Consider the following 55,825-nt stretch of genomic DNA (forward strand, 5'->3'; position numbering starts at 1 on the left):
GGCGCATGACGGTCTGGATCGGCTCGGCCAGCACTTCCCAGCAGGCGTCCAGGTCGGCGGCGATACGTGCGGTGTTGACTTCCAGCTTGCCGATGCCTTTGAGGCTGGCTTCGTAGGCGATGACGCTGTGGGCGAAGCCCACGCCCAGGTTGCGCAGCACGGTGGAGTCGGTCAGGTCACGCTGCCAGCGCGAGATCGGCAGCTTGCTGGCCAGGTGCTGGAGCAGCGCGTTGGCGATACCCAGGTTGCCTTCGGAGTTCTCGAAGTCGATCGGGTTGACCTTGTGCGGCATGGTCGACGAGCCGATTTCGCCAGCGACGGTCTTCTGCTTGAAGTAGCCCAGCGAGATGTAGCCCCAGACGTCGCGGTCGAAGTCGATGAGGACGGTGTTGAAGCGGGCGACGGCGTCGAACAGCTCGGCGATGTAGTCGTGCGGTTCGATCTGGGTGGTGTAGGGGTTGAACACCAGGCCCAGCTCGTCTTCGATGAAGGCGCGGGCGTTGGCTTCCCAGTCGATCTGCGAGTAGGCCGACAGGTGGGCGTTGTAGTTGCCCACGGCGCCGTTGATCTTGCCCAGCAGCGGTACGGCGGCAACCTGGGCGATCTGACGCTCCAGGCGGTACACGACGTTGGCCAGTTCTTTGCCCAGGGTGGTCGGCGAAGCCGGCTGGCCGTGGGTGCGCGACAGCATCGGCACGTCGGCGTGGGCGTGGGCCAGGGCGCGGATGGATTCGGCGATCTGGCGCATCAGCGGCAGCAGCACGTCGTCACGACCCGCGCGCAGCATCAGGGCGTGGGACAGGTTGTTGATGTCCTCGCTGGTGCAGGCGAAGTGGATGAACTCGCTGACCTTGGCCAGCTCAGGCAGCTGGGCGGCCTGCTCCTTGAGGAGGTATTCGATCGCCTTGACGTCGTGGTTGGTGGTGCGCTCGATTTCCTTGACGCGTTCGGCGTGCTCGAGCTTGAAGTCGGTGGCCAGGCTGTCCAGCAGGGCGTTGGCTTCGGCGGAGAACGCCGGCACTTCGCCGATCTGCGGGTGAGCGGCCAGGCGCTGCAGCCAGCGCACTTCGACCAGGGCGCGGAAACGGATCAGGCCGAATTCGCTGAAGATGGGGCGCAAGGCCTGGGTTTTGCCGGCGTAACGGCCGTCAACAGGGGAAACCGCAGTGAGCGAAGAAAGCTGCATGGGGTGTTCTCGGACAGTCAGGCTTTTGGAAGGGCGCATATCATACATGAAAAATGCCTGTAGGAGCGGCCTTGCGTCGCGAAAGGGCTGCGAAGCAGCCCCGGCAATTTGTGTGCATGCTCAGACCCTGGGGCCGCGTTGCGGCCCTTTCGCGACGCAAGGCCGCTCCTACAAAGTTTGTGCGCATTTCTCAGGAGGCGTTGCGCATCATGTCGTACAGCTCGTTGAGCAACTTGCGCCGGCTGAACACCAGCTGCCAGCGGTGCCCGCCCAGTTGGCGCCACAGGCGCGCAGCGCGGATGCCGGAGAGCAGCAGGGCGCGGATCTTCGAGGCGTTGCTGGCCTGCTGCAGGAAGCGCATGTCGCCATGCACCTGGATGCGCTGGCGCAGGGTGCTCAGGGTGTCCTGGTACAAGGCTCCACTGGAGGCGATGACGTTTTCGTGAACCAGGCCAAAATGCTCGGCCTGCGACTGGATCTGCGGCAGGCGATTGCCGATGGTGTCGAGCAGGTCGCCGCGCTTGTTCAGTTGGCGCTCCAGGCCCAGCATCGACAGGGCATAGCGCAGCGGTTCGCGCTGCAGGCTGTTGGGGTCGCGCTCCAGGGCGCCGACCAGCGCGCGGTAGCCGTCGCGCAGGTTCAGGTCGTCGCCGCCGAACACTTCCAGGGTGTCTTTCGGGTCGCGGACCAGCAGGCTGCCCAGCATGCAGCCGATGTTGGCCTCGCTGGCCTGGCCGGTGCGGGCGATGCGGTCGACCAGCACGGCGGCCTGGAATACTCCGCCCAGGGCAATCAATTGCTCCTGCAGGTTGCTCATGCGCGCGGGCTCCACGGCTCGGCGGTTTCGATCACACCGCCGCCCAGGCACACCTCGCCGTCATAGAACACCACCGACTGGCCCGGGGTCACGGCGCGCTGCGGCTCGTCGAACACGGCGCGGTAGCCCGTTTCAGTCAACTCCAGGGTGCATTGCTGGTCGCTCTGGCGGTAGCGCACCTTGGCGGTCAGCTTGCGCGGGCTGCTCAGGTCGATCGGGTTGACCCAGAAGATTTCCGAGGCGAGCAGGGCGCGGGAGAACAGCCAAGGGTGTTCGTTGCCCTGGCCGACCACCAGCACGTTGCGGGTCAGGTCCTTGTGCAGCACGTACCACGGCTCGTCGCCGGCGTCCTTCAGGCCGCCGATGCCAAGGCCCTGGCGCTGGCCGATGGTGTGGTACATCAGGCCGTGGTGGCGGCCGATCACTTCGCCTTCGGTGGTTTCGATGTTGCCCGGCTGGGCCGGCAGGTACTGCTTGAGGAAGTCGCTGAAGCGGCGTTCGCCAATGAAGCAGATACCGGTGGAATCCTTCTTCTTGGCGGTGGCCAGGCCGTGTTTTTCGGCGATGGCGCGCACTTCGGGCTTTTCAAGCTCGCCGACCGGGAACAGGGTGCGGGCGATTTCCTTGCCGCCGACGGCATGCAGGAAATAGCTCTGGTCCTTGTTCGGGTCCAGGCCCTTGAGCAGTTCGGTGAGCTCGCCGGTGTCGCGGCGGCGCACGTAGTGGCCGGTGGCGATCAGGTCGGCACCCAGCGACAGGGCGTACTCGAGGAATGCCTTGAACTTGATTTCGCGGTTGCAGAGGATGTCCGGGTTCGGCGTGCGGCCGGCCTTGTATTCCTCGAGGAAGTGCTCGAACACGTTGTCCCAGTACTCGGCGGCGAAGTTGGCGGTGTGCAGCTTGATGCCGATGCGGTCGCACACGGCCTGGGCGTCGGCCAGGTCTTCACGCGCGGTGCAGTACTCGGTGCCGTCGTCCTCTTCCCAGTTCTTCATGAACAGCCCTTCCACCTGGTAGCCCTGCTCCATGAGCAGAAGGGCGGAGACGGAAGAGTCCACGCCGCCGGACATGCCGACGATGACGCGGGTCTTGGCGGGGTCTTTGAGTGCTGGGCTGGTCATGGTTACCGATGTGTATCAAGGGGGAAAAACGCCGATTCTATCAAACCCGGGGCGGCGCGTCAGTCGCGCAGCAGATCGAGGCTGTGCAAGGGGCCTTTGAGGTAGTCGTCCAGGCAGCGTGGCACCAGCTCGCTGCGCCAGCGGGTGGGGTCGGCCAGCAGTTCTTCGTGGGTCAGCCAGACGGCGCGGACGATGTCGCTGTCCAGGGCCAGGTCGGCGTGGTGGCGCACGGGGCGGGCGGCGAAGCAGATGCGCTGGTAGGTCACGCCGTTGCTGGGGGCGGTGTAGAGGTAGATGCCGACCACGCCGGTGAGCTCGACTTCCCAGGCAGTTTCTTCGAGGGTTTCGCGCAGGGCGGCCTGGGGCAGGGTTTCGAAGGGTTCGAGGTGGCCGGCGGGCTGGTTGAAGACGTGCTGGCCGGCCTTGAATTCTTCGACGAGCAGGAACTTGCCTTGGTGTTCGACGATGGTGGCGACGGTGATGTGGGGTTGCCAGGTCATTTGTGTGTCCTTGGATCGCGGGGGCCGCTTTGCGGCCCAATCGCTGGCAAGCCAGCTCCCACAGGTACAGCACATGTCTCGAACCTGTGGGAGCTGGCTTGCCAGCGATGGGCTGCACAGCAGCCCCCAATTCCCAGAAAGCACAAACCCCGGTGCGTGGCCGGGGTTTGTGCTGTTACTTCAAGCGAACCTTACAGGGCGGCAATGGCGCTGTTCAGGGTCTGGCTTGGGCGCATCACCTTGGCGGTCAGCTCGGCATCCGGGGCGTAGTAGCCACCGATGTCGGCCGGCTTGCCCTGAACGGCGTTGAGCTCGGCGACGATGGTCGCTTCGTTCTCGATCAGGGTTTTGGCCAGCGGTGCGAAGCGCGCTTGCAGGGCGGCGTCGTCGCTCTGGGCAGCCAGGGCTTCGGCCCAGTACAGGGTCAGGTAGAAGTGGCTGCCGCGGTTGTCGATACCACCGACTTTGCGCGAAGGCGACTTGTTGGTGTCGAGGAACTTGCCGGTGGCCTGGTCCAGGGTGTTGGCCAGGACCTTGGCGCGCGGGTTGTCGTAGGTGTTGCCCAGGTGCTCCAGGGAAGCGGCCAGGGCCAGGAATTCACCCAGCGAGTCCCAACGCAGGAAGTTCTCTTCAACCAGCTGCTGCACGTGCTTCGGTGCCGAACCGCCGGCGCCGGTTTCGAACAGACCACCGCCGTTCATCAGCGGCACGATCGACAGCATCTTGGCGCTGGTGCCCAGCTCCATGATCGGGAACAGGTCGGTCAGGTAGTCGCGCAGCACGTTGCCGGTCACCGAAATGGTGTCCTTGCCTTCGCGGATGCGGGCCAGGGAGAACTTGATGGCGTCGACCGGCGCCAGGATACGGATGTCCAGGCCAGTGGTGTCGTGATCCTTCAGGTACTGCTGCACCTTCTCGATCATCACGCCGTCGTGGGCGCGGGCCGGGTCCAGCCAGAACACCGCTGGGGTGTCGCTCAGGCGGGCGCGGTTGACGGCCAGCTTGACCCAGTCCTGGATCGGCGCGTCTTTGGTCTGGCACATGCGGAAGATGTCACCGGCTTCGACGTTCTGCTCCAGAACGACCTTGCCCTTGCTGTCGACCACGCGCACGACGCCATCGGCCTTGACCTGGAAGGTCTTGTCGTGGGAGCCGTACTCTTCGGCTTTCTGCGCCATCAGGCCAACGTTCGGCACGCTGCCCATGGTGGTCGGGTCGAAGGCACCGTTGACTTTGCAGTCTTCGATGGTGGCCTGGTAGATACCGGCGTAGCAGCGGTCCGGGATGATCGCCTTGGCGTCTTGCAGTTCACCGGCGGTGTTCCACATCTTGCCCGAGTCACGAATCATTGCAGGCATCGAGGCGTCGACGATGACGTCGCTCGGTACGTGCAGGTTGGTGATGCCCTTGTCGGAGTTGACCATGGCCAGGGCTGGACGCTCGGCGTACAGGGCCTGGATGTCGGCTTCGATCTCGGCCTGCTTGTCGGCTGGCAGGTCCTTGATGCGGGCGTACAGGTCGCCGATGCCGTTGTTGGCATTGAAGCCGGCTTCGGTCAGCGCAGCAGCGTGCTTGGCCAGTACTTCGCCGTAGAACGCTTCGACGATGACGCCGAACATGATCGGGTCGGAGACCTTCATCATGGTGGCTTTCAGGTGGACCGAGAACAGCACGCCGGAGGCCTTGGCATCAGCGATCTGCTCGGCGATGAAGGCTTTCAGGGCCTTGCGGCTCATGGTGGCGCAGTCGATGACTTCGGCGGCTTTGACGGCGGTCTTTTCTTTCAGCACGGTGGTGCTGCCGTCTTTGCCGACCAGCTCGATGCGCAGGCTGTCGTCAGCCTCGATCAGTGCGGCCTTCTCGCTGCCGTAGAAGTCGCCATTGTTCATGTGGGCAACGTGCGACTTGGAGTCGGCGGCCCAAGCGCCCATCTTGTGCGGGTGCTTGCGAGCGTAGTTCTTGACCGACAGCGGCGCGCGGCGGTCGGAGTTGCCTTCGCGCAGGACCGGGTTCACGGCGCTGCCCTTGATGCGGTCGTAGCGCGCGCGGGATTCTTTTTCTTCGGCGGTGGCCGGCTCGTCGGCGTAGTCAGGGATGTTGAAGCCCTTGGCCTGAAGCTCTTTGATCGCCGCTTTGAGCTGCGGGACCGAGGCCGAGATGTTCGGCAGCTTGATGATGTTGGCTTCAGGAGTGGTAGCCAGCTGGCCCAGTTCCGCCAGGTGATCGCCTACCTGCTTCTCGGCGCCCAGTTGCTCCGGGAATGCCGCGAGGATACGGCCAGCCAGGGAAATGTCGCGGGTTTCGACGGCGATGTCAGCCGAAGCGGTGAAAGCTTCGACGATCGGCAGCAGCGAGTAGGTGGCGAGGGCGGGGGCTTCGTCGGTGAAGGTATAGATGATCTTGGAACGGGTGGGCATGCGGGTTAACTCTCTATGTGCTGAGCGTACTCGAGTCTCGTGGTGCGCAGGGTAAGCGCTTCGCTCCGGCGACGCCATGAGCGGAAAGTCGAGAGGCTGCGAGCGGTGATGGTGGATGCATCAGTCGAGCGTCAAGTGCTGAGCTGCGGTAACAACCCAGGCTTTTGGCCATTGCTGGCCGAGGGCGAGCCGCATTTACCTGGGATTCGCCCCGATGACCCTTGGGTCGCGGCGCAGTATATCAAACCAATCAGGCTATTCAGCAAGACGAAGTGACATCAGCGCCATTTATAAGACCAAAGACGTAGGGGCAATGCGGTGTGTTGCCGCAGGTTTGGCGGTACTGGATCTATCGCCGGCAAGCCGGCTCCCACAGGGGTGGTGGTGGCTGGGGCTTCTCGTGGGAGCCGGCTTGCCGGCGATAGGGCCTTGCAGGTCGGCGGATGTGGTTTAGGCTCAGTGGGATCGCATGATGTCCAATCACACCCGAAAGCGGAGTAGTGCAAGCATGGGATACCAGAAAATCAAGGTTCCGACCGACGGCGCCAAGATCACCGTCAATGCAGACCATTCGCTCAATGTGCCCGACAACCCCATCATTCCTTATATCGAAGGCGATGGGATTGGCGTCGATGTGTCGCCGGTGATGATCAAGGTGGTCGATGCGGCCGTGCAGAAAGCCTATGGCGGCAAGCGCAAGATCGCCTGGATGGAGGTGTACGCCGGGGAGAAAGCCACCCAGGTGTATGACCAGGACACCTGGCTGCCCCAGGAAACCCTGGATGCGGTGAGAGAATACGTGGTGTCGATCAAGGGGCCGCTGACCACCCCGGTCGGTGGCGGCATCCGTTCGCTGAACGTGGCCCTGCGTCAGCAGCTCGACCTGTATGTGTGCCTGCGCCCGGTGTTGTGGTTCCAGGGTGTGCCGAGCCCGGTTAAAAAGCCCGGGGATGTGGACATGGTGATCTTCCGGGAAAACTCGGAGGACATTTATGCCGGCATCGAATGGAAGGCCGGCTCGCCCGAGGCGAACAAGGTGATCAAATTCCTCAAGGAGGAAATGGGCGTCACCAAGATCCGCTTCGACCAGGACTGTGGCATCGGCGTCAAGCCGGTCTCCCGCGAGGGCACCAAGCGTCTGGTGCGCAAGGCCCTGCAGTATGTGGTGGATAATGACCGCGAATCGCTGACCCTGGTGCACAAGGGCAACATCATGAAGTTCACCGAGGGGGCCTTCAAGGATTGGGGCTACGAGGTGGCCAGGGACGAGTTCGGCGCCGAGCTGCTCGATGGCGGCCCGTGGATGAAGTTCAAGAACCCCAGGACCGGGCGCGAGGTCATCGTCAAGGATGCCATCGCCGATGCCATGCTCCAGCAGATCCTGCTGCGCCCGGCCGAATATGACGTGATCGCCACGCTCAACCTCAACGGGGACTACCTGTCCGATGCCCTGGCGGCGGAAGTGGGCGGCATCGGCATCGCGCCGGGGGCCAACCTGTCCGATACCGTGGCCATGTTCGAGGCGACTCACGGCACCGCGCCCAAGTACGCCGGGCAGGACAAGGTCAACCCTGGCTCGGTGATCCTGTCTGCGGAGATGATGCTGCGCCACATGGGTTGGACCGAGGCGGCCGACCTGATCATCAAGGGCACCAATGGCGCAATTGCAGCCAAGACCGTGACCTATGACTTCGAGCGGCTGATGGAGGGGGCCAAGCTGGTGGGTAGTTCAGGCTTCGGGGACGAGATGATCAAACATATGTGAGGCAATGAAAACCGGCCGCTTCTGTTAAAGAAGCGGCCGGTTCGTTCGTATACCGGCAGAGCGGGTGATTCAGGCTTTGACGGTTTCGAGAGGGGGTGACACCTTGCTCGCGGCTTCGGCTCCAGCGGGCACGATCGCAATCGCGTGCAGTCCTTTTGGCCCCTGGATGATATCGAAGCTCACTGTCTGGCCAGCTTTGAGTGTCTTGTAACCGTCCATCTGGATCGCTGAGTAATGCGCGAACAGATCTTCGGTTTTACCCTCCTCGTTGATGAATCCGTAGCCCTTGGCATTGTTGAACCACTTGACTTTACCGCTTGCCATCCCTATGTCCCTCTGCAAAGGACTCCATCACTGGAGTATCATCCACTTCATCCGCATACGAACCATGCGAAAAATCTGGTTGACTGCGCGGATCTTTATCGACCACGGTGGGTTCTTATTGGTTGTAACACCGTTTTGCCGATAGTCAAGGTCGCCCAGCTCGTGCGCTGGCAGTGGCCTGTGCGGTCAACCCACAACGTTAACCTGTCGATCATGATGAAATTCTTTCCATGCATGCACCTAGCAAGATTCGACTAACATTCAATCAGGATCGCCCGCAATCGAACGAGGACGACGGCTCAGGTCTTGCGGTACAGGAAGCCAAGCCGATCCTGCAGGCTCCACCTATGTACAAGGTGGTTTTGTTCAACGATGACTACACGCCGATGGATTTCGTCGTCGAAGTGCTCGAAACGTTCTTTAGTCTGAACCGCGAGCTGGCGACCAAGATCATGCTGACCGTCCATACCGAGGGGCGGGCAGTGTGCGGATTGTTTACCCGTGACATCGCCGAAACAAAGGCCATGCAGGTCAACCAATACGCCAGGGAAAGCCAGCATCCGCTACTCTGTGAAATCGAGAAGGACGGTTAATCGCCGACCACTTGGGTATGAGGTGAAGCTATGTTAAACCGCGAGCTCGAAGTCACCCTCAATCTTGCCTTCAAGGAGGCTCGTTCGAAGCGTCATGAGTTCATGACCGTCGAACATTTGCTGCTGGCACTCCTTGACAATGAGGCTGCCGCGACCGTTCTGCGCGCCTGTGGCGCCAATCTCGACAAACTCAAGCACGACCTGCAAGAGTTCATCGATTCCACTACACCCCTTATTCCCGTCAATGACGAAGACCGTGAAACCCAGCCGACCCTGGGCTTCCAGCGTGTGCTGCAGCGTGCCGTGTTCCACGTGCAAAGCTCCGGCAAGCGCGAAGTGACCGGTGCCAATGTGCTGGTGGCGATCTTCAGCGAACAGGAAAGCCAGGCCGTGTTCCTGCTCAAGCAGCAGAGCGTGGCCCGTATCGACGTGGTCAACTACATCGCCCATGGCATCTCCAAGGTGCCAGGTCATGGTTCGCACAGCGAAAGCGACCAGGAAATGCAGGACGAGGACGGTGGTGAAACCTCGTCTTCGAGCAACCCTCTGGACGCCTATGCCAGCAACCTCAACGAGCTGGCGCGTGCGGGTCGTATCGATCCGCTGGTAGGCCGCGAGCAGGAAGTCGAGCGCGTTGCGCAGATCCTTGCCCGTCGGCGCAAGAACAACCCGCTGCTGGTCGGTGAGGCCGGCGTCGGTAAAACCGCCATCGCCGAAGGCCTGGCCAAGCGTATCGTCGACGGCCAGGTGCCCGATCTGCTGGCGCAAAGCGTGGTGTACTCGCTTGACCTCGGCGCGTTGCTGGCCGGCACCAAGTACCGCGGCGATTTCGAGAAGCGCTTCAAGGCATTGCTCGGCGAGTTGCGCAAACGCCCGCAAGCAATTCTGTTCATCGATGAAATCCACACCATCATCGGTGCGGGTGCGGCGTCCGGCGGGGTGATGGATGCGTCCAACCTGCTCAAGCCGCTGCTGTCGTCTGGCGATATTCGCTGCATCGGCTCGACCACCTTCCAGGAGTTTCGCGGCATCTTCGAGAAAGACCGGGCCCTGGCTCGGCGCTTTCAGAAGGTCGATGTCAGTGAGCCGTCGGTCGAAGACACCGTCGGTATCCTGCGTGGCCTGAAGGGTCGGTTCGAAAGTCATCACAACATCGAGTACAGCGACGAGGCACTGCGTGCGGCTGCCGAGCTGGCCTCGCGCTACATCAACGATCGCCACATGCCGGACAAGGCCATCGACGTGATCGACGAGGCGGGTGCCTACCAGCGCCTGCAGCCTGAGGCAAACCGGGTCAAGCGTATCGAGGTGCCGCAGGTCGAGGACATCGTTGCCAAGATCGCGCGGATTCCGCCGAAACACGTCACCAGTTCCGACAAGGAGCTGCTGCGCAACCTGGAGCGTGACCTGAAACTGACCGTGTTCGGTCAGGATGCCGCGATCGACTCGCTGGCCACGGCCATCAAGCTGTCCCGTGCCGGCCTCAAGGCGCCGGACAAGCCAGTCGGTTCGTTCCTGTTCGCCGGTCCCACCGGCGTCGGCAAGACCGAAGCGGCGCGGCAGTTGGCCAAGGCCCTGGGGGTCGAGCTGGTGCGCTTCGACATGTCCGAGTACATGGAGCGGCACACCGTGTCGCGCCTGATCGGTGCGCCTCCAGGCTATGTCGGATTCGACCAGGGCGGCCTGTTGACCGAAGCCATCACCAAGCAGCCGCATTGCGTGTTGCTGCTCGACGAAATCGAGAAGGCCCACCCGGAAGTCTTCAACCTGCTGCTGCAGGTGATGGACCACGGTACCCTGACCGACAACAACGGGCGCAAGGCCGACTTCCGTAACGTGATCCTGATCATGACCACCAACGCCGGGGCAGAAACCGCGGCACGGGCGTCGATCGGCTTCACACATCAGGACCATGCGTCCGATGCCATGGAAGTGATTCGCAAGAGCTTCACGCCGGAGTTCCGCAACCGCCTGGATACCATCATCCAGTTCGGCCGTCTGAGCCACGAGACGATCAAGAGCATCGTCGACAAGTTCCTCATCGAGCTGCAGGCCCAGTTGGAAGACAAGCGGGTGCTGCTGGAAGTCAGCGATGCCGCACGCGGCTGGCTGGCGGCCTCGGGCTACGATGTGCAGATGGGTGCGCGGCCGATGGCGCGGCTTATCCAGGACAAGATCAAGCGGCCATTGGCCGAAGAGATTCTGTTTGGCGAGCTGGCCGAGCATGGCGGTGTGGTGCACATCGACTTGCGCGATGGTGAACTGGTGTTCGATTTCGAGACCACGGCAGAGGTAGCGTGATGCAAGGGGCCGCTTTGCGGCCCTTTCGCGACACAAGGCCGCTCCTACAGGAATATGCGAACTCCTGTAGGAGCGGCCTTGTGTCGCGAAAGGGCTGCAGAGCAGCCCCTGACAATCTTGAAGGCACAAAAAAGCCCGGCACATGGCCGGGCTTTTTCATGGCTGGAGCTTAGCGCGCACGGTAAGTGATGCGGCCCTTGCTCAGGTCATAAGGCGTCAGCTCGACGCGGACCTTGTCGCCAGTGAGAATGCGGATGTAGTTCTTGCGCATCTTTCCGGAGATGTGCGCGGTTACGACGTGCCCGTTTTCCAACTCCACGCGGAACATGGTGTTGGGCAGGGTGTCGACGACAGTACCTTCCATTTCGAAGCTGTCTTCTTTCGACATGCAGTAGAGCCCTCAGGTATCCAGTGTTAGCCCGACGCATAACCGCAGCGGGCAAAAAAGTGGCGTGGATTATGCCGGAAAATTGTGTGTCAAGCCAATGCTTTCAATTGAGGGTGACCCAGCGCTGGTTGATCAGCAGCTCAATGGGGCGGTACTGGGTCTTGTAGTTCATCTTCTTGCAGTTCTTGATCCAGTAGCCGAGGTAGACCGCCTCCAGGTCCTGGCGCAGGGCTTCGGTTATCTGCCAGAGAATGGCAAAGCGGCCCAGGCTGCGACGCTCCTCATCGGGTTCGTAGAAGGTGTAGACCGCCGACAGGCCGTTGGGCAGCAGGTCGCACACGGCCACGGCCAGCAGGCGCCCGGCCAGGCGGAACTCGTAGAACCAGCAGAACGGCAGGTCGCGCACCAGAAAGGTGGAAAACTGGTCGCGGCTCGGTGGATACATGTCGCCATCGGCGTGGCGGGTCTCGATGTAACGCCGGTACAGGTCGAAGTACTCTTCCTTGAAGGCCGGTCGCGCGGCAGTCACGGTGAGGTCGGCATTGCGCTTGAGAATGCGTCGCTGCTGACGGTTGGGAATGAAGCGAGCAGCAGGGATGCGTGCCGGTACGCAGGCGTTGCAGTTCTGGCAGTGCGGGCGATACAGGTGGTCGCCACTGCGCCGAAAGCCCATCTCCGACAGGTCGGCATACACATGCACGTCCATCGGCTGACTGGGGTCGAGGAACAGGGTGGTTGCCTGCTCGTCCGGCAGATAGCTGCAGGAGTGGGGCTGAGTGGCATAGAACTTCAACCGCGCCAACTCTGTCATGATCGACCCCTTCGGTGAGACGTTGTTTTAAGTGTAAGCCAGCTGGCAAAACTCGCCTAGACCAGCCAGGTGGCGCTATTGGGCTGGTCGAGGTGCTGTGCGAGGTACTCGGCGAAGCACGCGCGGCTGATGGCGCGGGCGCCAAGGCTGTGCAGGTGGTTGGTCGGCATCTGGCAGTCGATCAGCACGAAGCCGGCTTGGCGCAGGTGCTCGACCAGGGTCACGAAGCCGACCTTGGAGGCGTTGTCGGCGCGGCTGAACATCGATTCGCCGAAAAACAGCCGGCCCATGGCCAGGCCATAGAGTCCGCCGACCAGCTCGCCGTCCTGGCGTACTTCCACCGAATGGGCGATGCCGCGCCGGTGCAGTTCGCAGTAGGCATCGCGCATGGTGTCGGTGATCCAGGTGCCGTCAGCGTAGTCGCGGGGCGCGGCGCAGGCGGCGATCACGGCGGCGAAGTCGGTGTCGAAGCTGACCTGGTAGCGGCCCTGGCGCATCAGCTTGGCCAGCGAGCGCGAGACGTGCAGCTCGTCAGGGATCAGCACCGTGCGCGGGTCAGGCGACCACCAGAGGATTGGTTGACCGTCCTGGTACCAGGGGAAGCAGCCATGGCGATAGGCCTGCACCAGGCGGTCGGGGCTCAGGTCGCCGCCGGCGGCGAGCAAACCGTTGGGGTCGTGCAGGGCCTTTTCCAGGGGAGGGAAGGTCAGCGAGTCGCGGGTCAGCCAGGTGAGCATGGTCTATCGTGCGGTGGGGGAGGGGAGAGGGCAGCATGGCGCGCAAGGCTTCGAGGGTCAATGCTTGCCCGTCAATGCGCAGGTGCTGGCCGCGGAGCAGGCAATTTCCTGCGCTTTCATGAAGCCACAGGCACCATTGGGCGCATTTGCTGTCACACCTGTGCAAAAACACAGCATAAGCCTTTGTCACAAAAGAAAATGCATGCTCAAATTGCAGCTATACGAAAGTCGCCCCCAGCCTAGCTCCATACGGCGTGCCGCCATGGCGGCCGGCGGGCAGTAATGTTAAAAGTAGGGGTTCATTGGCCAGACACCGGCCGATCACTACTGGACGCGCAGCACGCGCAGGAATAGACGCGTTTTGAAGAAATCCACCGCAACTCCAGCTCCTTTGCCCGTGCCCCTGTGGCGGCAGCAGCTGCATTACCGCCTCAAGGAAGGTGCGTTGATCGCTGTCGGCGCCCTGTGCCTGTACCTGTGGATGGCACTGCTGACCTACGACACCTCCGATCCGGGCTTCAGCCACACCAGCAACGCAGAGCAGGTGCAGAACGCCGCCGGGCGTGCCGGTGCGTATTTCGCCGACATCCTGTTCATGGTGCTTGGCTATTTCGCCTATATCTTCCCGCTGTTGCTGGCGATCAAGACCTGGCAGATATTCCGCGAGCGGCACCAGCCGTGGCAGTGGAGTGGCTGGCTGTTCTCCTGGCGGCTGATCGGCCTGGTGTTCCTGGTGCTGTCCGGTGCGGCGCTGGCGCACATCCATTTCCATCCGCCGGCAAGCCTGCCGTTCTCCGCCGGTGGCGCCCTGGGCGAAAGCCTCGGCGAGCTCGCGCGCAACCTGCTCAACGTGCAGGGCAGCACGCTGATGTTCATTGCCCTGTTCCTGTTCGGCCTGACCGTGTTCACCGACCTGTCCTGGTTCAAGGTGATGGACATGACCGGCAAGATCACCCTCGACCTGTTCGAGCTGGTGCAGGGCGCGGCCAACCGCTGGTGGGAGGCACGCAACGAGCGCAAACGCCTGGAGGCGCAGTTGCGCGAGGTCGACGAGCCCAAATTCACCGCGGCGCCGACGCCTGCCGAGAAGCGCGAGCCGATCAAGCCACAGCCACGCGAGCGCATCGTCGAACGCGAAGAAGCCCCAGCCCGGCCGGCCGCGCCGCGTGAAGCTGTGGTGCCGCGCGAGACGGTGGTGACCCGCGAGCAACCTGCGGCACCGGTGATCATGCCGCCTGCGGTGAAGGCCCCCGAGCCTAGCAAGCGGGTGATGAAAGAGAAGCAGACACCGCTGTTCGTCGACAGCGCGGTGGAAGGTACCCTGCCGTCGATCTCCATCCTCGACCCGGCCGAGCAGAAGAAGATCGAGTATTCGCCAGAATCCCTGGCCGGTGTCGGCCAGTTGCTGGAGATCAAACTCAAGGAATTCGGCGTGGAAGTCTCGGTGGACTCCATCCACCCGGGCCCTGTGATTACCCGTTATGAAATCCAGCCGGCGGCCGGGGTCAAGGTCAGCCGTATCGCCAACCTGGCCAAGGACCTTGCGCGGTCCATTGCGGTGACCAGCGTGCGGGTGGTCGAGGTGATCCCCGGCAAGACCACCGTGGGTATCGAGATCCCCAACGAGAACCGCCAGATGGTGCGCTTCTCCGAAGTGCTGGCGACGCCGCAGTACGATGAGCAGAAGTCGCCGGTCACCTTGGCGCTGGGCCACGACATCGGCGGCAAGCCGGTGATCACCGACCTGGCCAAGATGCCGCACCTGCTGGTGGCCGGTACTACCGGTTCCGGTAAGTCGGTGGGCGTGAACGCGATGATCCTGTCGATCCTGTTCAAGTCGGGCCCGGAAGACGCGCGGTTGATCATGATCGATCCGAAGATGCTTGAACTGTCGATCTACGAAGGCATTCCGCACTTGCTGTGTCCGGTGGTCACCGACATGAAGGACGCCGCCAACGCCCTGCGCTGGAGCGTGGCCGAGATGGAGCGGCGCTACAAGCTGATGGCGGCGATGGGTGTGCGCAACCTGGCCGGCTTCAATCGCAAGATCAAGGATGCCCAGGAGGCGGGCGAGGTCATCCACGACCCGCTGTACCGCCGCGAGAGCATGGAAGACGAGCCTCCGGTGCTGAAGACCCTGCCGACCATCGTGGTGGTGGTCGACGAATTCGCCGATATGATGATGATCGTCGGCAAGAAGGTCGAAGAGCTGATCGCCCGTATCGCACAGAAGGCGCGGGCTGCCGGTATCCACTTGATCCTCGCCACCCAGCGCCCGTCGGTGGACGTGATCACCGGCCTGATCAAGGCCAACATCCCGACCCGCATGGCGTTCCAGGTGTCGAGCAAGATCGACTCGCGGACCATCATCGACCAGGGTGGCGCCGAGCAGTTGCTGGGTCACGGTGACATGCTCTACATGCCGCCGGGCACCAGCCTGCCGATCCGTGTTCACGGTGCGTTCGTCTCCGACGACGAAGTGCACCGGGTCGTGGAAGCCTGGAAGATGCGCGGCGCGCCGGACTACAACGACGACATCCTCAATGGCGTGGAAGAGGCCGGCAGCGGCTTCGAAGGCGGCGGTGGTGGTGGCGATGGCGAAGATTCGGAGAGCGACGCGCTGTATGATGAGGCCGTGCAATTCGTGCTTGAAAGCCGCCGTGCTTCGATCTCGGCCGTGCAGCGCAAGCTGAAGATCGGCTACAACCGCGCCGCCCGCATGATCGAGGCAATGGAAATGGCCGGCGTGGTCACCCCGATGAACAGCAACGGCTCGCGGGAAGTGATCGCCCCAGGCGGCCCACGCGACTGATGAACACCTTGCCGGGCGCCAACGGTGGCGCCCGGCTCCTTCAATGCTCAATGAGGATAAACATGCGCGCGATTCGCATGCTGTTGGTTTCTGCCCTGACCCTGGCTTCTGTGTCGACCACGGTGTCGGCCTATGCCGGTGAGCAGGACGTACAGCGCCTGACCCAGTTGCTGGAGAAGTCGCAGACCATCGAAGCCAATTTCTCCCAGCTGACCCTGGATGCCGGCGGCACCAGCCTGCAGGAAACCTCCGGCAAGATGACGGTCAAGCGCCCGGGCCTGTTCTATTGGCACACCGATGCACCGCAGGAGCAGGTAGTGGTGTCCGATGGCAAGAACGTCACCCTGTGGGACCCGGACCTGGAACAGGCCACCATCAAGAAGCTCGACGTGCGCCTGAACCAGACCCCGGCGCTGCTGCTGTCCGGTGATGTGTCGAAAATCAGCCAGAGCTTCGACATCACCTCCAAGGAGCAGGGCGATGTGATGGACTTCACCCTCAAGCCGAAGACCAAGGACACCTTGTTCGACTCGCTGCGCGTGTCGTTCCGCAAGGGCCTGATCAACGACATGCAGCTGATCGACAGCGTCGGCCAGCGCACCAACATCCTGTTCAACGGGGTCAAGGCCAACCAGGCGGTGCCGGACAGCAAGTTCAGGTTCGACATCCCCAAAGGCGCTGACGTGATCAAGGAGTAACCGGAGCTCGTCATGGACCTGTTTCGAAGCGAACCCGTCGCCCAGCCCCTGGCTGCTCGCCTGCGCCCATCCAACCTGGGCGAGTACGTCGGCCAGGAGCATTTGCTGGCGCGCGGCAAACCGCTGCGCGAGGCGCTGGAGCAGGGTGCGCTGCACTCGATGATCTTCTGGGGGCCGCCAGGCGTGGGCAAGACCACCCTGGCTCGGCTGCTGGCGCAGTTCTGCGATGCCCACTTCGAAACGGTGTCGGCGGTGCTGGCCGGGGTCAAGGAGATCCGCCAGGCTGTCGAGGTGGCCAAGCAGCAGGCCGCCCAGTACGGCCGGCGTACCATCCTGTTCGTCGATGAGGTGCACCGCTTCAACAAGTCTCAACAGGATGCCTTCCTGCCCTACGTGGAGGACGGCACGCTGATTTTCATCGGTGCCACCACCGAAAACCCGTCGTTCGAACTGAACAACGCCTTGCTCTCGCGGGCGCGAGTGTATGTGCTCAAGAGCCTCGACGAAGTCGCGCTGCGCAAGCTGGTCGACCGTGCGCTCAGCGAGGAGCGGGGCTTGGGCAAGCGCAACCTGCGGGTCGGCGACGAGGCCTTCAAGATGCTCATGGCTGCCGCCGATGGCGATGGCCGGCGCATGCTCAATTTTCTCGAAAACGCCTCGGACCTGGCCGAAGACGGTGGCGAGATTGCCGTAGAGTTGTTGCAAAGCCTGCTCGGTGACAGCCGCCGGCGCTTCGACAAAGGCGGCGAGGCCTTCTACGACCAGATTTCCGCGCTGCACAAATCGGTGCGTGGTTCGAATCCCGATGCCGCGCTGTACTGGTTCGCGCGCATGCTCGACGGCGGCTGCGACCCGCTGTACATCGCCCGCCGCGTGGTGCGCATGGCCAGCGAAGACATCGGCAACGCCGACCCACGCGCGCTGAGCCTGTGCCTGGCCGCCTGGGACGTGCAGGAGCGCCTGGGCAGCCCCGAGGGTGAACTGGCGGTGGCCCAGGCCATCACCTACATCGCCTGCGCACCGAAGAGCAACGCCGTGTACATGGGCTTCAAGACCGCATTGCGCGAGGCGGCCGAGCACGGCTCGCTGGAGGTGCCACTGCACCTGCGCAATGCGCCGACCAAGCTGATGAAGCAACTGGGCTATGGCGATGAATACCGCTATGCCCACGACGAGCCCGATGCCTACGCCGCCGGCGAAGACTACTTCCCCGACCAGCTCGAACCACGGCCTTACTACCAGCCTGTTCCCCGTGGCCTGGAGCTGAAGATCGGCGAAAAACTGCGCCATCTGCACGAGCTCGACCGCAACAGCCCCCGACAGCGGAGAAAGCCGTGATCGCACTCATCGCTGCCGTCAGCGCAGGGGGTATCGCCGGCACCTTGCTGCGTTTCGCCACCTCTAACTGGGTTGCGGCCAACTGGCCCCGGCATTTCTATCTCGGTACGCTGGCTGTCAACCTGGTTGGCTGCCTGCTGATCGGCCTGCTCTACGGCCTGTTCCTGCACAAGCCGATGGCCCCCGTGGAGCTGCGCGCTGGCCTGATCGTCGGCTTCCTGGGCGGGCTGACGACGTTTTCCTCCTTTTCGCTCGATACCGTGCGCCTCATGGAAAGTGGGCAGGTGCCCCTGGCCGTGGGCTATACCGGTATTAGCGTGATGGGCGGGCTCCTGGCCACTTGGGCCGGCCTGTCCCTGACCCGACTCTGAACCAACCTCTATACATAACGAGAGAACGACATGCTCGATTCCAAACTGTTACGCGGCCAACTCCAGGAAGTGGCTGACCGCCTCGCCTCCCGTGGCTTCAGCCTGGATGTCGCGCGCATCGAATCGCTGGAAGAACGCCGCAAGGCGGTACAGACCCGTACCGAGCAGTTGCAGGCTGAGCGTAACGCCCGCTCCAAATCGATTGGCCAGGCCAAGGCCAAGGGTGAAGACATCGCGCCGCTGATGGCCGACGTCGAGCGCATGGCCAATGAACTGGCGGCCGGCAAGGTCGAGCTGGACGGTATCCAGGCTGAACTGGACGGCATCCTGCTGACCATTCCGAACCTGCCGGACGCCAGCGTTCCGGTCGGTGCCAGCGAAGACGACAACGTCGAAGTGCGCCGCTGGGGTACGCCGAAAGCTTTCGATTTCGAGATCAAGGACCACGTCGCTCTGGGCGAAATCAGCGGTGGCCTGGACTTCGAAGCCGCGGCCAAGCTGTCCGGTGCCCGCTTTGCAGTGCTGCGTGGCCCGGTCGCCCGCCTGCACCGCGCACTGGCGCAGTTCATGATCAACCTGCACACCGGCGAGCACGGCTACGAAGAGCATTACACCCCGTACCTGGTGCAGGCCCCGGCGCTGCAAGGCACTGGCCAGCTGCCGAAGTTCGAGGAAGACCTGTTCAAGATCAGCCGCGAAGGCGAAGCCGACTTCTACCTGATCCCGACTGCCGAAGTGTCGCTGACCAACCTGGTGGCGGGCGAGATCCTCGACGCCAAGCAGCTGCCGCTCAAGCTGGTTGCCCATACCCCGTGCTTCCGCAGTGAGGCCGGCGCGTCGGGCCGCGACACCCGCGGCATGATCCGCCAGCACCAGTTCGACAAGGTCGAGATGGTCCAGGTGGTCGAGCCGTCCAAGTCGATGGAAGCGCTGGAAGGCCTGACCGCCAACGCCGAGCGCGTCCTGCAGCTGCTGGAGTTGCCGTATCGCGTGCTGGCCCTGTGCACCGGCGACATGGGCTTCGGCGCCGTGAAGACCTACGACCTGGAAGTGTGGGTGCCGAGCCAGGACAAGTACCGTGAGATCAGCTCCTGTTCCAACTGCGGTGACTTCCAGGCCCGCCGCATGCAGGCCCGCTGGCGCAACCCGGAAACCGGCAAGCCTGAGCTGGTGCACACCCTCAATGGCTCCGGCCTGGCGGTGGGCCGTACCCTGGTAGCGGTGCTGGAGAACTACCAGCAGGCCGACGGCTCGATCCGCGTGCCGGACGTACTGAAGCCGTACATGGGTGGTGTCGAGGTCATCCGCTAAATGGATTACCTGCCGCTGTTCCACAAGCTGCAGGGCGGCCGCGTGCTGGTCGTCGGCGGCGGCGAAATCGCCTTGCGCAAGGCGCGCCTGCTGGCCGATGCCGGTGCCGCGCTGCGGGTGGTAGCGCCCGACGTCGATGGCCAGCTGGCCGCGCTGGCCCGTGAAGGCGGCGGCGAGGTCCTGGTGCGTGGCTATCGGGCGGACGACCTGGTCGGTTGCCGGCTGGTGATCGCGGCCACCGATGACTCGGGGCTCAATGCCCAGGTCTCGGCCGATGCGCAGGCGCTCAGCCTGCCGGTCAACGTGGTGGATGCGCCGGCCCTGTGCACGGTGATCTTCCCGGCGATCGTCGACCGTTCACCCTTGGTGGTGGCGGTTTCCAGTGGCGGTGACGCCCCGGTGCTGGCGCGCTTGATACGCGCCAAGCTGGAAGCCTGGATTCCGTCTACCTATGGTGAGCTGGCCGGCTTGGCCGCGCGTTTTCGCGACAAGGTCAAGGCGTTATACCCGGACGTCAACCAGCGCCGCGGCTTCTGGGAAACCGTGTTCCAGGGCCCGATTGCCGAGCGCCAATTGGCCGGGCAGGGGACCGAGGCCGAAAAGCTGTTGCAGGCCATGGTCGACGGCGCCCCGGTACAGCAGGGCGGCGAGGTGTACTTGGTAGGCGCTGGACCGGGTGACCCGGACTTGCTGACTTTCCGCGCCTTGCGCCTGATGCAACAGGCCGACGTGGTGCTTTACGACCGCCTGGTGGCGCCTGCGATCATCGAGATGTGCCGGCGCGATGCCGAACGCATTTATGTGGGCAAGCGCCGCGCCGACCATGCCGTGCCGCAGGACCAGATCAACCGCCTGCTGGTCGACCTGGCGCAGCAGGGCAAGCGTGTGCTGCGCCTGAAGGGCGGCGACCCGTTCATCTTCGGCCGGGGTGGCGAGGAGATCGAGGAGCTGGCCGAGCATGGCATCCCGTTCCAAGTGGTGCCGGGCATTACCGCGGCCAGTGGCTGTTCCGCCTATGGCGGTATTCCGCTGACTCACCGTGACTATGCCCAGTCGGTGCGGTTCGTGACCGGGCACCTCAAGGACGGGACCAGTAATCTGCCTTGGGATGATCTGGTTGCACCGGCGCAGACCTTGGTGTTCTACATGGGGCTGGTGGGGTTGCCGACCATCTGTGCCGAGCTGATTCGTCATGGCCGTGCGGCCAGTACGCCGGCGGCGTTGGTGCAGCAGGGGACTACGCGCAACCAGCGGGTGTTTACCGGCACCTTGGCGGACTTGCCGGCGCTGGTGGCCCGGCATGAGGTGCATGCGCCGACCCTGGTGATTGTCGGGGAAGTGGTGCAGTTGCGCGAGAAGCTGGCCTGGTTCGAAGGCTCGCAGCAGGACTGAAATCGTTGGGGCCGCTTTGCGGCCCATCGCCGGCAAGCCGGCTCCCACAGGATTCACGCAAGCCTCGAGACCTGTGTGATCCCTGTGGGAGCCGGCTTGCCGGCGATGGGCTGCAAAGCAGCCCCGGCTACCTCAAGCCTGCCAAATCCCTTTACCCGCCAACCGCTGCCGATCATGCGGCAAATTGAAATTCTGCAACGGCCCCTTAGGCACAATCCCATTCGGGTTGATGGTCTTGTGACTCATGTAATAGTGCTTCTGGATATGTTCCATATTCACCGTCTGCGCCACCCCCGGCCACTGATACAGCTCGCGCAGCCAATTGGACAGGTTCGGGTAGTCGCTCAAGCGACGCAGGTTGCACTTGAAGTGCCCGTGGTACACCGCATCGAAACGCACCAGCGTGGTAAACAGCCGCACGTCGGCTTCGGTCAGGTATTCACCGGCCAGGTAGCGATTACGGCTTAGCAGACCTTCCAGATAATCCAGCTCATTGAACACGTCATCGAACGCGGCCTCATAGGCCTCTTGCGTGGTGGCGAAGCCTGCGCGGTACACGCCGTTGTTCACCGCCGGATAGATGCGAGCGTTCAGCGCCTCGATGGCCGGGCGCAGTGGCTCGGGGTACAGGTCCAGGTGGTTGTCGGTCAGCTCGTTGAAGGCGCTGTTGAAGATACGGATGATCTCCGACGACTCGTTGTTCACGATGCGCTTCTCTTGCTTGTCCCACAGCACGGGCACGGTGACACGGCCGGTGTAGTGCGGGTCGTCCTGGGTGTAGCGCTGGTGCAGGTAGGTGAGGCCGTCGAGGTGGTCGCCGCTGGAGCCTTGCTGCGGGTCGAAGGTCCAGCCGCTTTCCTGCATCAGCCAGCTCACCACCGACACATCGATCAGCGGTTCCAGGCCCTTGAGCGCGCGGAAGATCAGGGTGCGATGAGCCCACGGGCACGCCAGCGACACATACAGGTGGTAGCGGCCGGCCTCGGGGGCGGGCAGTTGATTGCGGCGCTGGGCATTCTCGCGCTTGAACGCGCCGTCCTTGCCGTTTTCGTACCACTGGTCATGCCAGCGGCCGTCGATCAAAAGGCCCATGTTGAGCTCCTCGGAACAAAGTCGTTTGTCGTTGGAGCTCAGTCTAGGGCAAATCGTTCGAACAACTAGTGCAAAGACTGCAGGGTAACCATCTACTTATTCGATTGGTTCCGTGCGCTCCAGTAACCGCGTGCCGTGGCAAATGCCTGCTCGCGATCCTGGCCCAGCCCGCGCAGGGCCAAGGCCATGGTCGCGACCACGGCCATTTCACCGTAGCTGTCATCGGCTTCGCCGCGCCAGACGGCCAGCAACTGCTCTGGCTGCAGGCTCGGCGGTTTCACATGGCGGCGCTCGCTCAGCGCTGGCCATTCTTCATCCCAAGTTTCCCCCGCCGTGGTGCCGTACAAGTGGCTGATGACATCGGGGTTGACCTCGATCTCGCCTCCGTCACCCTTGATCACCACGGCATGGTCGCCGAGCAGGCGGCTGGCTTCGCGGTGCACGGCCTGGTACCCGGGGTGGAAGATGCTCTGCAGGCCGCAACGGGCGCCCAGCGGGTTGAGCACGCGCGCCAGGGAATGGATGGGCGAGCGCAGGCCGAGGGTGTTGCGCAGGTCGATCATGCGCTGCAGCTGCGGCAACCAGTCCTGCAGGGGCGCGAAGGCAAGGCGCTGCTGGTCCAGGGCCTGGCTGACCGCAGGCCAGTCACGGCACAGCGGTATCTGCAGCAGGGCCAGCACCTGTTCGGTGTACAGGCGTCCGGCGGTGTGCGCGCCGCCACCGTGCAAGAGGATACGCACGCCGTTGTTGGCCAGGCATTTGGCTGCCAGCAGGTACCACGGCAAGTGGCGCTTCTTGCCGGCATAGCTCGGCCAGTCCAGGTCGACAGCGATGGAGGGCGCTTGCAGGTGGGCGCGCACGGCTTCGGTGAAGCCGGCCAGCTCTTCGGCGCTTTCTTCCTTGTGCCGCAGCAGCATGAGGAAGGCACCGAGCTGGGTGTCTTCGACCTTGCCTTCCAGCAGCAGGGTCATGGCGGCGCGGGCTTCCTCGCGGGTCAGGCCGCGCGCACCGCGCTTGCCCTTGCCAAGGATGCGCACGAATTCGGCGAAGGGGTGTTCGGCCGGGGTTTCCAGGGTCAGCGGGCGAGCGTCGGTCATATGCAATTGGTCGGCTTGGGCAGGCCCGCGAGCTTGGCTGCGAGCTTGGCGGGGGTGCCATTGAACAGGCGGTTGAGGTGTGGGCTGTTGCCCTTTTCCGGCCCCAGCTTGAGTGCGGTGTACTTGATCAGCGGGCGCGTGGCTGGGGACAGCTGGTATTCCTCGTAGAATTGGCGCAGCAGTTCGAGGACTTCCCAGTGATCGGCGGTCAGGGCGATGCTCTCGCGCTCGGCCAGTGCCTCGGCGGCGGCGGGGGACCAGTCTTGCAGGTCGAGCAGAAAGCCATCCTTGTCCAGGGCGATCGCCTGATCGCCAACGGTCAGTGTGTTCATAGCCAGCTGTTGACCTTGTCGTAGTGCAGTGACAAGGCGACGAAGGCCCGGTAGTCCACCGCCTTGGCCAGCTCACTGCTGATGGCGCGCGCTTGCAGGTCTTCGTCGAGGGCGAACAGGCGTTGATCCAGGCCGGCCGCCTGTAACAGGCGCTGCGTGTCGCAGCCGTCGTGCAGGGCGTAAACCGCATCGCCGCACAGCAGCAAGGCATCATCGCTGCCGAGCAGGCGCAGGCAACTGCCCAGGCGGTCGTCGCCGAAGGGGGAATGGGAGAGTACGTGCAAGGTTGGCATCAGAGCGTCACCACTTGGTCGTAACGGGCAATCAGCGCGGTCAGTGCTGCGTCGTCCAGCACCTCCACCGGCAGGTCCAGGGTGTCGGCGGCCAGGCCGCGGCGGGTGAGGCTGTGCTGGCAGGCATACAGTTCTTCGACGCCGAACATCGGCAGTGCCTGCAGGTTGGCGCCGAGGTTCTTCTGCTGCACGGCGCTCGGTTGCTGGCCGGGCGCCAGCTGGAACACGCCGTCATCGAGAAACAGCATGCCCAGCGGCAGGTCGAACGCACCGCCCGCCAGAGCGATGTCTAGGGCCTCGCGTGCGCCAGGGCCATTCCACGGTGCCTGGCGGCTGATGATCAACAGGGATTTGGCCATTTCAATCGCCTCCAAAACAGACCAGGCGGTCGGCAAGCTGCGCCGCTTCATGCAACTGACCCAGGCCCGACAGCTCCCAGGGCTGGGGCAAGTTCACTGCTGGACGCTGGTAACGCGTGGCTTCGGCCTGATCGAGCACGCCGCGGCGCAAGGCGGCGGCGATACACACCACCGCGTCGAGCTGCTGGGCTTCGATAAAGGCGCGCCACTGGGCCGCGACATCCACTTCGTCCTGGGGCGCGACGATGTTGGCCGAGGCGCTGTGAACGCCGTCCTGATAGAAGAACAGCCGGGCAATCTCATGCCCGTCGGCCAGTACCGCCTCGGCGAAGCGCAGGGCGCGGCGCGAGGAGGGCGCATGGGCCGGGGAAAAAACCGCGATGGCGAATTTCATGGACAACTCGAATAAAGGAATGCGGCCATGATAAAGCAAAAAGCCCGCGCCGGTGGGCGCGGGCTTTGTCGGCTGAAGCACGCCGGGTCAGGCGTGTTCCTTGTTCTCTGGCAGGAACCAGTTCAGCAGCAGGGCGCAGATGCCGCCGGTGGCCACGCCCGATTCCAGCACATGGCGAATCGCCTCGGGCATGTGCGCGAGGAATTCAGGAACCTGAGCCACGCCCAGGCCCAGCGCCAGCGATACCGAGATAATCAGCAAGGCGCGGCGATCCAGGCGGGTGCTGGCCAGGATGTTGATGCCGGAGGCGGCTACCGCACCGAACATGACCATCGCTGCACCACCCAGCACCGGCTCGGGCACAGCCTGGATCACCCCGGCAACGCTAGGGAACAGGCCCAGCAGGACCAGCATCACGGCAATCCACATACCGATATGGCGGCTGGCGATGCCAGTCAGCTGAATCACGCCGTTGTTCTGGGCGAAGATCGAACTGGGGAAGGTGTTGAAGAAGCCGGCCAGCAGCGAGTTGGCGCCGTTGACCAGTACACCGCCCTTGATCCGCTGCATCCATACCGGGCCTTCGACCGGTTGGCGAGAGACCTTGCTGGTGGCCGTGACATCACCAATGGCTTCCAGCGACGTCACCAGGTAGATCACCAGCATCGGAATGAACAGCGCCCAGGAAAAGCCCAGGCCGAAGTGCAGCGGCGTCGGGACCTGGAACAGTGCGGCCTGGTGCATGCCAGTGAAGTCCAGGCGGCCAAGGTAACCTGCCAGTGCATAACCCACGGCCAGGGCGATAACGATGGCGCAGCTGCGCATCCACACCACCGGGATGCGGTTGAGGATCACGATGATTGCCAGCACCACACCCGAGAGCAGCAGGTTTTCGCCGTTGGCGAAGGTGCCGTCGGCCATTGCGCCAAAGCCACCGCCCATGCTGATCAGGCCGACCTTGATCAAGGTCAGGCCGATCATCAGCACGACGATGCCGGTTACCAGCGGGGTGATGAGGCGTTTGACGAACGGCAGGATGCGCGACACCCCCATCTCGACGAACGAGCCGGCGATTACCACGCCGAAGATCGCCGCCATCACGCTTTCCACCGGTGTGCCCTGCTTGACCATCAACGCGCCGCCGGCAATCAGCGGGCCGACGAAGTTGAAGCTGGTGCCCTGGACGATCAGCAATCCCGCACCGAACGGGCCGAAGCGTTTGCACTGGACGAAGGTGGCGATACCGGAAATCACCAGGGACATCGACACGATCAGGTTGGTGTCGCGCGCCGAAACGCCCAGCGCCTGGCAGATCAGCAAGCCCGGGGTGACGATGGGGACGATGATTGCCAGCAGGTGTTGAAGCGCTGCCAGCAGGCCGATCAACAGCCGTGGCTTGTCCTCGAGGCCAAGCACCAGTTCATTGGCAGGCGCCGCCGCGCCTGGGCTGTTTTCGTGTGAGCTCATTGCAGGTTGCTGCCCCGGAGGAAAAAAGGAGCGCATTCTACGGAATGAAGCGGGATTGGGGTAGAGGAAAGCACGTTGGCCGCAAGATCGGCGACCATTTGCTGTTTAAGCTGACTTTTAGGTCAATTTATGGGGTGGGTTTTTGGGGGGCTGGCTTGGGATTTGAGGTGGTGCATAAATCAAGCGCCGGCCGCGCGGCGCTCGATCTCATAGGCGCCGCACTTCGCACGACGACCACCTCTCAACCCACACGCATTTCCAAATCCCGCCCACAAAAAAGCCCGCCGAAGCGGGCTTTTCCTTGCAACTCAGCCAATCAATCGTCACGGCCCATGATGCCGAACAGCTGCAGCAGGCTGATGAACAGGTTGTAGATCGATACATACAGGCTGATGGTCGCCATGATGTAGTTGCGCTCACCGCCATGGATGATGGCGCTGGTCTGGAACAGAATGCAGACCGACGAGAACAGCACGAAGCCCGCGCTGATCGCCAGTTGCAGGCCGCTGATCTGGAAGAAGAAGCTGGCCACTACAGCTCCCAGCAGAACGAAGAACCCTGCAGTGATGAAGCCGCTGAGGAAGCTCATGTCCTTGCGGGTGATCAGCACATAGGCCGACAGGCCGCCGAACACCAGCGCGGTCATGGCGAAGGCCGAGCTGACCACTTCGGCGCCGCCGCTCATGCCCAGGTAACGGTTGAGGATCGGTCCGAGGATGAAGCCCATGAAACCGGTGAGGGCGAAGGTGGATACCAGGCCCCAGACCGAATCACGCAGTTTGGCGGTGAGGAAGAACAGGCCATAGAAGCCGATCAGCACCACGAATACGTTCGGGTAGCGGACGCCCATCTGCTGGGAGATGTAGGCCATGACACCGCTGAAGGCGAGGGTGAGTGCCAGCAGGCTGTACGTGTTGCGCAGGACCTTGCTGACCTCGCGCTGCTCGACCTGCTGGCCGTTGTGTACGGCATAATCCTGTTCGCGCATGGCGACACTCCTTGGTAAACCTGTGGTTTTGAAACGTTCAGATGCAAAGGAGTCTATCAGAGGTTCCGCAACCGGCGTCATAGAGAGTTTGACAGCGTGTTTCATTACGGTATTATGGCGGCCGCAAAACGAGCTGGAAGCGTGGCCGAGTGGTTTAAGGCAACGGTCTTGAAAACCGTCGATGGGCAACTATCCTAGAGTTCGAATCTCTACGCTTCCGCCATATTCAAAGCCCTGATTATTCAGGGCTTTTTGCGTTTCCGAGGTACCGATTTGCGGGCCTCTACCGATCTCCTTCATTCCGCATTTTTCCCCTTATTTCCCATTTCTGCCTTAGGCGCAAGGAAGGCCTTGCTGTAGTAGCCTGACGGGTCGAAACAGCAAACGTGCTTCTTGCCGGATGCAAGCATCTCGCATGCATTACCAATCCGTTTTGCGCGCGTCTTGAGTTGCTTGGCTGAAGTAATCCAGTGTATCCAGTCTACGCGTGCGAGGGTGGTCGTATTGTTCCAAACTAAACGAGCCTCAGGCATGGCTGCCAGTGCCTCCTGAAAATCGGGTGGGATATCAGGCTCGGGCTCCTGCTTCACAGGTGTTAACTCCAGCGTAACGATATCCCCAACAGCCGCCCCCGCGGCTTTGAGTAACTCTGTACTTACCTGCAGTCAATGGCTCAGCTGACCATCCGGCTCAAGGGTCGCCTGGAAAGGGTGCCCATTGATAGTGCCTTCAACTGTCGTCCTTCCTCGCCTCGGAAGCTGTTCACTCGCGTCTCTTGGCAGTACTACGAACGCCCACGACGTATCATTTCCAGGTTGTACCGGACGAAGAAGCTTGGCTTCGAATCGGGATTTCACATCGGTTGTTGTCATTGCAACGCCTCCAACCACTACACCCAGCTCGGCTGCGGTTAAGATTCAGTACAGAAGGTCGAAGCTACCTATTAGCCTAGCCAGTTCAGCGGACGCCTGTCCAAAGTGCTGTTGCCAGTGCCGGCCTCATCGCCGGCAAGCCGGCTCCCACAGGCATATCACCAGCCCCAGGCTTGCGTAGTGCCTGTGGGAGCCGCGCTTGCCGGCGATGGGCCGCGAAGCGGCCCCAACATGTCAGACCCAAAGAGGAGTCCGTCATGACAGTAGTCGATCGTCTCAGGTATTTGCGCCTCGTTCTTGTTTTGGCTGGCCTCGCGTGTCTTGCTCTGTACCCACTTATGTTGTTCTGGCCTTCCGGCTGGGCTTGGCACGCCGGTCACTCGGACTACCCGATGATGATCGTTGGCATCTACGCGACACTCGGCGTGTTCTTGATCCTGGCCGCACGTGATCCATTAGCCAATCTGAGCCTGATCTGGTTCACCGTGTGGTCTAGCGCCGTACACGGCACAATCATGGCCGTTCAGGCGGTCACCCAGCAGGGGCAAATGGGGCACTTGGCAGGTGACGTGCCATCGCTCTTCATCGTGGCGGTTGCCTTGGCCATATTGACGCCCCGCTCGCGTTTGGCCGCTCGGACCCGGACACACGATGGGGCCTAAGGCCAGGTTTGTCGTTATGGCTCTGTACTTCATGGAGGGTTTGACAATCCCGAACATCAGAGAGGAGCCTTTATCATTTTTGGGTCTGGCGGAAGCGGACGGCTATGGCAACGGTCAACGAAAGTAAGGGAATCCAGTCCGTAGAGCGGGCGATGGCTGTCCTGGAGGTGATCGCCGGAGCGGGTGGAGAGTTGCGCCTTGTCGATCTGGTGAAGGCGTTAGGGCTGCACAAAAGCACCCTGCATGGCTTGCTGAACACCCTATGTGCCCTGGGATACATTTCCCGACGCGGGTCACGTTACGCGATTGGGCTACGGCTACGGGACATTGCTCAGCCATTGAATGATGCGGATGACAGGCTGAAAGAGGCGTTTGGCCCGGCACTCGGAGCCCTTGCTGATATGACAGGTGAGAGCTGCTACCTGGCTGCTCCTTGCGGTACACGCCATTACCTTTACATCGATGCCGTCTTGCGAGAGAACAGCGCGACCAGTAGCTCGCCGCGGGGGCGACGGGAAGCACTCACCACTTCAGCAATCGGCAAAGTGTTCCTGGCGCTTGATGGCGATCTCTCACGTAGCTTGCGCAAAGCCGGGTTGCTCGACTCGGCTTTGGAGCAAGAGCTGCAAACCATCACTGAAAAAGGATACGCACTGGATTTGGAGCACGCTGAGAAAGGCCTCAACTCTTAGCATTGCCACTACGCAAGCAGGGCAGACTGGTTGCTTCGCTTGCAGTATCTGGACCCGTAGAGCGGTTGCCTCAAGACAAGCTGGTCACCCTTGCAGGTAGGGTGATGCGTGAGTTGTACGACATGGTCAAACTTTAGCGCCCAGCTCTCCAAGGCTCTTTTTTCCGTTGCTACCTGCCGTGATCATCCGGGCTCGAATCAGTGGAAATTTGGAGCCCGCTATGTTGGAAAATGTCGTTGAAGAGGTGATCGCTCGCGCTAAAGGTCTGGCCCAAGAGCATGGCTTTTCAGTGTGCATCAGCGTCGTCGACGCCTCAGGTCTGCAGGCTGGTTTTCTGCGGATGGATAATGCGGTTCCGGGTGCCATCGATATCGCTATCAAGAAGGCTCGTACCGCTGCATTGTTCCGTACAGACAGCGCCGTGATTGGTGAGGGTGCGCGGCCGGGCGGGGCGATCTATAGCCTGGAGGCTACCAATGGTGGGTTGATCAGCTTTGGCGGTGGGGTTGTCTTGCAGGATGCCCAGGGCAAGGTCATCGGTGCTGTAGGTATCGCAGGTGCAACCGTTGAGGCGGATCAGATTATTGCACTGGGAGCTGCACGACCATGAGCCATGTCCAACAACGGCTCCATCCAAGCGTTTGGGCGTTGGCGGTGACAGCTTTCGCGATTGGTGTGGCGGAGTTCATTGTGGTGGGTGTGTTGCCCACCATTTCGGAAGAGCTCCAGGTACCCTTGTCGCGCGCCGGAAGTCTGGTGGGGCTCTATGCCCTTGCCCTGGCTGTCGGCACGCCTCTGATGGTGCTTTTGCTGGCCAGATTTCCTCGCAAACCCGTGCTCTTGGGTTTGATCGCAGTCTTCCTGCTTGGAAACCTGCTGTCCGCGCTCTCGACTGATTACGCCTCTTTGCTAATGGGGCGGGTAGTCACAGCGGTGGCTCATGGGAGCTTCTTCGCCATAGGTGCTACCGTGGCGGCACGTTTGGCTCCGAAAGGCCAGGAGAGCAGTGCAATTGCTGTCATGTTCGCCGGCCTTACCCTGGCGATGGTGATTGGTGTCCCGCTTGGCAGTTTCCTGGGCAACGGATTCGGCTGGAGATTACCTTTCTACGCAGTGGTGGCATTGGCAGTCGCAGGCTTCATTGCCACGCTGATCTGGCTGCCCAGTCTTGCTGCCCCGGCGAGTGTGAAGCCGGCAGCGCAGTTGGCTGCAGCAGCTAACCCGGCGATTCTGACCATGATGGCGATCACCGTCTTGGGGTTCGGCGCTTCGTTTGCGGCCTTTACGTTCATCACCCCGATCCTCACGGACATCACTGGCTTTTCGAGCAGTGTTGCGAGCATGTTGCTTGTGGTGTTCGGGGGCGCAACGCTTGTTGGCAACTTGCTGGGCGGGCGAATCGCTTCAGCTATCGGCTGGCAGGCCGCGCTTCGATGGTTGCTGGTTGCGTTGGCAGTGGTATTGGTTGCGGTCGCGCTGCTGCTGCCTTACCAGGGGGCGATGGTCATCCTTCTGTTTGCCTGGGGTGGTTTGGCGTTCGGGATTTCTCCCGCCGTCCAAGGTGGGATGCTGGCCACTGCCCAGCGATTTACGCCCAAGGCGGTAGATTTCGCCTCGGCGTTGAACATCTCTGCTTTCAATCTCGGGATTACGTTGGGAGAGGTTTCAGGGAGTGCGCTGGTAGAGCACGGGCACATGGCGCTCACGCCTTGGGCCGGGGTAGCGGCGGCAATCGTCGCTCAATTGCCACTGGCTTGGTTAGTGAGGCATGAGCGTCGTTCAGCGTTCAGCATTGCGATGAATTGAGGCTCGATCGTCGACGTTGTTTGGTAGTCGCCCCTGGCGGTATTTTCTGCCTGGAATCGATTGCCCCTTAATCGTAATCCTCACATTTATCGATCCGCTTGCCGACGAGGTACACGATGAGAACAATTGCTGCAGCGACAAGGATTAGCAGAGTGAGGGAAACGATCCAAAACATCAGTTTTCTCTTCTATTCGCCGGCCTCTCCCTGACCTTTTTTTAGGTGAGGCTATATCAGTGTCTGCAATTTCGGAAGCCCGATCTGAATGCCCGCCGATTGGCGGTTTTTGTTGATTTCAAAGGATCAATCGTGGCTCGACTTTCTCTCGCCGGCCAAGGTGGGATGCTTGCCACTGCTCCAATCTCGGGATTACGTTGGGAGAGGTTTCAGGGAGTGCGCTGGTAGAGCACGAGCACATGGCGCTGACGCCTTGGACCGGGATAGCGGCGGCAATCGTAAGGCAGCGAGGAAGAGCTTCACGGCATCGGATGGCTACCGCAAAGGCTACCGCAGCGTCCTTTGTCCAACCGTCCAAGCCGCGTCAGTCGGCTGCTTGAAAAGGCAATACCCACCGCCATTCTGGATGTGATTCTTGATTTCGTAGTCTCGCCAATCCGTCATAGCCTTAGCATCAATGTCCTGTGGCCGACGTTCGAGCAGCCACGCCACGGCATTCAGGAACTGTCCGTGAGAAAACACCGCGATCTGACGAGCAGGGTGTTGCTCCAGGCGATCGAGGAAGGTCTGGGCGCGAGTCACAAAATCCAAGAACGACTCTGCGCCGGCGCCATCAATGAACGAGGGGTCTGATCTCAGCCAGTAAGCCTCGACCCAGCTCCGCCTTTCAGAGAGCGTCGTGTTGATGCAGCGAGCAAGTTCAAGGTAAGTGAACTCTTGAATGAGCCATGTTTCTATAGCCGCATTCGGGAAGGCTGCTGCAGTAACTTCTGCGGTTGCCTGGGCTCGTGCAAAGGGCGAGGCGACAATCAGGTCAGGCGCCTCAGCAAATGACCGGGCCACCGTGTATGCCTGGTCAAGTCCCTTCTGGGTTAAAGGAATGCTGGCGTGATCATGAGTGGCGTGGCCGGCGTTTGCGGCGCTTTCTCCGTGGCGGATGAGTCTCACTCGTTTCATCAGTCGTCCAGTACTATTTGGTAATGACGGTATAGACCAAGGGGCACAGTAGTTCTGGCCTTCCCTGAGCGGGCTTTTTAACTTTTCAGCAGGTGGCAGGGTTCGGTGAAGTGGTCTATTGCTTCCTTCCTATGCCAACACACCAAGGAGCATGAAATGAAGCCATTACTGTTAGGCCTCCTGCTGGCTACCCCCGCCATCGCCCAAGCCCAGATCCCCCTCCTGAACGCCACCTGCCCCGGTTACATCGAAGTCCACGCCGACAAGGGCGGCCCGATCTACATCAATGGCAAGGAAGCACCGCTGAAGAAATTCAACGACAACTACTTCGAAGCCAAAGGAAGTGGCGTGACGATTTCCCTGACCATCAACCCCGATGGTTCAGCCGACGTCTCCTACACCGGTAAAAACCGCGCCAACGGGGTCTGCCAGCTGAAGGAGTAGGGCAAGGGCCACTTTTATTGCCATCACCTGGCATGCACACGCCGTTCAGTGCTTTATAGTGGCCGCTCCGTCAATCGCGTCTCCGTTCAATAGGTGTGGTGTGTTTTTCAGGCTCATTCTGATCGCTGTCCTGCTGTCGATCTCTGCGTGCAGTTCCCAATCACCCAGCACCGGCACCTCTGCCAACAAAGTCGTCAGTGGCGTTTACAAGGTCAAGCGTGGCGACACCCTCTATTCGATCGCCACTCGCCACGGCTGGGATTTCAAGGCACTGGCGCGCTACAACAACATCAACCCACCCTACGCAGTGAACGTGGGCCAGAACATTCGCTTCGGCCCGGGCAGCGCCACGACTAAAACTGCAACCAGAACCGCTACCAAAACCTCAACTGTGCCGGCCACCAAAGTGACCTTGCGTGGCTGGGACTGGCCGATCAAGAACGCTGTGGTCATCGGTCGATATGCCCCAGCCGACAAGCTCAGCAAGGGCATCCGCATCGCTGCCACCCCAGGCCAGCCAGTGTTCGCCAGCCTCGGCGGCAAGGTGGCGTTCGCCACCAACATTCGCGGCTACGGCAACCTGATCATCCTCCAGCACGGCGCCTCCCACGCCAGCGTCTACGGGCACAACCGCAGATTGCTGGTCAAGGAAGGTCAAACCGTCAGCAAGGGGGAGTTGATTGCCGAGGCCGGTGACCTGGACACCGACCGCACGCAGCTGTATTTCGAGATCCGCCAGAATGGCAAGCCGGTCGATCCAATGAGCGTGTTGCCGGCGGCCAAGTGAGTGCGCTCACAGATGGTCGGCATCCAGCACTGCCTGGGCGAAGGCCTGGGGGGCTTCCTGGGGTAGGTTGTGGCCAACGCCACCCTTGAGCAGGCGATATTCGTACTTGCCGGTGAAGCGCTGGGCATAGGCTTCGGCGGGCGGGTGCGGTGCGCCGTTGGCGTCGCCTTCCAGGGTGATGGTGGGCACGCCGATGGAGGGGAACTTGGCCAGCTTGGCTTCCAGCGGGTCGTAACGGGTTTCGCCTTGGGCCAGCCCCAGCCGCCAGCGGTAGTTGTGCACGGTGATGGCCACCTGGTCGGGGTTGTCCAGTGCCTTGGCGCTGCGTTCGAAGGTGGCGTCGTCGAATGCCCACTTGGGTGATGCGGTTTGCCAGATCAATTTGGCGAAGGCATGGCGATTGTGGGTGTAGCCAAGTTCGCCGCGCTCGGTGGCGAAGTAGTACTGGTACCACCACTGCAGCTCTGCACTGGGCGGCAAGGGCGCCTTGGCGGCTTGCTGGCTGCTGATCAGGTAACCGCTGACCGAGACCAGCGCCTTCACCCGCTCCGGCCACAGGGCCGAAACGATATCGGCTGTGCGCGCACCCCAGTCGAAGCCGGCCAGCACGGCGCGCTTGACCTGCAGTGCGTCCATGAAGGCAATGACATCGCTGGCCAGGGCCGCAGGCTGGGCGTTGCGGGGCGTGTCGGCGGAGAGGAAACGGGTTTCGCCATAACCGCGCACGTACGGCACCAGGACGCGATAGCCCTTCGCGGCCAAGGCCGGGGCGACTTCCTGGAAGCTGTGAATGTCGTAGGGCCAGCCGTGCAGGAGGATCACCACGGGGCCATCGGCCGGCCCTTGTTCGACGTAAGCCACCTCCAGCACACCGGCCTTGATGTGCTTCAAGGGCCCGAACTCATCCGCCACCGCCACGCGGTTTTCGGGCTGCGCAGGTTGCGTGGCGTAAGCCCCGGTTGCACTCAGCAGGGCGCAGGCGAGCAGGGCGGAACGCTTGAAACGTTGGGAAGTGGCAAGGGTGAACATGGGCATCTCCTGGCGCTGATGAATGCAAGCCAGTAAAGAAGATCGTTGTATCCCGGGTGTGTCTCTCGACAGTGCAGTCAGCGTACTTGTGTGTCAGCTCGCACTTTGAACACAAAAAGATACAAACGCCGGCTCACACCACCGGCTGCATGCAAGCCCCCAGGTCCTCCAGGAACGCCTGCAATATCGGCGGCGCAGCCACCCCGCGACGGGTAATCACGTCGAAGGGTGAGCTCAGGTCCAGGGTGCTCGCGCCCAACCGGCACATCTCCCCGGTCTTCACCCATGGTTCGGCAAAATGCACGGGAAGAAACCCGACATAGGCCCCGGAGATGATCAGGATTGCCGCCGCCTCGATATTTTCGACGGTGGCCGCGGCCTTGCTCATGCCCAGTTGATCGAGGTCGTACTGCTGCATGTAGCCGCGCGCGACCAGGCGGCAAGCGCGCACTTCTTCCAGGAGGCGGCCATTGCTGGCCTTGCTGCCGAACAAGGGATGGCGGCGGCCACAGAACAGGCCCAGCGCCTCGTCATAGAGGGGCAGGTAGGACAGCCCTGGCACGCGCATGGGGAAGTGCCCGATGGCCAGGTGCAGGCGGCCGTCCAGTACACGCTCTTCGAGCTCGGCGGGGGTGCCGATATAGACGTTGAGGTGGGCGTCGTGGCCGCGTGAGACGAAGCGTTGCGTGGTGCGCGGCACCGGCGAGTCGGGGTCGGTGAGCGTCGAGTCGATGATCCCGAGGTTGAGCTTGCCGCTGATGTGCTGCTTGAGCACATCAGCGTCGAGGCAGAAGCTTTCCACAGCGCCGAGCAGGCGCAACGCCGCTTCATGGATCGCCACCCCTTGCTCGGTCAGGCGAAAGCCGCTGCGCCCGCGCTGGCAGAGCTTGACCCCCAGCCGCGTTTCCAGGTGCGTCATCTGTTCGCTGATGGTCGACTGGCCGGCGTTCAGCGCGGCTTGTGCTGCGGAAAAGCCGCCGCACCGGACGATGGTGGCGAATACCCTGAGGAGCTTGAGATCGACATCGTGGAGCTGGATCACGCCTGGCCTCCTGTCGGTGCGTCACATCGGTGAAGCTGATATGAGCATCCGATCGATTGTTTTTTGCCAAGGTAAACATGGCTGGGCGTGCTACCGCAATGCCGGGCTCTTGCGGATTTCAAAAGCCTCGAATACTTCGGATTGGCCGATGTATGCATCTGCAGTTGCGCATTTTTTCGCTGCCGGGCTGCGCCCATAGTGGCTGCAACGGAGGTCCCGCATGGGCCCCGTCTCCTGAATAGAACAAGAAGTGGAGAAGCCCGAACATGGCAAAGCACGGTTATGAATCCGGCCGCCTGAACCTGCCCTTCGTGGGGCATTGCACTTTCGCCAAGTCGCCCATCTGTACCGACTGGAACGCCATCGACGCCGATGTGGCGATCCTCGGCGCGCCCAACGACATGGGCACCCAGTGGCGTTCCGGCGCGCGCTTCGGGCCGCGCGGCATCCGCGAGGCATCCACGCTGTTCTCGTTCGGCCACAGTGGCGCGTATGACCACGAGGATGACACCACCTACCTGACCCAGGACCAGGTGCGCATGGTCGATGTGGGCGATGCCGACATCGTTCACACCGACATGGCCAGCAGCAACGCCAATATCGAATCCGCGGTGCGCCAGATCCTCGCCTCCGGTGCCATGCCGGTGGTGCTGGGGGGCGACCACTCGATCCACGCCCCGGTGATCAAGGCGTTCGAAGGGCGCGGGCCGATCCATATCATTCACTTCGACGCCCATCTCGATTTCGTCGACGAGCGCCACGGCGTGCGCTACGGCCACGGCAGCCCCCTGCGCCGCGCCTCGGAACTGGATCACATCGTCGGCATGACCCAGATGGGCATTCGCAACGTGTCGTCCTCCAACCGCGACGACTACGACGCGGCGCGCGACGCCGGTTCGCAGATCCTCTCCGTGCGCGACGTGCGCCGCCTGGGCCCGGAAGGCGTGCTGGCGATGATCCCGGAAGGCCGCGACTACTACATCACCATCGACATCGACGGTTTCGACCCGTCCATCGCCCCCGGCACCGGTACGCCGAGCCATGGCGGTTTCCTCTACTACGAAGTGCTGGAGATCATCCAGGCGCTGGCGCGTCGCAGCCAGGGCAGGGTAGTGGGCATGGACCTGGTGGAAGTGGCCCCGGCCTACGACCCGGCGGGTGTCACCTCGATCCTGGCCGCGCAACTGCTGATGAACAGCATCGGCTTCATCTTCCATGAGCGCGCCCGCGCTCGCTGACCGGGGACACACCGTGGACAACAAGGTTAAAGACTATCTGCAGGCATTCGGTGTGCTGGAAGCTACCCAGCGCTTCCTGTCCAAGCCCCAGCGCCAGTTCATCGGCGGCGCTTGGATCGAGGCCAGCGACGGCGCCACCAGCGAGGTGATCGAGCCCTCGACCGAGGCTGTGCTGACGCACATTCCCATGGGCACGGCCGAAGACCTGGACCGTGCGGTCCAGGCCGCCCGTGCGCAGTTCGACGGTGGCCCGTGGAGCCAGCTCAAACCCCTGGAGCGCGAACGCCTGCTGCATCGCCTGGCCGACCTGGTCGAGCGCAATGGCGACGAGCTGGCGCAGATCGAGTCCATCGACATGGGCAAGTCGGTAGAGCAGGCGCGCGCCGTGGACATCCAGGGCACCGTCGACACCTTCCGCTACTTCGCCGGCTGGGCCAGCAAGATTCACGGTCGTACCGTGGAGCCTTCGCTGCCGGGCAACTACCTGGCTTACACCCGCAAGGAACCGGTCGGGGTGGTGGGCGTCATCGTGCCCTGGAACTTCCCCTTGCAGACCATGGCCTGGAAACTTGGCGCCGCGCTGGCGACTGGCTGCACCGTGGTCGTCAAGCCGGCCGAGCTGACGTCCCTGTCGGCCTTGCGCTTCGCCGAGCTGGTCGAGGAAGCCGGCATTCCGGCCGGGGTGATCAACATCGTCACCGGGCGTGGCAGTGTGGTCGGCGAGGCGATGTCCAGCCACCCTGGCATCGACAAGCTGAGCTTCACCGGCTCGACCCCGGTCGGCTGTTCCGTGGGCAAGGCGGCGATGGACCAGATGAAGCGCCTGACCCTGGAGCTGGGCGGCAAGTCACCGGTGATCGTGTTCGCCGATGCCGATATCCCGGCGGCGGCGCAGGCGGTGGCCAACGGCGTGTTCTTCAACTCGGGGCAAGTCTGCGATGCCGGGACACGGGCCTACATCGAGCGCAGCATCTACCCACAGTTCCTGCAGGCGCTAGCCGAATACACCGCGACGCTGAAGATCGCACCCGGCCTGGACCCGGACTGCTTCATCAGCCCGATGGTGTCGCGCAAGCAGCAACAAAGCGTGCTCGACTACATTGCCCTGGGCAAGGCCGAAGGGGCACAGCTGTACTTCGGCGGCGAGCCCGTCGAGGGCCCGGGCTTCTACGTGCAACCGACCATCTTCGCCAACTGTCGCAACGACATGCGTGTGGTCCAGGAAGAGATCTTCGGCCCGGTGCTAGTGACCCAGCCCTTCGACAGCCAGGAAGAGGCACTGGCCCTGGCCAACGATTCGGCGTTCGGGCTGGCGGCGGCGCTTTACTCCAATGACCTGGGCCGAGTCCACGGCCTGATCCCGCAGTTGCGCGCCGGCACCGTGTACGTCAATGCGCACAGCACCCTGGACCCGTCCATGCCGTTCGGTGGCTACAAGCAATCGGGCTATGGCAAGGACATGGGTGCCGAACAGCTGGAGTTCCTGCTGGAAACCAAAGCCGTGTGGATCACCTTGCCCTGACCGACAGGGTGGCCAGCGCCGTTGCCTCTGGGCGGCGGCGCTGGCGAATCGGCATGCATCGTATTCCAAGAACAAGAACCTACCGAGGTGATGCCCATGAACAGCGAAGTCGATGTGGAGCGTGCGCAAGACCTGGACCGGCGCCTGCGCGCCTATGAAGAACTGCAAAGCGGCCAGCGCTGGCCGGGTGCGTTGACCACGACCGACTGCATCGCCCTGACCGTGCTGGCGCTGGCACTGGTCGTCGGCTTCTACCTGTGGGGTGGCCAGCCATGAGCCCTTCTCGCGAGCAGGAATTTCGCCTGGGCGCCGAACGCGGCGATACCCCCTTGCTGCCAAGCGAGCGGGTCTGGGGCTTCTGGGGTTTCGCCTATGCCAACTCGGCCTTGGCCGTGGCCACCTGGGTGTTTCTCATCGGCGGCGCTACCGCCTTGTTCGTCGGGCCGCGCCAGGGCATCTGCGCCGTGGTCATCGGCAACATCATCGGGGTGATCCTCGCCGGCTGTTCCACCAGCCTGCCGTGCGGCAAGTACGGCGTCGAGCAGTTCACCTTCCTGCGCAGCATGTTCGGCATCAATGGCAGCCGGCTGGTCTACGTGCTGTCGGTGGTGGTGCTGACCATGGGCTGGCTGGCGGTGCTGGGGCTGATGTGCGGGCGCGCCCTGGACAACCTCGACACCCTGGTTCAACAGCGCCCGGCCGGTGCCGGTGACGGCTGGCTGGTGACCGCCGGTGGCTTGTTGGCCATTGTGCTGGCGGCGGCGGTGGCCATGCGCGGGCCGGACATGATCCGCCGGTTGAGCGCGGTGATTGCGCCCAGCCTGATCCTGATCATGCTGGCGCTGATGTACCTGATCCTCCAACGCTTCAGCATCGGCGAACTGCTGGCCATGCCGGCCCTGCAACCGCCGTTCGAAGATCCGCATGTCAACTTCATGATCGCGGTGGAAATCAACATCGCCGCCGGGTTCTCCTGGTGGCCTTATCTGGGCAACCTGTCGCGCTTGTGCAGCAACCAGCGCACGGCGTTCTGGCCCAACCTGGTGGGCATCTTCGGCGCCGCCTCGCTGGGCGAAACGGTCAGCCTGTTCGCGGCTTCGACCTTGGGCAGCAGCGACCCGACCACCTGGATGCGCCTGGCCGGCGGTATGGGCTTTGGTGTGGTGGCGCTGAGTTTCCTGGCACTGGCCAACCTCACGGGCATGGTCAACATCCTCTACACCGCAGTGATCGGCTTGCGCCAGCTGGCCGGGGAGCGTTTGCGGGCCATGCGCTGGGGCCTGCTGATCGCGCTGTTCTGCGTGATTCCGGTGGCCATCGTGCTGTTGTTGCCCGGGATCTACGACGGCTTCTTCATTTTCTTGGTGTGGACGTCTGCGCTCAACAGCGCGCTGGCCGGCATCGGCATCGCCGATTACTTCTTCCTGCGTCGCCAGCGCCTGAACCTGCGCCATCTGTACGCCGCGCAAGGTGAGTCAGCGCTGCGTTTCTGCAAGGGCTTCAACCCCATCGCGCTGGTCGCGCTGGTGGCGGGCTTTGCGATCTACGTGGTGGTGTTCAACCCGCAGACGCTGGCCAACACCCACTTCTTCCGCTTCGTCACCGCTTCGCTGCCGTCCTGCCTGCTGGCCGGGCTGGTTCACTACGGGTTGACCCGTCTGTTGGCCGCCCGCCTTGGCTGGGGCGGCTATCCCCAGGGCAATGAACGCACACTCCAGGCAGGGCCTACGTGCTAAGGGCTACAGCAATGAATAAACACTACGACTACATCATCATCGGTGCCGGGTCCGCCGGCTGTGTCCTGGCCAGCCGGCTGACCGAAGATGCCGGCACCTCGGTGCTGGTGCTGGAATACGGTGGCAGCGATCGCAGCGTGCTGATCCAGATGCCCAGCGCGTTCTCGCTGCCGATGAACACCAAGAAGTACAACTGGCACTACGAAACCACGGCCGAAACACACCTCGATGGCCGGCGCCTGCATTGCCCACGAGGTAAGGTGCTGGGCGGCTCTTCGTCGATCAATGGCCTGGTCTACATCCGCGGTCATGCCCATGACTTCGATGAGTGGGAAAGCCTCGGCGCCAAAGGTTGGGGCTATCGCAACTGCCTGCCGTATTTCAAGCGCGCCGAGCAATACAAGTTCGGCGGCGACGACTACCGCGGCGCCAGTGGCCCGCTGGCCACCAACAACGGCAACAACATGCAGAACCCGTTATATGGCGCCTGGGTGGAGGCCGGTGCCGAGGCGGGCTACATCAAGACCGACGATTGCAACGGCTACATGCAGGAAGGTTTCGGCGCCATGCACATGACGGTCAAGGATGGCGTGCGTTGGTCCACGGCCAACGCCTACCTGCGCCCGGCCATGAGCCGGCCCAACCTGACCGTGATCACCCACGCCATGACCCGGCGCATCCTGCTTGAGGGCAAGCGCGCGGTGGGGGTGGAATACGATCAAGGCGGCCAGACCCACAAGGTGTATTGCAAGCGTGAGGTGCTGGTGTCGTCCGGCCCCATCGGTTCACCGCACCTGTTGCAGCGCTCCGGCATCGGCCCCGAAGCCGTGCTGCGCAAAGCCGGCATCGAGGTGCGCCACGACCTGCCGGGCGTCGGCGAGAACCTGCAGGACCACTCGGAGATCTACATCCAGTACGCCTGCAAGGAGCCGGTCACCCTCAACGGCAAGATGAGCCTGTTGGGCAAGGCGCTGATCGGCCTGCGCTGGCTGCTGTTCAAAGACGGCCTGGGCGCCAGCAACCATTTCGAGGCGGGGGGCTTCATCCGCTCGGCCAAGGGGCTGCGCTGGCCTGACATCCAGTTCCACTTCCTGCCGGCGGCGATGCGTTATGACGGCAACAAACCGTTCAAGGGCCACGGTTTCATGGTCCTCACGGGGCCGAACAAGCCCAAGAGTCGCGGCCATGTCAGGGCATTGTCGGCCGACCCGTACCAGCACCCGGAAATCCGCTTCAACTACCTGGAGCGCGAGGAGGACCGCGAAGGTTTCCGTCGTTGCGTGCGCCTGACCCGGGAAATCATCGGCCAACCGGCCATGGACCGCTACCGGGGCGAGGAGCTGGCGCCTGGGGCGCATGTGCAGACCGACGAACAGATCGATGCCTTCGTGCGCGCCAACATGGAGAGCACCATGCACCCTTGCGGCTCCTGCCGCATGGGCGAGGACGACATGGCGGTGGTCGATTCCGAACTGCGCGTGCACGGGCTGCAAGGCCTGCGGGTGATCGACTCGTCGGTGTTCCCCAGCGAGCCCAACGGCAACCTCAACGCACCGACCATCATGCTCGCCGAGCGCGCCTCTGACCTGGTGCGCGGGCGCAAGCCGCTGGCGTCTGCGGATGTACCGGTGGGGCTGGTGGGTGGCTGGGAGGACCAACAGCGCAGCCATGCGCCGGCGCGCCAGGTGGTCTGAGGCGCAACCTGCGAGGGCCCGGCGTACAATAGCCGCCGACGCTCCTCACAGGATCAGGCCAACATGAAAACACCCGGCGGCGCGCTGCTCAGCGGCGTCGAACTGGATCGCACCAGCCAAGTGCCGCTGTACCGGCAGCTGTACCTGCAGGTGCGCAAGCAGATCCTCAGCGGTCGGCTCGCGGGCGGTTCGCGCCTGCCGTCGACCCGCACCCTGTGCAAGGAACTGGGGCTGTCGCGGATCACCTTGCTCAATGCCTTCGACCTGCTCACCGCCGAGGGCTTCCTGGACTCGCGCACCGGCGCCGGCACCTTCGTCGGCGACGAGTGGGAGGGGCGTGGCCCTGACGCGGGGCCCGCCGCCAAGCCGCCGCGCTTGTCGAGCCTGAGCCAGGCGGTGCATTCGCTGCGCAGCACGCATTTCAGCGGTATGTCGTACAACGCCTGGGCACCGGAGTGCCCGGTGTCCTTGCTGCCCAGCCACCCGGCCTACGATGCCTTCCCCATGCCGGTATGGAAGCGCCTGGTCAATCGCCACCTGCGCAAGCCCGGCAAGGCGCAACTGGGTTATGGCGAGGTCAAAGGCCTGCAGCGCCTGCGCGAAGCGATCGTCGAATACGTGTTCGATGCGCGCGGCATCGAGTGCAGCGTGGATCAGGTGGTCATCACTTCGGGCGCCCAGCAGGCGTTCAACCTGCTTGGCATGCTGTTGCTCAACCCCGGTGACAGTGTGTGGATGGAAGACCCGGGGCACATTGCCGCGCGCATCGCCTTCCAGGCATTGGGATGCCAGCTGGTGCCGCTGCGCATCGACGAGCAGGGCCTGGATGTGCAGCAAGGATTGCGTGAATGCCCGGATGCGCGCCTGGCGTTCACCACGCCTTCACGCCAGCACCCGCTAGGCACCACCATGAGCCATGCGCGCCGCCAGGAACTGATCGACTGGGCCTCCCGTAGCCAGGGGTGGATCGTCGAGGACGACTGCGACAGCGAATTTCGCTACGTGGGCCGTTCGCTGCCGGCGCTGTATGCGATGGACCCGTGGCAGCGGGTGATCTACGTCGGCACCTTCAGCAAGGTGCTGTACCCGTCGCTGCGCCTGGGCTACGTGATTCTGCCCGAGGCGCTGGTGGAGCCTTTCTGCGCCATTCGTGCGGTGATGGACCGCAGCCCCTCGACGCTGCACCAGGCCACCACCGCCGATTTCATGCTGGAGGGCCATTTCCTTGGCCATATCCGGCGCATGCGTGCGCTGTATCAGGAACGCCAGGCTTGCCTGCTGGAAGCCTTGCACAGCGAGTTGGGCGGTTTTCTTTCGGTGGCGCCGGTAGAGGCGGGCCTGCACATGATCGGCTGGCTACCCGCAGAGGTCGACGACGATGCCCTGGCGCGCGGCCTGGTGGAGCACCAGGTCTACACCTATGCACTGCGCGATTACTGCCTTCAGCGCTACCTTGCGCCTGGCCTGTTGCTGGGCTTCGCCGCCACGCCGCAGAGCCAGGCCCGGCAACGCGCCCAGGAACTCGCCGAAGGCATGCGCCGGCTCGGCCTGCAGGTTTGATGCAGCGGCGTGGCAGCGCGGCAAAGTGGTCATATAAACAAAACGGAAATGGCTATAGGGATAGCACCATTCCAGAGCGATAAAAGCATGGCCGGCCACCCCGGCAATCGCTCAGGAATGATAATAATGACAGCTATCCAAGCCCGCTTCGCCGCCCTCATGGGCCATAACGCCGGGGCCGCGACGCCCCTGGTGCTCACCCCCGAACTTGCCCGCCGCTTGCTCGCCCGGCTCGACAGCCTGCGCCTGTTCGCCCATGGCTACCCGCTGCTGACCAACCTGACCCACGGCCGTGTCAGCCCCGAGGACATGCTCGATTTCGCCTACCGGCACGAGCTCGACGGCCTCTCGCTGCACCTGCTCGACGGTGAGCACAACAGCCTTTCGCAAATGCCTGCCGAGCGCCTCGCCGCCTTCGCCGCCAAGGCCCGTGCCTTGGGCCTTGAGGTGCACCTGGAAATCAGCAGCACGCTGGCCGAGGATGTCGACAAGGCCGTGGCCGTGGCCCGTGCCATCGGCAGCCGCAACATCCGCGTCTACTCGCGCTACGAAGGGCACCTGTCGCGGGTCATGGGCATCATCGAAGACGACCTGCGGCGCTTGGCGCGGCTGGCCGATGAGCACGACCTGCACTTCGACTTCGAGCAGCACGAAGAACTCAAGAGCGACGAGATCGCCACCTTGCTGCGCCGGGTAGGGCACCCGCGGCTGAACGCGCTGTTCGATTTCGGCAACATGATCAACGCCTGCGAACAACCGCTGCCGGCCTTGGCCAACCTCGCACCGTTCATTCGCCAGGTGCACCTCAAGGGTGTGCGCGTGGTGCCAGAGGCGAACGGCTTTGGCCATTACGGTGTGCTGCAGGGCAGCGCCGAAGACCAATTGCCCAGCGCGCGCATGCTGCTGGAGCTGCTGTTGCTCGGCGAGCAAAGCCCGCAGGTGGTGGCCTTCATCCTTGAGCAGGAGAACCACTACATCGCACCGGCCTTCCGCCAGACAGGCGAGGCGAGCGATCCCTTCATTCCCTATCGCGAGATGAGTGAAACCCTGCTGCCGCCAGGTTACAGCCTGGAGCGCATGCTCACCGACGAACACCGCTGGGCCAATAACCAGGTGCGCTACCTGCGTGGCCTTTTGGGCGAAATGCGACTGCTGGCCGAACTGGCCTTGGCCGACCACTGAGTACACCCGACCCGCCGTCGTGACGGCGCCCATACCCCGGAAACTGTGGAGAACAACAATGACAGCACCGGCTAAAGCCAAGTGGCTGCGCTTTCTGGTCCTCGTCCTTGGCGGTGGCACCATCTACAAGCTGGCCAACCTCAAGGATGCCTTCTACATCCCCATGCAAGAGCACATGGGCCTGAGCCATACCCAGATCGGTACGTTGCTCAGCGCCAACGCCATCGTCGCCACGGCCTTGTTCGTGCTGGGCGGCTTCCTCGCCGACCGTTTCGAAACCCGCCGGCTGATTCCGCTGGGGCTGATCGGGGCCGGTGGGCTGGGAATTTATCTGGCCAGCTTCCCCGGCTTCAACCAGCAGTTGGTGGTGTTCAGCCTGCTGGCGGTGTGTGCCGACTGCCTGTTCTGGCCGTCCCTGCTCAAGGCTATCCGTAACCTTGGCAACGACAATGAACAGAGCCGCATGTTCGGCTTCCTGGAAGGCGGACGCGGGGTAGTCGACACGCTGGTAGCCTTCTGCGCACTGGGTCTGTTCGTTGCCCTGGGCTCCGGCGCTCTGGGGCTCAAGACTGCGATCCTGTTCTATTCGGCGATCGATATCGGGGTTGGCGTGCTCACCCTGTTCCTGCTCAAGGGCGACCCACAGACGACGGCCACCCGTGAACCGATCGGCGGCAATGGTTTGCTCGAAGCCGTGCGTTCCCCAGGGATCTGGCTGGTGAGCCTGAACGTGTTCATGGTCTACATCGTGTATTGCGGCCTGACCTATTTCATTCCTTACCTCAAAGACATGTACCACCTGCCGGTGGCGCTGGTCGGGGCCTACGGCATCATCAACCAGTACTTCCTCAAGGTACTCGGTGGGCCGGCCGGTGGCTACATTGCCGACAAGGTCCTGAAGAGCTCCAGCCGCTACCTGAAATGGGCGTTCCTGGCGTTGCTGCCGCTGATGTTGATCATCCTCAACATCCCGCGCCAGGAGAGCTTCATCTATGCCGGCATGGCCGCCACGCTGACCTTCGCCCTGGTGGTGTTCACCATGCGCGGCGTGTTCTGGGCGCCAATGAGCGAAGTGGGCATCCCTTCGCGTATCACCGGGTCTGCGTTCGGCATTGGTTGCCTGATCGGCTATGCGCCAGGGATGTTCGCCTACGTGATCTACGGCTCGCTGCTCGACCGTTACCCCGGTGAGCTGGGCTACACCTACGTGTTCAGCCTGATGAGCGTACTGGCAGTGGTGGGCTTCGGGGTGTCCGGGATGTTGCAGCGCATGGTGAAACGCCGCGCCAACCAACAGCAGGCCGAGGCATTGGCCTGATTGGCGCTTTGCAGGGGCTGGCCGTGCTGCCGCCCCTGCAGGGGTTCACTGCAAGGTGGGTGATCTCAGCGCTGGCGACATGGCCGCCAGGGTTTCTTCGACGCGCGCAATCTTGAGAGCAAGCTCATTCGCTTCTTCTACGTTGCCCGCAGCCCTCAAGCGATCCCGCGTCTGACGCAACGTGAGCAGGGTTTTTTGCAGCTTGAGGGCAGCGGCCGTGTATGTGTCCATATGTTTCTCATGCACAGAAGGCGTCCATGCCGTTGTAGGAAAAATGGACCGTACCAGTTCGAAAACCCTGAACAAACTGGGCTTACATACAGGAAAAACGCACTCTCCGCTTTTTTCCTACGGACACAGGAAAAACTTCCTACAAAACTGTGCAGTAGTTGTTTCTATTCGTTAACGCAGAACCCCGGTCCCAGGCCCTGAATGGCTTGGGTTTCTAGCGTGCCGACCGGGGTCGGCACGACCGCCCCGGCCCCGCATGCGCTTCAGCCGTGAATGAAACCTTATGTAGCAATTGCCATGAACAACGGTTGCCCGCATCGCGGCATCTGATCCGCTTTTTTTCGTCGAACCTGAATCTGTAACCGTATCAGTCTCAAGTCGACAATGCGTTTGTCCCAACATCACGTCAAAGAGGTTCCGATGGGCAAGCTCACGTTGTTTCTGGGTGGCTTTCTGCTGCTGACCATTCTGATCGGTTTGCTCGGTACCATTCCGCCAGGCTGATCTCTACGTTTACAGTGCTAACCGGTGGCACGGCTCGACCGGCACTCGCTGCAATTCGTTTTCACGAGCACAGGGCTCATCGCGTCACAATGGGTCGCGACAGGAGGGCGGCCATTTGTTTCGGCGCCGTGCTATAAGTCCTTCTTTATATGGAAAAATCTGTCCACAAAAAACGTGGGTAGGTCTGTGGATAAAACGCTGTAGGCCAGGTCGGCGGCGGGCTCTGTTAAATTGGACAGAATTTGAACAGCCTTTATCGGGGCTGTTCAGTGGCCGCCTCACCTGCCTGGCGTAAGGCCAGCAACAGTTCCCGCACACGCGCCGGCAGATCACCGGCTGGGTACACCGCATGCATCTGCGGATCCTGCCCGGAGCTGGAGGTCAGCCGGTAATTCGCGCACACCCGTACCAGGCGCCCAGCGCGAACCTGGGGTTCACCCACCCAGTCCGCCAGGCGGGCAATGCCGGCGCCGGCCAAGCTACTGTGATAGACCGCATCGCCCGAGCTCAGGCGCAAGCGTGGGTGTGGGCGCACGCTGGTGATGCTGGCGTCGCGGCAGAAGTGCCAGGCCTTCAGGATGCGAGGCGCGGTGTGCAGGATCAGCGCATGCCCGGCCAGGTCTTCCGGCCCCTGTGGGGTGCCAGCGCGGGCCAGGTACTCGGGGCTTGCATAAAGATGCCGCCGGTAGCGCCACAACGGGTAGCCGATCAACTCGCTCGATTGAGGAAACGCACCGCGTACCACGAAATCGAGCTTGCCCAGCAACGGGTCGATGGCCTCATCGCGGTACTGGACGTCCAGGGTCACCTGCGGGTGGCGTTGGGTGAAGGCTGCGAGCATACCCGGCAGCACGTGTGCACCGAGCAGCTGCGGCACGGCAAAGCGAATCCAGCCTTGGGCGCTGCCGCTGAGTGCGGCCAGTTCGTCTGTGGCATCCCGTTGCACATCCAGCAAGCGTTCGGCATGAGGCAGCAAGCGCTCCCCGGCTTCACTGAGGGTTACCGAGTTGGCGTTGCGGTTGAGCAGCTTGCACCCGGTGTTGTCTTCCAGCGCCTGCACCGCGCGGGTAATTGCGCTGGGTGAACGGCCCAGCGCACGTGCCGCGGCGACGAAGCTGCGCTTGTGCGCAACGCTGACGAAGGCCTGGATTTCACGCAGCATGTCCAATGCCATACAAGGGTTCCTCGTTGCAGTTTTCGCAATGTGGCATTTCACCACAAGCGCGCCGCTTTGATTAGCCTTGCAGCCTGCCTTCATTGCCTGGAACCGCGTCATGATGGATATCGCCGTACTTTCCGTGTTCGCTTTCGCCGCCGGCCTGATCGATGCCGCCGTCGGCGGTGGCGGGCTGATCCAGATCCCGGCGCTGTTCAATGTGCTGCCCACGGCGCAACCGGCAGCCTTGCTGGGCAGCAACAAGTTGGCATCGGTGTGCGGCACGGCCTTCGCTGCGCGCTCGTTCATTCGCAGGGTGACCCTGGACTGGGGCTTGATCGTACCCGCGGCCCTGAGTGCCTTCGTCATGTCTTTCGCAGGTGCGGCCACGGTGTCGCTGGTGCCGCCCAGCGTGATGCGCCCGGCGGTGCTGGTGCTGATCGTGCTGATGGCGATCTACACCTTCTGCAAGAAGGATTTCGGCACCTTGCACAAACCGGCCAAGATCGGCCCCAAGGAGCAGTGCCTGGCTGTGCTGATCGGCGGCGCCATCGGCTTCTACGACGGCCTGTTCGGGCCAGGCACCGGCAGCTTCCTGATCTTCCTGTTCATCCGCTTCTTCGCCCTGGACTTCCTGCATGCCTCGGCGTCGGCCAAGGTCGTCAACATCGCCACCAACCTGGCGGCGCTGGTGTTCTTCGTGCCGTCCGGCAATGTGCTGTACGCCATTGCCCTGCCGATGGCCGCGTGCAACATCCTTGGCGCCCTGACCGGCACCTGGCTGGCGGTGCGCAAGGGTGCCGGCTTTGTCCGTGGCTTGTTCCTGGTGCTGCTGTGCGTGCTGATCGCCAAGCTGTCCTGGGACTTGCTGGCAGGCTGAGTCAGACCCTCAGGCGCTGTGCCTGGGCCTGTTCGACCCGATTGCGCCCATGGGCCTTGGCGCGGTACAGCGCCTCATCGGCGCGCGCCATCAAGGCGTCCAGGCTCGGTGCCTGCGTGTCGGCAGCGCAGCCGTCCAGGCCGATGCTGACGGTAATCTGCAGGCGCGCATCGCCGTGCACCACATGCAAGTCCTGCACGGCGCGGCGCAGCCGTTCGGCAGTGAACTTGGCGCGCTCCGGTGCCAGGCCTGGGAGGATTACCACGAACTCTTCACCGCCCATGCGCGCCAGCAGCTCGCCTTCGTGCAACTGGTCTTGCAGGGTGCGGGCGAACTGGCGCAGCACCTGGTCGCCGACGGCATGGCCATGGCGATCGTTGATCGACTTGAAATGATCGATGTCGAGCATCATCAACGTCAGCGGCAATGCCTGTGCATGCTGTTGGCGGCTTTCGAGCAGGGCATTGGCGCGGCGGGTGAAGGCGCTCCGGGTGAGCACGCCAGTCAGATGATCGATGGTGGCCTGGTGCGCCAGGCGGGACAACAGGCTGCGGTTGGCCTGGCTGACGCACGCGACCACCAGCGGGCCGAGCACCAGCATCGCAATGCCCAGGCGTGCCGACATCAGCGTCGTGACCCCAGGTTCGCTTTGCGGCAGGCTGAAGTGCATGAGGTTTTGCGCCACGGCGACGATCAGCGTGCTGCCAGCGGTCAGCGTCAGCAGCGAGACCAGGAAGGGTGAGTAGGTCCAGGCGCACCATAGCAATGCTGCGATCGGAAAGGCGATGGCCCCAGGCCCGCCAAAGACGATGCTCAACGCCAGCGAGCCCAGCAGTACCAGCAACGGCGCCAGCCGGATCGCCTGGGTGCTGCGCAGCAACGCGCGGGCCGAAGGCGCCGTGAGCAGCACCGGCAGCACCAGGACGCTGGTCGAGAACTGTTCGCTGAACCAGGCCAGCCACGTCGCGCGCAGGGACTGCTCGAACCAGGGCGCGGCCATCACACAGGCCAGGCTGGCCGCCACCGTGGCGCCCGCCGCGCAGGCGCCGAACACGCTGAGCACACCATACGGGCTGCGCATGCGCCGGTGCAGGCGAGGCAATCGCGTTAGCAGCAGCCAAACCGTTACCACCACGCTCAGGTTGCACAGGTTGAACCACAGGGCCGGCACCCAGGCGCTGCCGCAGGCCAGGTCCGCAGCGACCATGGCCAGCCAGACCAGGCTGAAGCCGGCTACCCCGGCCTGGCGCGGATAACGCAACAGCACACCGGCCAGCACGGCATTGACAGGCCAGAACAGTGAAAGCGATTCGATTGGCCGGGCCAGAATTCCACCCACGCTCAGGGCGAAGGTCAGGCCGAACAGCGTGAGGTAGGGCAACAGGCGCGATTGTGCTGGAAAAACCATAGGCTCGACCGACAAGCGGAAACGAAATCCAGGACAACGGCTCTAGGCACCTGGGGCAATGACGTCTCAGTGTGTTTGCACCGAGTACTTGATGTCAATCTGCCGCGATCTTTCAGGATAATGCCGGATTGCCACTACTGCTCGCGCTCTACCGTTACAAGCCAAAGAACCAAGGCACCATCAATACCGTCACCACCATCACCAGTAACGTGAAGGGCACACCCACCTTGACGAAGTCAGCGAAGCGATACTGGCCAGGGCCGAGTACCAAGGTGTTCACCGGTGAAGACACCGGTGTCATGAACGCCGCCGAGGCAGCCAGGGCCACGGTCATGGCGAACGGGTAGGGCGACAGGCCCAGTTGCGTCGCGGTGCTGATCGCCACGGGCGCCATCAGTACGGCGGTGGCCGTGTTGGAGATGAACAGGCCGATCACCGCGGTCACCATGAACAGGCAGGCCAGCATGGCAAGCGGCCCGGCGCCACCGAGCAGGCTGACCAGCCCACCCACCGCCAGGTCGATGCCGCCGGTTTTCTGCAACGCCTGGGCGAAGGGCAGCATGCCGACGATCAACACCAGGCTTTGCCAGTGAATGGCGCGGTAGGCGCTGTTCATGTCGATGCAGCGCCCAGCGCCCATCAGCAGGCAGCCGATCAGTGCGGCAATGACGTTGGGCACCGTGCCGCTGACCATCAGCCCGACCATCACTGCCAGGCTGAGCAAGGCAAACGGTGCGCGGGTACGGGCAGGGGCAACCTGGTCGATCTCGGCGGGAAGGCTCAGCACCAGGAAGTCCTTTGGCTGGCTTTGCAGCAGGCGTACCGCTTTCCAGGGGCCGACCACCAGCAGGGTGTCGCCCAGGCGCAGCTTCTCTTCCACCAGTTGCTCTTCGATTGCCGCCTGGTCGCGGCGCAGGCCGACCACGTTGAGGTCGTAGCGGGTACGGAAGGCCAGTTCGAGGATGCTCTTGCCAATCAGCTTCGAGCCAGGGGGCAGCGAGACCTCGGCCATGCCCAGCTCCTGGGACTGATCGATGAAATACGCGGCCTTGAAGTGCAGGGGCTCCAGTTGCATGGTCTGGCACAGGGTGCGCAAATCGTCGCGGTTGGCGAACAGGTCGAGCAGCAGTACATCGCCCTGGTGCAGCACGGTGCTGGAGTCGGCGGCGATCACCCGGGTGGTGAACTTGTGCTGGCGTTCGATGCCGATCACGTTGGCGCCATGCCGGGTGCGCAATTCCAGCTCGCCCAGGGTATGGCCGATCAGTGGCGATTGCGGACGGATGCGCAGGCGCCGCTCGCGGCCATTGAGCTTGTAGTCCAGTACCAGGTCGAGCAGGGTACGGCGGCTTTCCACCCGGCCGTCCTTGCGCACTTCGCCATTGAGCCAGTGGCGGGTCAGCAGCATGTAGCCGACGCCCAGTACCAGCACCACCAGGCCGAACGGGGTAAAGCTGAAGAAGCTGAAACCGGGCAGGCCGTGGCGCACCAGCTCGCTGTGCACGACCACGTTGGGCGGCGTGGCCACCAGGCTGAGCATGCCGCTGATCAGGCCGGCGAAGCTCAGCGGCATCATCAGCCGGCTGGGGGAAATCTGCAGGCGCGCGGCAATGCTCAGCACCACCGGAATGAAGATGGCTACCACCCCCGTCGAGCTCATCACCGAGCCCAGCCCGGCCACCGACACCATCAGCAATACCAGCAGGCGTGCTTCGCTGTTGCCGGCGCGTTCGCTCATCCATTCGCCAATGCGATAGGCTATGCCGGTGCGCACCAACCCCTCGCCGATCACGAACAGCGCGGCGATCAGCACCACGTTGGGGTCGCTGAAGCCGGCCAGGGCTTGTTCGACGCTGAGAATGCCCGACAAGGGCAAGGCGAGAATCACCAGCAGGGCGACCACGTCCATGCGTGGGCGGTTGATGACGAAGAGCACGATGACGACGGCCAGCAGGCCGAGGACCCAGAGCAGTTCCTGGTTCATGGGGCGGGGATATTCCTTCACACGAGGGGCACAGTAGACAGTAGCAGCCAGTCTGGCAGGTCGTGATGAAGGGGGTATTGATAAACATCAGGGCCGCAGGGCGGCCCTGAGCGCATCTCTATCAGTGATGGTGCTTTTTGTCGCCCATGTGGTTGCCGATGGCGCTGCCGGCCGCGCCACCCAGGCCGGCACCGATGGTCGAGCCGTTCGAGCCGCCCACCTTGCGACCGATGACCGAGCCACCGGCCGCGCCCAGGCCACCGCCGATGGCGGCTTCGGTACGGCTGTGCTTGTTCGCACCTACCGCGCCGGCCGCCGCGCCACCCAGGCCGGCACCGATGGCCGCACCGGTGCTGCCGCCGATCTGTTTACCGACCACGTTACCCAGGGCACCCCCCAGGCCACCGCCAATGGCGGCACTACCGTCACCGGCGAAAGCGCCTTGGCACATCAGCAGGCCAAGAGCAAGGGAAGGCAAAGTCAGACGCATGTTAAGAGCCTCGGAAGAATCATCAAATTGGATGTGGAGTGGAAAGACGTTCTAGCGGTAGTCGCGGTCACGGTAGCGGCGATCATCGTCGCGATCGTAACGGTGGTGATGACGGTGGTCGCGATCGCCATCGCGCCAGCCATCATCGTCATCGTCGTAGTGATGGTGGTTGCAGCCGGCAACGAGCAGGAAGGCGGCAATCAGCGAGCAACTGGCAAGGCGCGTTATCACGTTATAGGTCCTTGATCCGCAAAGGTTTACGGGACACTGCCTGAGACTGGAATCGATCCATTTTGTTTCCTTGTCGGCTATTTTTTTGTGCAGCTGGCGATGAACGGCATGCCTGTCGGCTGCAGCCCGGCGAAGTTCGCCGGGGACGAGATTCCGCTGTGTTTCAGTGTCAGGCTAGGGTGCGGCGTGCCAGGCCTCCACGACAGCACTGCGAGCCTGCTGGCCGCAGGCCGATGTGGCGCTGTATCAGGCCAAGGCCGCCGGCGCAACGCGGTGCGCATGGCGGCGTTGGTCGGGGCCGGTTGAAGTGCTAGAGTCGCATTCTTTTTTGCCCCGAGGATGGAATATGCGAGCAATCTTGCCGATGGCTGCGGCACTGGTGTTGGTCGGTTGCGCTTCGGCGACCATGGATGCGGCACGCGGCGGCAAGCCGACTGCGCAGCTCGCTTCGCTGAAGGCCCCGGAGCTGGTGGCCCAGTGCATCCAGTTCAGCTGGCAGAAGGAAGACGTGTTCGGGGACGATGCCAGCGGCTACCTGGAGAAGCGCAAGCAGGGTGGGCTCACGGTCTATACCCGCGAAGCCGAGTCGTTCGTCGACGTCTATCCGCGGGCGGGCGGTACCCAGGTGGATTACTACGCGCAGAAAAACGATAACGTGGCCCTGCAGCGGCGGGCGGCGGCGGCCACCTGCCTGTAAGGCGGGGCGGGCCAGCTTGCTCATGAGGCGGGTGGTAGATACTTGAAGGAGAGCACGGATGGCTACTTTGGATCGATCGCAGCAACTGAACCGTGACAGCTGGGATGAGCGCGCTCCGCTGCACGCGGCGTCAAAGGATTATGAAGTCGAGCGCCTGGTCCGCCAGCCCGAGCACCTGTCCGAAACCGTGCGATTCGACCTGCCGCGGCTGGGCGACATTTATGGCTTGCGCACGGCCCATCTGCAATGCCATATCGGTACCGACACCTTGTCGCTGGCGCGGCTGGGGGCTGAGGTCAGTGGCCTGGACTACTCGGCAGCCTCGCTGCTGGAAGCCAGGCGCCTTGCCCAGCGCTGCGGCATGGCAATCGACTACGTGCATGCCGACGTCTACGAGGCTGACCGCGTGCTGCCTGCGGGTACCTTCGACCTGGTCTACACCGGCATCGGTGCATTGTGCTGGCTTGCGCGCATCGAGCCCTGGGCCCGCGCCGTGGCGGCCTTGCTCAAGCCTGGCGGCCGCCTGTTCCTGCGCGATGGCCACCCGATGTTGATGGCCGTGAACGAAGACCATCAAGACCGGCTGCAACTGGAGTATTCCTACTTCGAACACGAGGCGCCGACGGTATGGCACAACGACCAGACCTACGTCGACAGCGACCAGCGCCTGACCAAGACCGAAACCCACGAGTGGAACCATGGCCTCGGTGAGGTCATCAGCGCCTTGCTCGCGCATGGCCTGCAACTGACCGCCCTGGTCGAGCACCAGAGCATCCCCTGGGAGGCATTGCCGGGGCAGATGGACAAGGGCGCCGATGGTGAATGGCGCCTGCGCCATGCACCCCAGCGCCTGCCGCTGAGCTACACCCTGCAGGCGATCAAGGCCTGATCAGGACAGGTAACCACCGTCGACGTTGAGCGCGGTGCCGGTGGTGTAGCTGGACGCATCGCTGGCCAGGTACAGCACGGCGCCGGCCATTTCCTTGGGGTCGGCCACGCGCTTGAGCGGGATCTGCTGCAGCGCGGCGTTGAGGATGGCGTCGTTCTTCACCAGTGCCGAGGCGAACTTGGTGTCGGTCAGGCCTGGCAGCAGGGCGTTGCAGCGGATGCCGAACTGCGCGCACTCCTTGGCGAAGACCTTGGTCATGTTGATCACCGCCGCCTTGGTCACCGAATAGATGCCCTGGAAGTGGCCGGGTGAAACACCGTTGATCGATGCCACGTTGATGATGCTGCCGCCGCCGTGCTCGCGCATCAGCTTGCCGGCTTCCACCGACATGAAGAAGTAGCCGCGGATATTGACGTCGACGGTCTTCTGGAAGGCCCCGAGGTCGGTGTCCAGGACGTTGCAGAACTGCGGGTTGGTGGCGGCGTTGTTGACCAGCACATCCAGGCGCCCGAACTGTTCGCGGATGCCGGCGAACACCTGCTGTATCTGCTCCATTTCACCAATATGGCAGGCGACTGCAGTGGCCTTGCCGCCGGCGGCGATGATCGCGTCGGCCACCTGCTGGCAACCTTCGAGCTTGCGGCTGGAGACGATCACATGGGCACCCTGCTGGGCCAGCAGGTGGGCAATGGCCTCGCCAATGCCGCGGCTGGCGCCGGAGACGAAAGCGATCTTGCCGTCGAGGTCGAACAGGTGAGTCTTGGACATGCTGTTTTCCTTGTTGTCTGTCGTCAGAGTGTGGACTTGGCGATCACCTGCAGGCTCGTCTGCTCAAGCAACCGGTTCATTTCGATGAACTGGGCGAAGCGTTTGTCCTGGGTCTGGCCGTGGTAGAAGCGGTAGTAGATCTGCTGGACGATGCCCGCCAGGCGGAACAGGCCATAGCAATAGTAGTAATCGAAGTTGTCCAGGCGGATGCCGGCGCGCTCGGCGTAGTAGTCGACGAACTGGCGGCGGGTGAGCATGCCGGGGGCGTTGCTCGGTTGGCGGCGCATCAGTTGCATCGGTGCCGGGTCGCTCGCCTCGATCCAGTAGGCCAGGCTGTTGCCCAGGTCCATCAGCGGATCGCCGATCGTGGCCATTTCCCAGTCGAGCACGCCGATGATGCGCATCGGATTGTCGCTGTCGAGGATGACGTTGTCGAAGCGATAGTCGTTGTGCACGATGCCCGGTCGCGGATGGTCGGCGGGCATCTTGTCACGCAGCCAGGCGATGACGTGCTCCCAGCGCGGCGCATCGGGTGTCAGGGCTTTCTCGTAACGGCTGGTCCAGCCTTCGATCTGGCGTTGCACATAACCTTCCGGCTTGCCCAGATCGGCCAGGCCGCAGGCGTTGTAATCGACCTGGTGCAGCTCGACCAGGCGGTCGATGAAACTTTTGCACAGCGCCTCGGTGCGCGTGGCATCCAGGCCCAGCTCGGCGGGAATGTCCGAGCGAAGGATGATGCCATTTACGCGCTCCATCACGTAGAACTCGCCGCCGATCAGGGCTTCGTCGGTGCAATGCACATACGCCTTGGGGCAGTACGGGAACCCTTCGTTGAGCTGGTTTAGGATGCGAAACTCGCGGCCCATGTCGTGGGCGGACTTGGCTTTCTGGCCGAAGGGCGGGCGACGCAGGACGAACTCGCGATCCGGGTAGGCGACCAGGTAGGTCAGGTTGGAGGCGCCGCCGG

54 protein-coding genes, 1 tRNA gene and 1 pseudogene (2 of these 56 only partly in view) are annotated in these 55,825 nt (G+C 62.9%); 27 read left to right on the plus strand and 29 right to left on the minus strand.

Going from position 1 to position 55,825, the window contains the following annotated elements; all coding sequences use genetic code 11:
• From purB to ACIPZB_RS20665, 5 genes are all read right to left on the minus strand, one after another.
• Positions 1–1,186 carry the 5' portion of an adenylosuccinate lyase gene (gene purB, locus ACIPZB_RS20645; RefSeq protein WP_400642407.1) on the minus strand. The gene continues 185 nt to the left of window position 1, outside the view, so 1,186 of the gene's 1,371 nt are visible here — the first part of the coding sequence; the start codon lies at positions 1,184–1,186; its stop codon lies beyond the left edge, outside the window.
• A 190-nt stretch (positions 1,187–1,376) separates the two neighbouring features.
• Entirely contained in the window at positions 1,377–2,003 is a 627-nt protein-coding gene (hflD, locus tag ACIPZB_RS20650) for a high frequency lysogenization protein HflD (protein WP_400642408.1), read from the minus strand.
• Entirely contained in the window at positions 2,000–3,124 is a 1,125-nt protein-coding gene (gene mnmA / locus ACIPZB_RS20655; protein ID WP_008097754.1) for a tRNA 2-thiouridine(34) synthase MnmA, read from the minus strand. Before mnmA ends, hflD begins: the two co-directional genes overlap by 4 nt.
• A gap of 59 nt (positions 3,125–3,183) precedes the next feature.
• Positions 3,184–3,624: an NUDIX hydrolase gene (locus tag ACIPZB_RS20660; protein WP_400642409.1), complete on the minus strand. Its 441-nt coding sequence runs from the start codon at positions 3,622–3,624 to the stop codon at positions 3,184–3,186.
• 191 nt (positions 3,625–3,815) lie between these two features.
• Positions 3,816–6,041 carry an NADP-dependent isocitrate dehydrogenase gene (locus ACIPZB_RS20665; protein WP_400642410.1) on the minus strand — a complete coding sequence of 742 codons (2,226 nt, stop codon included), beginning with the start codon at positions 6,039–6,041 and terminating at the stop codon, positions 3,816–3,818.
• Positions 6,042–6,549: 508 nt separating this feature from the next.
• Here ACIPZB_RS20665 and icd point away from each other — a divergent pair.
• Positions 6,550–7,806 carry an NADP-dependent isocitrate dehydrogenase gene (gene icd, locus ACIPZB_RS20670; RefSeq protein ID WP_008097749.1) on the plus strand — a complete coding sequence of 419 codons (1,257 nt, stop codon included), beginning with the start codon at positions 6,550–6,552 and terminating at the stop codon, positions 7,804–7,806.
• 69 nt (positions 7,807–7,875) lie between these two features.
• Here the strand turns inward: icd and cspD are convergent, their stop codons facing one another.
• Positions 7,876–8,130 carry a cold shock domain-containing protein CspD gene (cspD, locus tag ACIPZB_RS20675; RefSeq protein ID WP_400642411.1) on the minus strand — a complete coding sequence of 85 codons (255 nt, stop codon included), beginning with the start codon at positions 8,128–8,130 and terminating at the stop codon, positions 7,876–7,878.
• Between the two features lie 230 nt (positions 8,131–8,360).
• Here cspD and clpS point away from each other — a divergent pair, with 230 nt between their 5' ends.
• Together clpS and clpA are read left to right on the plus strand one after the other, a co-directional pair.
• Positions 8,361–8,723 carry an ATP-dependent Clp protease adapter ClpS gene (gene clpS, locus ACIPZB_RS20680; RefSeq protein WP_043274002.1) on the plus strand — a complete coding sequence of 121 codons (363 nt, stop codon included), beginning with the start codon at positions 8,361–8,363 and terminating at the stop codon, positions 8,721–8,723.
• A gap of 30 nt (positions 8,724–8,753) precedes the next feature.
• Positions 8,754–11,024, plus strand: coding sequence for an ATP-dependent Clp protease ATP-binding subunit ClpA (clpA, locus tag ACIPZB_RS20685; RefSeq protein ID WP_400642412.1), 2,271 nt, complete (start codon positions 8,754–8,756; stop codon positions 11,022–11,024).
• 169 nt (positions 11,025–11,193) lie between these two features.
• On the opposite strand, the gene infA is transcribed toward clpA, so the two are convergent.
• The 3 genes from infA to aat all read right to left on the minus strand — a co-directional run bounded on the left by infA (position 11,194) and on the right by aat (position 12,960).
• Positions 11,194–11,412, minus strand: a complete 219-nt coding sequence (gene infA / locus ACIPZB_RS20690; RefSeq protein WP_002553999.1) for a translation initiation factor IF-1 — start codon at positions 11,410–11,412, stop codon at positions 11,194–11,196.
• A 103-nt stretch (positions 11,413–11,515) separates the two neighbouring features.
• A complete protein-coding gene (locus tag ACIPZB_RS20695) occupies positions 11,516–12,223 on the minus strand; it encodes an arginyltransferase (protein ID WP_008097741.1) in 708 nt (235 codons plus the stop codon).
• Positions 12,224–12,279: 56 nt separating this feature from the next.
• Entirely contained in the window at positions 12,280–12,960 is a 681-nt protein-coding gene (gene aat, locus ACIPZB_RS20700) for a leucyl/phenylalanyl-tRNA--protein transferase (RefSeq protein WP_400642413.1), read from the minus strand.
• Between the two features lie 361 nt (positions 12,961–13,321).
• On the opposite strand from aat, the gene ACIPZB_RS20705 reads away from it, so the two are divergent.
• The 6 genes from ACIPZB_RS20705 (at position 13,322) to cysG (ending at position 20,882) form a co-directional block, all read left to right on the plus strand.
• The gene (locus tag ACIPZB_RS20705) at positions 13,322–15,772 is read left to right on the plus strand and encodes a DNA translocase FtsK 4TM domain-containing protein (RefSeq protein WP_400642414.1); all 2,451 of its coding nucleotides are present in this window, start codon (positions 13,322–13,324) and stop codon (positions 15,770–15,772) included.
• 62 nt (positions 15,773–15,834) lie between these two features.
• Positions 15,835–16,470 carry an outer membrane lipoprotein chaperone LolA gene (gene lolA, locus ACIPZB_RS20710; protein WP_008097734.1) on the plus strand — a complete coding sequence of 212 codons (636 nt, stop codon included), beginning with the start codon at positions 15,835–15,837 and terminating at the stop codon, positions 16,468–16,470.
• 12 nt (positions 16,471–16,482) lie between these two features.
• On the plus strand, positions 16,483–17,808 hold the full coding sequence (locus tag ACIPZB_RS20715) for a replication-associated recombination protein A (RefSeq protein WP_400642415.1): 1,326 nt from the start codon (positions 16,483–16,485) through the stop codon (positions 17,806–17,808).
• Positions 17,805–18,179 carry a fluoride efflux transporter CrcB gene (crcB, locus tag ACIPZB_RS20720; protein ID WP_176515148.1) on the plus strand — a complete coding sequence of 125 codons (375 nt, stop codon included), beginning with the start codon at positions 17,805–17,807 and terminating at the stop codon, positions 18,177–18,179. Before ACIPZB_RS20715 ends, crcB begins: the two co-directional genes overlap by 4 nt.
• Positions 18,180–18,209: 30 nt before the next feature.
• A complete protein-coding gene (gene serS, locus ACIPZB_RS20725; protein WP_400642416.1) occupies positions 18,210–19,490 on the plus strand; it encodes a serine--tRNA ligase in 1,281 nt (426 codons plus the stop codon).
• Positions 19,491–20,882 carry a siroheme synthase CysG gene (cysG, locus tag ACIPZB_RS20730; RefSeq protein ID WP_400642417.1) on the plus strand — a complete coding sequence of 464 codons (1,392 nt, stop codon included), beginning with the start codon at positions 19,491–19,493 and terminating at the stop codon, positions 20,880–20,882. It abuts the gene before it with no gap.
• Positions 20,883–21,014: 132 nt separating this feature from the next.
• Here the strand turns inward: cysG and ACIPZB_RS20735 are convergent, their stop codons facing one another.
• The 8 genes from ACIPZB_RS20735 to ACIPZB_RS20770 form a co-directional block, all read right to left on the minus strand.
• Positions 21,015–21,974, minus strand: a complete 960-nt coding sequence (locus ACIPZB_RS20735) for a glutathione S-transferase family protein (protein ID WP_400642418.1) — start codon at positions 21,972–21,974, stop codon at positions 21,015–21,017.
• A 92-nt stretch (positions 21,975–22,066) separates the two neighbouring features.
• The gene (locus ACIPZB_RS20740; protein ID WP_400642419.1) at positions 22,067–23,071 is read right to left on the minus strand and encodes a glycosyl transferase family protein; all 1,005 of its coding nucleotides are present in this window, start codon (positions 23,069–23,071) and stop codon (positions 22,067–22,069) included.
• Positions 23,068–23,403, minus strand: a complete 336-nt coding sequence (locus tag ACIPZB_RS20745; RefSeq protein ID WP_400642420.1) for a TusE/DsrC/DsvC family sulfur relay protein — start codon at positions 23,401–23,403, stop codon at positions 23,068–23,070. Before ACIPZB_RS20745 ends, ACIPZB_RS20740 begins: the two co-directional genes overlap by 4 nt.
• Positions 23,400–23,696, minus strand: coding sequence for a sulfurtransferase complex subunit TusB (gene tusB / locus ACIPZB_RS20750; protein ID WP_400642421.1), 297 nt, complete (start codon positions 23,694–23,696; stop codon positions 23,400–23,402). Before tusB ends, ACIPZB_RS20745 begins: the two co-directional genes overlap by 4 nt.
• The gene (tusC, locus tag ACIPZB_RS20755; protein ID WP_008097714.1) at positions 23,696–24,055 is read right to left on the minus strand and encodes a sulfurtransferase complex subunit TusC; all 360 of its coding nucleotides are present in this window, start codon (positions 24,053–24,055) and stop codon (positions 23,696–23,698) included. The genes tusB and tusC overlap by 1 nt, the downstream gene beginning before the upstream one ends.
• 1 nt (position 24,056) lies before the next feature.
• Positions 24,057–24,449 (minus strand): sulfurtransferase complex subunit TusD, encoded by a 393-nt coding sequence (gene tusD / locus ACIPZB_RS20760; protein ID WP_008097712.1) that lies wholly within the window; start codon positions 24,447–24,449, stop codon positions 24,057–24,059.
• A gap of 87 nt (positions 24,450–24,536) precedes the next feature.
• A complete protein-coding gene (locus ACIPZB_RS20765; protein WP_400642422.1) occupies positions 24,537–25,916 on the minus strand; it encodes a nucleobase:cation symporter-2 family protein in 1,380 nt (459 codons plus the stop codon).
• Between the two features lie 316 nt (positions 25,917–26,232).
• A complete protein-coding gene (locus ACIPZB_RS20770; RefSeq protein ID WP_008094725.1) occupies positions 26,233–26,904 on the minus strand; it encodes a Bax inhibitor-1/YccA family protein in 672 nt (223 codons plus the stop codon).
• 135 nt (positions 26,905–27,039) lie between these two features.
• On the opposite strand from ACIPZB_RS20770, the gene ACIPZB_RS20775 reads away from it, so the two are divergent.
• Positions 27,040–27,127 (plus strand) — tRNA-Ser (locus ACIPZB_RS20775).
• A gap of 73 nt (positions 27,128–27,200) precedes the next feature.
• On the opposite strand, the pseudogene ACIPZB_RS20780 reads toward ACIPZB_RS20775, so the two are convergent.
• A pseudogene (locus tag ACIPZB_RS20780) lies at positions 27,201–27,776 on the minus strand (YdeI/OmpD-associated family protein).
• Between the two features lie 257 nt (positions 27,777–28,033).
• Here ACIPZB_RS20780 and ACIPZB_RS20785 point away from each other — a divergent pair.
• From ACIPZB_RS20785 to ACIPZB_RS20800, 4 genes are all read left to right on the plus strand, one after another.
• Positions 28,034–28,438, plus strand: a complete 405-nt coding sequence (locus tag ACIPZB_RS20785; RefSeq protein WP_400642423.1) for a DUF6632 domain-containing protein — start codon at positions 28,034–28,036, stop codon at positions 28,436–28,438.
• Positions 28,439–28,542: 104 nt separating this feature from the next.
• Positions 28,543–29,130, plus strand: a complete 588-nt coding sequence (locus ACIPZB_RS20790; RefSeq protein ID WP_400642424.1) for an IclR family transcriptional regulator — start codon at positions 28,543–28,545, stop codon at positions 29,128–29,130.
• Positions 29,131–29,350: 220 nt separating this feature from the next.
• Entirely contained in the window at positions 29,351–29,740 is a 390-nt protein-coding gene (locus ACIPZB_RS20795) for a heme-binding protein (protein WP_400642425.1), read from the plus strand.
• Positions 29,737–30,936 carry an MFS transporter gene (locus tag ACIPZB_RS20800; protein ID WP_400642426.1) on the plus strand — a complete coding sequence of 400 codons (1,200 nt, stop codon included), beginning with the start codon at positions 29,737–29,739 and terminating at the stop codon, positions 30,934–30,936. Before ACIPZB_RS20795 ends, ACIPZB_RS20800 begins: the two co-directional genes overlap by 4 nt.
• Positions 30,937–31,438: 502 nt before the next feature.
• Here the strand turns inward: ACIPZB_RS20800 and ACIPZB_RS20805 are convergent.
• Positions 31,439–32,068, minus strand: a complete 630-nt coding sequence (locus ACIPZB_RS20805; RefSeq protein WP_400642427.1) for a histidine phosphatase family protein — start codon at positions 32,066–32,068, stop codon at positions 31,439–31,441.
• A gap of 156 nt (positions 32,069–32,224) precedes the next feature.
• Between ACIPZB_RS20805 and ACIPZB_RS20810 the strand changes: the two genes are divergently transcribed.
• Positions 32,225–32,512 carry a hypothetical protein gene (locus ACIPZB_RS20810; protein ID WP_400642428.1) on the plus strand — a complete coding sequence of 96 codons (288 nt, stop codon included), beginning with the start codon at positions 32,225–32,227 and terminating at the stop codon, positions 32,510–32,512.
• Between the two features lie 100 nt (positions 32,513–32,612).
• A complete protein-coding gene (locus tag ACIPZB_RS20815; RefSeq protein ID WP_400642429.1) occupies positions 32,613–33,299 on the plus strand; it encodes a peptidoglycan DD-metalloendopeptidase family protein in 687 nt (228 codons plus the stop codon).
• A 6-nt stretch (positions 33,300–33,305) separates the two neighbouring features.
• On the opposite strand, the gene ACIPZB_RS20820 is transcribed toward ACIPZB_RS20815, so the two are convergent.
• Both ACIPZB_RS20820 and ACIPZB_RS20825 read right to left on the minus strand, forming a co-directional pair.
• Positions 33,306–34,328: an alpha/beta fold hydrolase gene (locus ACIPZB_RS20820; RefSeq protein WP_400642430.1), complete on the minus strand. Its 1,023-nt coding sequence runs from the start codon at positions 34,326–34,328 to the stop codon at positions 33,306–33,308.
• Positions 34,329–34,461: 133 nt separating this feature from the next.
• Entirely contained in the window at positions 34,462–35,370 is a 909-nt protein-coding gene (locus tag ACIPZB_RS20825) for a LysR family transcriptional regulator (protein ID WP_400642431.1), read from the minus strand.
• 266 nt (positions 35,371–35,636) lie between these two features.
• Here ACIPZB_RS20825 and speB point away from each other — a divergent pair, with 266 nt between their 5' ends.
• From speB to ACIPZB_RS20865, 8 genes are all read left to right on the plus strand, one after another.
• Positions 35,637–36,608: an agmatinase gene (gene speB / locus ACIPZB_RS20830; protein WP_008094712.1), complete on the plus strand. Its 972-nt coding sequence runs from the start codon at positions 35,637–35,639 to the stop codon at positions 36,606–36,608.
• Positions 36,609–36,621: 13 nt separating this feature from the next.
• Positions 36,622–38,130, plus strand: a complete 1,509-nt coding sequence (locus tag ACIPZB_RS20835; RefSeq protein WP_400642432.1) for an aldehyde dehydrogenase family protein — start codon at positions 36,622–36,624, stop codon at positions 38,128–38,130.
• A 96-nt stretch (positions 38,131–38,226) separates the two neighbouring features.
• Positions 38,227–38,406 (plus strand): hypothetical protein, encoded by a 180-nt coding sequence (locus ACIPZB_RS20840; RefSeq protein ID WP_400642433.1) that lies wholly within the window; start codon positions 38,227–38,229, stop codon positions 38,404–38,406.
• Positions 38,403–39,866: a purine-cytosine permease family protein gene (locus ACIPZB_RS20845; protein ID WP_400642434.1), complete on the plus strand. Its 1,464-nt coding sequence runs from the start codon at positions 38,403–38,405 to the stop codon at positions 39,864–39,866. Before ACIPZB_RS20840 ends, ACIPZB_RS20845 begins: the two co-directional genes overlap by 4 nt.
• An 11-nt stretch (positions 39,867–39,877) precedes the next feature.
• On the plus strand, positions 39,878–41,560 hold the full coding sequence (gene betA, locus ACIPZB_RS20850) for a choline dehydrogenase (RefSeq protein WP_400642435.1): 1,683 nt from the start codon (positions 39,878–39,880) through the stop codon (positions 41,558–41,560).
• Between the two features lie 63 nt (positions 41,561–41,623).
• A complete protein-coding gene (locus ACIPZB_RS20855) occupies positions 41,624–43,120 on the plus strand; it encodes a PLP-dependent aminotransferase family protein (protein WP_400642436.1) in 1,497 nt (498 codons plus the stop codon).
• Between the two features lie 126 nt (positions 43,121–43,246).
• Complete coding sequence (locus tag ACIPZB_RS20860; RefSeq protein WP_400642437.1) at positions 43,247–44,302, plus strand: sugar phosphate isomerase/epimerase family protein; 1,056 nt, start codon at positions 43,247–43,249, stop codon at positions 44,300–44,302.
• A 58-nt stretch (positions 44,303–44,360) separates the two neighbouring features.
• A complete protein-coding gene (locus ACIPZB_RS20865; RefSeq protein WP_400642438.1) occupies positions 44,361–45,620 on the plus strand; it encodes an MFS transporter in 1,260 nt (419 codons plus the stop codon).
• 45 nt (positions 45,621–45,665) lie between these two features.
• Here the strand turns inward: ACIPZB_RS20865 and ACIPZB_RS20870 are convergent, their stop codons facing one another.
• Both ACIPZB_RS20870 and ACIPZB_RS20875 read right to left on the minus strand, forming a co-directional pair.
• A complete protein-coding gene (locus tag ACIPZB_RS20870) occupies positions 45,666–45,851 on the minus strand; it encodes a hypothetical protein (protein ID WP_400642439.1) in 186 nt (61 codons plus the stop codon).
• A 757-nt stretch (positions 45,852–46,608) separates the two neighbouring features.
• Positions 46,609–47,529, minus strand: a complete 921-nt coding sequence (locus tag ACIPZB_RS20875; RefSeq protein WP_400642440.1) for a LysR family transcriptional regulator — start codon at positions 47,527–47,529, stop codon at positions 46,609–46,611.
• 100 nt (positions 47,530–47,629) lie between these two features.
• On the opposite strand from ACIPZB_RS20875, the gene ACIPZB_RS20880 reads away from it, so the two are divergent.
• On the plus strand, positions 47,630–48,391 hold the full coding sequence (locus tag ACIPZB_RS20880; RefSeq protein ID WP_400642441.1) for a sulfite exporter TauE/SafE family protein: 762 nt from the start codon (positions 47,630–47,632) through the stop codon (positions 48,389–48,391).
• A gap of 1 nt (position 48,392) precedes the next feature.
• Here ACIPZB_RS20880 and ACIPZB_RS20885 read toward each other — a convergent pair whose 3' ends face one another.
• From ACIPZB_RS20885 to ACIPZB_RS20900, 4 genes are all read right to left on the minus strand, one after another.
• Complete coding sequence (locus ACIPZB_RS20885; RefSeq protein WP_400642442.1) at positions 48,393–49,814, minus strand: diguanylate cyclase; 1,422 nt, start codon at positions 49,812–49,814, stop codon at positions 48,393–48,395.
• A 139-nt stretch (positions 49,815–49,953) separates the two neighbouring features.
• A complete protein-coding gene (locus tag ACIPZB_RS20890; RefSeq protein WP_400642443.1) occupies positions 49,954–51,783 on the minus strand; it encodes an SLC13 family permease in 1,830 nt (609 codons plus the stop codon).
• Positions 51,784–51,904: 121 nt separating this feature from the next.
• On the minus strand, positions 51,905–52,273 hold the full coding sequence (locus ACIPZB_RS20895) for a glycine zipper domain-containing protein (protein ID WP_400642444.1): 369 nt from the start codon (positions 52,271–52,273) through the stop codon (positions 51,905–51,907).
• A 51-nt stretch (positions 52,274–52,324) separates the two neighbouring features.
• On the minus strand, positions 52,325–52,504 hold the full coding sequence (locus ACIPZB_RS20900) for a hypothetical protein (protein WP_400642499.1): 180 nt from the start codon (positions 52,502–52,504) through the stop codon (positions 52,325–52,327).
• A 346-nt stretch (positions 52,505–52,850) separates the two neighbouring features.
• Between ACIPZB_RS20900 and ACIPZB_RS20905 the strand changes: the two genes are divergently transcribed.
• Both ACIPZB_RS20905 and ACIPZB_RS20910 read left to right on the plus strand, forming a co-directional pair.
• The gene (locus ACIPZB_RS20905; protein WP_400642445.1) at positions 52,851–53,201 is read left to right on the plus strand and encodes a hypothetical protein; all 351 of its coding nucleotides are present in this window, start codon (positions 52,851–52,853) and stop codon (positions 53,199–53,201) included.
• A 67-nt stretch (positions 53,202–53,268) separates the two neighbouring features.
• Complete coding sequence (locus ACIPZB_RS20910; RefSeq protein ID WP_400642496.1) at positions 53,269–54,090, plus strand: class I SAM-dependent methyltransferase; 822 nt, start codon at positions 53,269–53,271, stop codon at positions 54,088–54,090.
• Here the strand turns inward: ACIPZB_RS20910 and ACIPZB_RS20915 are convergent, their stop codons facing one another.
• The gene (locus tag ACIPZB_RS20915) at positions 54,091–54,858 is read right to left on the minus strand and encodes an SDR family oxidoreductase (RefSeq protein WP_400642446.1); all 768 of its coding nucleotides are present in this window, start codon (positions 54,856–54,858) and stop codon (positions 54,091–54,093) included. It abuts the gene before it with no gap.
• A gap of 23 nt (positions 54,859–54,881) precedes the next feature.
• Positions 54,882–55,825, minus strand: the 3' portion of a protein-coding gene (locus tag ACIPZB_RS20920) for a phosphotransferase family protein (protein WP_400642447.1). The gene runs 124 nt beyond the window's last position; 944 of the gene's 1,068 nt are visible here — the last part of the coding sequence; its start codon lies beyond the right edge, outside the window — the gene reads right to left on this strand; its stop codon occupies positions 54,882–54,884.

Origin of the sequence: Pseudomonas sp. NPDC089396 (genome assembly GCF_044749545.1) — a bacterium.
Taxonomy (GTDB): Bacteria; Pseudomonadota; Gammaproteobacteria; order Pseudomonadales; family Pseudomonadaceae; genus Aquipseudomonas.

Coding starts and splice junctions, on each gene's coding strand:
- ACIPZB_RS20880 (WP_400642441.1), top strand. CDS start 47,630: ATGATGGATATCGCCGTACTTTCCGTGTTCGCTTTCGCCGCCGGCCTG.
- ACIPZB_RS20695 (WP_008097741.1), bottom strand. CDS start 12,223: ATGACAGAGTTGGCGCGGTTGAAGTTCTATGCCACTCAGCCCCACTCC.
- ACIPZB_RS20735 (WP_400642418.1), bottom strand. CDS start 21,974: ATGGGCCTTTTGATCGACGGCCGCTGGCATGACCAGTGGTACGAAAAC.
- ACIPZB_RS20810 (WP_400642428.1), top strand. CDS start 32,225: ATGAAGCCATTACTGTTAGGCCTCCTGCTGGCTACCCCCGCCATCGCC.
- infA (WP_002553999.1), bottom strand. CDS start 11,412: ATGTCGAAAGAAGACAGCTTCGAAATGGAAGGTACTGTCGTCGACACC.
- speB (WP_008094712.1), top strand. CDS start 35,637: ATGGCAAAGCACGGTTATGAATCCGGCCGCCTGAACCTGCCCTTCGTG.
- ACIPZB_RS20905 (WP_400642445.1), top strand. CDS start 52,851: ATGCGAGCAATCTTGCCGATGGCTGCGGCACTGGTGTTGGTCGGTTGC.
- ACIPZB_RS20665 (WP_400642410.1), bottom strand. CDS start 6,041: ATGCCCACCCGTTCCAAGATCATCTATACCTTCACCGACGAAGCCCCC.
- cysG (WP_400642417.1), top strand. CDS start 19,491: ATGGATTACCTGCCGCTGTTCCACAAGCTGCAGGGCGGCCGCGTGCTG.
- ACIPZB_RS20745 (WP_400642420.1), bottom strand. CDS start 23,403: ATGAACACACTGACCGTTGGCGATCAGGCGATCGCCCTGGACAAGGAT.
- tusD (WP_008097712.1), bottom strand. CDS start 24,449: ATGAAATTCGCCATCGCGGTTTTTTCCCCGGCCCATGCGCCCTCCTCG.
- ACIPZB_RS20890 (WP_400642443.1), bottom strand. CDS start 51,783: ATGAACCAGGAACTGCTCTGGGTCCTCGGCCTGCTGGCCGTCGTCATC.
- lolA (WP_008097734.1), top strand. CDS start 15,835: ATGCGCGCGATTCGCATGCTGTTGGTTTCTGCCCTGACCCTGGCTTCT.
- ACIPZB_RS20865 (WP_400642438.1), top strand. CDS start 44,361: ATGACAGCACCGGCTAAAGCCAAGTGGCTGCGCTTTCTGGTCCTCGTC.
- ACIPZB_RS20895 (WP_400642444.1), bottom strand. CDS start 52,273: ATGCGTCTGACTTTGCCTTCCCTTGCTCTTGGCCTGCTGATGTGCCAA.
- ACIPZB_RS20800 (WP_400642426.1), top strand. CDS start 29,737: ATGAGCCATGTCCAACAACGGCTCCATCCAAGCGTTTGGGCGTTGGCG.
- ACIPZB_RS20795 (WP_400642425.1), top strand. CDS start 29,351: ATGTTGGAAAATGTCGTTGAAGAGGTGATCGCTCGCGCTAAAGGTCTG.
- ACIPZB_RS20790 (WP_400642424.1), top strand. CDS start 28,543: ATGGCAACGGTCAACGAAAGTAAGGGAATCCAGTCCGTAGAGCGGGCG.
- ACIPZB_RS20805 (WP_400642427.1), bottom strand. CDS start 32,068: ATGAAACGAGTGAGACTCATCCGCCACGGAGAAAGCGCCGCAAACGCC.
- mnmA (WP_008097754.1), bottom strand. CDS start 3,124: ATGACCAGCCCAGCACTCAAAGACCCCGCCAAGACCCGCGTCATCGTC.
- clpS (WP_043274002.1), top strand. CDS start 8,361: ATGCATGCACCTAGCAAGATTCGACTAACATTCAATCAGGATCGCCCG.
- ACIPZB_RS20660 (WP_400642409.1), bottom strand. CDS start 3,624: ATGACCTGGCAACCCCACATCACCGTCGCCACCATCGTCGAACACCAA.
- ACIPZB_RS20870 (WP_400642439.1), bottom strand. CDS start 45,851: ATGGACACATACACGGCCGCTGCCCTCAAGCTGCAAAAAACCCTGCTC.
- tusB (WP_400642421.1), bottom strand. CDS start 23,696: ATGCCAACCTTGCACGTACTCTCCCATTCCCCCTTCGGCGACGACCGC.
- ACIPZB_RS20840 (WP_400642433.1), top strand. CDS start 38,227: ATGAACAGCGAAGTCGATGTGGAGCGTGCGCAAGACCTGGACCGGCGC.
- serS (WP_400642416.1), top strand. CDS start 18,210: ATGCTCGATTCCAAACTGTTACGCGGCCAACTCCAGGAAGTGGCTGAC.
- ACIPZB_RS20875 (WP_400642440.1), bottom strand. CDS start 47,529: ATGGCATTGGACATGCTGCGTGAAATCCAGGCCTTCGTCAGCGTTGCG.
- ACIPZB_RS20740 (WP_400642419.1), bottom strand. CDS start 23,071: ATGACCGACGCTCGCCCGCTGACCCTGGAAACCCCGGCCGAACACCCC.
- ACIPZB_RS20820 (WP_400642430.1), bottom strand. CDS start 34,328: ATGTTCACCCTTGCCACTTCCCAACGTTTCAAGCGTTCCGCCCTGCTC.
- hflD (WP_400642408.1), bottom strand. CDS start 2,003: ATGAGCAACCTGCAGGAGCAATTGATTGCCCTGGGCGGAGTATTCCAG.
- betA (WP_400642435.1), top strand. CDS start 39,878: ATGAATAAACACTACGACTACATCATCATCGGTGCCGGGTCCGCCGGC.
- aat (WP_400642413.1), bottom strand. CDS start 12,960: ATGCTCACCTGGCTGACCCGCGACTCGCTGACCTTCCCTCCCCTGGAA.
- icd (WP_008097749.1), top strand. CDS start 6,550: ATGGGATACCAGAAAATCAAGGTTCCGACCGACGGCGCCAAGATCACC.
- ACIPZB_RS20765 (WP_400642422.1), bottom strand. CDS start 25,916: ATGAGCTCACACGAAAACAGCCCAGGCGCGGCGGCGCCTGCCAATGAA.
- ACIPZB_RS20845 (WP_400642434.1), top strand. CDS start 38,403: ATGAGCCCTTCTCGCGAGCAGGAATTTCGCCTGGGCGCCGAACGCGGC.
- clpA (WP_400642412.1), top strand. CDS start 8,754: ATGTTAAACCGCGAGCTCGAAGTCACCCTCAATCTTGCCTTCAAGGAG.
- cspD (WP_400642411.1), bottom strand. CDS start 8,130: ATGGCAAGCGGTAAAGTCAAGTGGTTCAACAATGCCAAGGGCTACGGA.
- tusC (WP_008097714.1), bottom strand. CDS start 24,055: ATGGCCAAATCCCTGTTGATCATCAGCCGCCAGGCACCGTGGAATGGC.
- ACIPZB_RS20915 (WP_400642446.1), bottom strand. CDS start 54,858: ATGTCCAAGACTCACCTGTTCGACCTCGACGGCAAGATCGCTTTCGTC.
- ACIPZB_RS20715 (WP_400642415.1), top strand. CDS start 16,483: ATGGACCTGTTTCGAAGCGAACCCGTCGCCCAGCCCCTGGCTGCTCGC.
- ACIPZB_RS20860 (WP_400642437.1), top strand. CDS start 43,247: ATGACAGCTATCCAAGCCCGCTTCGCCGCCCTCATGGGCCATAACGCC.
- ACIPZB_RS20770 (WP_008094725.1), bottom strand. CDS start 26,904: ATGCGCGAACAGGATTATGCCGTACACAACGGCCAGCAGGTCGAGCAG.
- ACIPZB_RS20785 (WP_400642423.1), top strand. CDS start 28,034: ATGACAGTAGTCGATCGTCTCAGGTATTTGCGCCTCGTTCTTGTTTTG.
- ACIPZB_RS20855 (WP_400642436.1), top strand. CDS start 41,624: ATGAAAACACCCGGCGGCGCGCTGCTCAGCGGCGTCGAACTGGATCGC.